The sequence below is a fragment of the Rhizobium sp. Leaf341 genome (assembly GCF_001424325.1).
Taxonomy (GTDB): Bacteria; Pseudomonadota; Alphaproteobacteria; order Rhizobiales; family Rhizobiaceae; genus Ferranicluibacter.
In genome coordinates, this window is record NZ_LMPE01000011.1 from 324,290 (window position 1) to 381,960 (window position 57,671).

The 57,671-nt window shown below is 62.7% G+C and carries 51 protein-coding genes (1 of these 51 cut by a window edge); 34 read left to right on the top strand and 17 right to left on the bottom strand.

Translation table 11 applies throughout. From position 1 onward, the window contains the following. Both ASG03_RS22245 and ASG03_RS22250 read left to right on the top strand, forming a co-directional pair. Positions 1-389: hypothetical protein (locus ASG03_RS22245; protein ID WP_443216609.1), on the top strand; the 389-nt coding region annotated here is incomplete at its 3' end. Positions 390-436: 47 nt separating this feature from the next. Beyond that, positions 437-1,735, top strand: a complete 1,299-nt coding sequence (locus ASG03_RS22250; protein WP_062693801.1) for a hypothetical protein — start codon at positions 437-439, stop codon at positions 1,733-1,735. A 167-nt stretch (positions 1,736-1,902) separates the two neighbouring features. Here ASG03_RS22250 and ASG03_RS12635 read toward each other — a convergent pair whose 3' ends face one another. Then, the gene (locus ASG03_RS12635; protein ID WP_062693802.1) at positions 1,903-2,916 is read right to left on the bottom strand and encodes a zinc-binding alcohol dehydrogenase family protein; all 1,014 of its coding nucleotides are present in this window, start codon (positions 2,914-2,916) and stop codon (positions 1,903-1,905) included. A gap of 121 nt (positions 2,917-3,037) precedes the next feature. On the opposite strand from ASG03_RS12635, the gene ASG03_RS12640 reads away from it, so the two are divergent. From ASG03_RS12640 to ASG03_RS12680, 9 genes are all read left to right on the top strand, one after another. Then, a complete protein-coding gene (locus ASG03_RS12640; RefSeq protein ID WP_062693803.1) occupies positions 3,038-3,442 on the top strand; it encodes a winged helix-turn-helix transcriptional regulator in 405 nt (134 codons plus the stop codon). Positions 3,443-3,539: 97 nt separating this feature from the next. Next, positions 3,540-4,481 (top strand): MYG1 family protein, encoded by a 942-nt coding sequence (locus ASG03_RS12645; RefSeq protein WP_062693804.1) that lies wholly within the window; start codon positions 3,540-3,542, stop codon positions 4,479-4,481. Positions 4,482-4,507: 26 nt separating this feature from the next. Beyond that, positions 4,508-4,990 carry a transcription elongation factor GreA gene (gene greA, locus ASG03_RS12650; protein WP_062693805.1) on the top strand — a complete coding sequence of 161 codons (483 nt, stop codon included), beginning with the start codon at positions 4,508-4,510 and terminating at the stop codon, positions 4,988-4,990. Between the two features lie 131 nt (positions 4,991-5,121). Further along, positions 5,122-6,216, top strand: coding sequence for a LacI family DNA-binding transcriptional regulator (locus ASG03_RS12655; RefSeq protein ID WP_062693806.1), 1,095 nt, complete (start codon positions 5,122-5,124; stop codon positions 6,214-6,216). A 137-nt stretch (positions 6,217-6,353) separates the two neighbouring features. Continuing rightward, complete coding sequence (locus ASG03_RS12660) at positions 6,354-7,622, top strand: ABC transporter substrate-binding protein (protein WP_062693807.1); 1,269 nt, start codon at positions 6,354-6,356, stop codon at positions 7,620-7,622. Positions 7,623-7,778: 156 nt separating this feature from the next. Beyond that, complete coding sequence (locus ASG03_RS12665; protein ID WP_062478962.1) at positions 7,779-8,690, top strand: carbohydrate ABC transporter permease; 912 nt, start codon at positions 7,779-7,781, stop codon at positions 8,688-8,690. A 32-nt stretch (positions 8,691-8,722) separates the two neighbouring features. Further along, positions 8,723-9,541: a carbohydrate ABC transporter permease gene (locus ASG03_RS12670; protein ID WP_062479258.1), complete on the top strand. Its 819-nt coding sequence runs from the start codon at positions 8,723-8,725 to the stop codon at positions 9,539-9,541. A gap of 10 nt (positions 9,542-9,551) precedes the next feature. Then, a complete protein-coding gene (locus tag ASG03_RS12675) occupies positions 9,552-11,798 on the top strand; it encodes a glycoside hydrolase family 2 protein (RefSeq protein ID WP_062693875.1) in 2,247 nt (748 codons plus the stop codon). Positions 11,799-11,806: 8 nt separating this feature from the next. After that, positions 11,807-12,889, top strand: coding sequence for an ABC transporter ATP-binding protein (locus ASG03_RS12680; RefSeq protein WP_062693808.1), 1,083 nt, complete (start codon positions 11,807-11,809; stop codon positions 12,887-12,889). 295 nt (positions 12,890-13,184) lie between these two features. On the opposite strand, the gene ASG03_RS12685 is transcribed toward ASG03_RS12680, so the two are convergent. From ASG03_RS12685 to ASG03_RS12710, 6 genes are all read right to left on the bottom strand, one after another. Continuing rightward, positions 13,185-14,555 (bottom strand): alpha-glucosidase/alpha-galactosidase, encoded by a 1,371-nt coding sequence (locus tag ASG03_RS12685; RefSeq protein ID WP_062693809.1) that lies wholly within the window; start codon positions 14,553-14,555, stop codon positions 13,185-13,187. Between the two features lie 16 nt (positions 14,556-14,571). Further along, entirely contained in the window at positions 14,572-16,242 is a 1,671-nt protein-coding gene (locus tag ASG03_RS12690; RefSeq protein ID WP_062693810.1) for an ABC transporter ATP-binding protein, read from the bottom strand. 13 nt (positions 16,243-16,255) lie between these two features. After that, positions 16,256-17,413: an ABC transporter permease gene (locus ASG03_RS12695; RefSeq protein ID WP_062693811.1), complete on the bottom strand. Its 1,158-nt coding sequence runs from the start codon at positions 17,411-17,413 to the stop codon at positions 16,256-16,258. Continuing rightward, positions 17,410-18,423 (bottom strand): ABC transporter permease, encoded by a 1,014-nt coding sequence (locus ASG03_RS12700; protein ID WP_062478978.1) that lies wholly within the window; start codon positions 18,421-18,423, stop codon positions 17,410-17,412. The genes ASG03_RS12695 and ASG03_RS12700 overlap by 4 nt, the downstream gene beginning before the upstream one ends. Positions 18,424-18,571: 148 nt before the next feature. Next, positions 18,572-20,659, bottom strand: a complete 2,088-nt coding sequence (locus tag ASG03_RS12705; RefSeq protein ID WP_062478981.1) for an ABC transporter substrate-binding protein — start codon at positions 20,657-20,659, stop codon at positions 18,572-18,574. Positions 20,660-20,779: 120 nt separating this feature from the next. Continuing rightward, positions 20,780-22,246 carry an alpha-glucosidase/alpha-galactosidase gene (locus ASG03_RS12710; protein ID WP_062693812.1) on the bottom strand — a complete coding sequence of 489 codons (1,467 nt, stop codon included), beginning with the start codon at positions 22,244-22,246 and terminating at the stop codon, positions 20,780-20,782. Between the two features lie 188 nt (positions 22,247-22,434). Between ASG03_RS12710 and ASG03_RS12715 the strand changes: the two genes are divergently transcribed. Both ASG03_RS12715 and ASG03_RS21040 read left to right on the top strand, forming a co-directional pair. Then, complete coding sequence (locus ASG03_RS12715) at positions 22,435-23,349, top strand: helix-turn-helix transcriptional regulator (protein ID WP_062478986.1); 915 nt, start codon at positions 22,435-22,437, stop codon at positions 23,347-23,349. Between the two features lie 219 nt (positions 23,350-23,568). Further along, on the top strand, positions 23,569-23,712 hold the full coding sequence (locus tag ASG03_RS21040; protein WP_082475727.1) for a DUF1127 domain-containing protein: 144 nt from the start codon (positions 23,569-23,571) through the stop codon (positions 23,710-23,712). Between the two features lie 108 nt (positions 23,713-23,820). Here ASG03_RS21040 and ASG03_RS12720 read toward each other — a convergent pair whose 3' ends face one another. Continuing rightward, entirely contained in the window at positions 23,821-24,675 is an 855-nt protein-coding gene (locus ASG03_RS12720) for a LysR substrate-binding domain-containing protein (RefSeq protein ID WP_062693813.1), read from the bottom strand. 114 nt (positions 24,676-24,789) lie between these two features. Between ASG03_RS12720 and ASG03_RS12725 the strand changes: the two genes are divergently transcribed. Continuing rightward, complete coding sequence (locus ASG03_RS12725) at positions 24,790-25,785, top strand: bile acid:sodium symporter family protein (RefSeq protein ID WP_062472864.1); 996 nt, start codon at positions 24,790-24,792, stop codon at positions 25,783-25,785. Between the two features lie 217 nt (positions 25,786-26,002). After that, positions 26,003-27,970 (top strand): methyl-accepting chemotaxis protein, encoded by a 1,968-nt coding sequence (locus ASG03_RS12730; protein WP_244475240.1) that lies wholly within the window; start codon positions 26,003-26,005, stop codon positions 27,968-27,970. Between the two features lie 80 nt (positions 27,971-28,050). Here the strand turns inward: ASG03_RS12730 and ASG03_RS12735 are convergent, their stop codons facing one another. The 4 genes from ASG03_RS12735 to ASG03_RS12750 all read right to left on the bottom strand — a co-directional run bounded on the left by ASG03_RS12735 (position 28,051) and on the right by ASG03_RS12750 (position 33,817). Then, complete coding sequence (locus ASG03_RS12735; protein WP_062693815.1) at positions 28,051-29,433, bottom strand: FAD-containing oxidoreductase; 1,383 nt, start codon at positions 29,431-29,433, stop codon at positions 28,051-28,053. 491 nt (positions 29,434-29,924) lie between these two features. Further along, the gene (gene dinB, locus ASG03_RS12740; protein WP_062693876.1) at positions 29,925-30,977 is read right to left on the bottom strand and encodes a DNA polymerase IV; all 1,053 of its coding nucleotides are present in this window, start codon (positions 30,975-30,977) and stop codon (positions 29,925-29,927) included. Between the two features lie 175 nt (positions 30,978-31,152). Further along, on the bottom strand, positions 31,153-33,231 hold the full coding sequence (locus ASG03_RS12745; protein ID WP_200934703.1) for an ATP-dependent helicase: 2,079 nt from the start codon (positions 33,229-33,231) through the stop codon (positions 31,153-31,155). Positions 33,232-33,376: 145 nt separating this feature from the next. Next, positions 33,377-33,817, bottom strand: a complete 441-nt coding sequence (locus ASG03_RS12750; protein WP_062693816.1) for an RbsD/FucU family protein — start codon at positions 33,815-33,817, stop codon at positions 33,377-33,379. Positions 33,818-34,084: 267 nt separating this feature from the next. On the opposite strand from ASG03_RS12750, the gene ASG03_RS12755 reads away from it, so the two are divergent. The 18 genes from ASG03_RS12755 (at position 34,085) to ASG03_RS21480 (ending at position 52,894) form a co-directional block, all read left to right on the top strand. Then, positions 34,085-35,155 carry an ABC transporter ATP-binding protein gene (locus ASG03_RS12755; protein ID WP_062693817.1) on the top strand — a complete coding sequence of 357 codons (1,071 nt, stop codon included), beginning with the start codon at positions 34,085-34,087 and terminating at the stop codon, positions 35,153-35,155. 72 nt (positions 35,156-35,227) lie between these two features. After that, positions 35,228-36,898, top strand: coding sequence for a hypothetical protein (locus tag ASG03_RS12760; protein ID WP_062472853.1), 1,671 nt, complete (start codon positions 35,228-35,230; stop codon positions 36,896-36,898). 89 nt (positions 36,899-36,987) lie between these two features. After that, positions 36,988-38,112, top strand: a complete 1,125-nt coding sequence (locus tag ASG03_RS12765) for a carbohydrate ABC transporter permease (RefSeq protein ID WP_062472851.1) — start codon at positions 36,988-36,990, stop codon at positions 38,110-38,112. 8 nt (positions 38,113-38,120) lie between these two features. After that, positions 38,121-39,053: a carbohydrate ABC transporter permease gene (locus ASG03_RS12770; RefSeq protein WP_062693818.1), complete on the top strand. Its 933-nt coding sequence runs from the start codon at positions 38,121-38,123 to the stop codon at positions 39,051-39,053. A gap of 51 nt (positions 39,054-39,104) precedes the next feature. Next, on the top strand, positions 39,105-39,560 hold the full coding sequence (locus tag ASG03_RS12775; protein ID WP_062472847.1) for an RbsD/FucU family protein: 456 nt from the start codon (positions 39,105-39,107) through the stop codon (positions 39,558-39,560). 201 nt (positions 39,561-39,761) lie between these two features. Beyond that, on the top strand, positions 39,762-40,745 hold the full coding sequence (locus ASG03_RS12780; protein WP_062472845.1) for a sugar phosphate isomerase/epimerase family protein: 984 nt from the start codon (positions 39,762-39,764) through the stop codon (positions 40,743-40,745). Between the two features lie 82 nt (positions 40,746-40,827). Further along, positions 40,828-41,892, top strand: a complete 1,065-nt coding sequence (locus ASG03_RS12785; protein ID WP_062693878.1) for a sugar ABC transporter substrate-binding protein — start codon at positions 40,828-40,830, stop codon at positions 41,890-41,892. Positions 41,893-41,952: 60 nt separating this feature from the next. Further along, positions 41,953-43,464 carry a sugar ABC transporter ATP-binding protein gene (locus ASG03_RS12790; protein ID WP_062693819.1) on the top strand — a complete coding sequence of 504 codons (1,512 nt, stop codon included), beginning with the start codon at positions 41,953-41,955 and terminating at the stop codon, positions 43,462-43,464. Between the two features lie 51 nt (positions 43,465-43,515). Beyond that, positions 43,516-44,496, top strand: a complete 981-nt coding sequence (locus tag ASG03_RS12795) for an ABC transporter permease (RefSeq protein WP_062693820.1) — start codon at positions 43,516-43,518, stop codon at positions 44,494-44,496. Continuing rightward, positions 44,493-45,368: a MurR/RpiR family transcriptional regulator gene (locus ASG03_RS12800; protein WP_062693821.1), complete on the top strand. Its 876-nt coding sequence runs from the start codon at positions 44,493-44,495 to the stop codon at positions 45,366-45,368. The genes ASG03_RS12795 and ASG03_RS12800 overlap by 4 nt, the downstream gene beginning before the upstream one ends. After that, positions 45,365-46,249, top strand: a complete 885-nt coding sequence (locus tag ASG03_RS12805; protein ID WP_062693822.1) for a ribokinase — start codon at positions 45,365-45,367, stop codon at positions 46,247-46,249. Before ASG03_RS12800 ends, ASG03_RS12805 begins: the two co-directional genes overlap by 4 nt. Before the next feature lie 259 nt (positions 46,250-46,508). Beyond that, positions 46,509-47,231 (top strand): FadR/GntR family transcriptional regulator, encoded by a 723-nt coding sequence (locus ASG03_RS12810; protein WP_156381822.1) that lies wholly within the window; start codon positions 46,509-46,511, stop codon positions 47,229-47,231. Then, positions 47,228-48,409: a PLP-dependent transferase gene (locus tag ASG03_RS12815; protein WP_062693823.1), complete on the top strand. Its 1,182-nt coding sequence runs from the start codon at positions 47,228-47,230 to the stop codon at positions 48,407-48,409. Before ASG03_RS12810 ends, ASG03_RS12815 begins: the two co-directional genes overlap by 4 nt. 34 nt (positions 48,410-48,443) lie before the next feature. After that, positions 48,444-49,703 (top strand): ABC transporter substrate-binding protein, encoded by a 1,260-nt coding sequence (locus ASG03_RS12820; protein ID WP_062472832.1) that lies wholly within the window; start codon positions 48,444-48,446, stop codon positions 49,701-49,703. 86 nt (positions 49,704-49,789) lie between these two features. After that, on the top strand, positions 49,790-50,716 hold the full coding sequence (locus ASG03_RS12825; protein WP_062693824.1) for a carbohydrate ABC transporter permease: 927 nt from the start codon (positions 49,790-49,792) through the stop codon (positions 50,714-50,716). 2 nt (positions 50,717-50,718) lie between these two features. Then, positions 50,719-51,543, top strand: a complete 825-nt coding sequence (locus ASG03_RS12830) for a carbohydrate ABC transporter permease (RefSeq protein ID WP_062472828.1) — start codon at positions 50,719-50,721, stop codon at positions 51,541-51,543. Between the two features lie 3 nt (positions 51,544-51,546). Continuing rightward, positions 51,547-52,650 carry an ABC transporter ATP-binding protein gene (locus ASG03_RS12835; RefSeq protein ID WP_062693825.1) on the top strand — a complete coding sequence of 368 codons (1,104 nt, stop codon included), beginning with the start codon at positions 51,547-51,549 and terminating at the stop codon, positions 52,648-52,650. Positions 52,651-52,738: 88 nt separating this feature from the next. Beyond that, positions 52,739-52,894, top strand: coding sequence for a hypothetical protein (locus ASG03_RS21480; RefSeq protein ID WP_156381823.1), 156 nt, complete (start codon positions 52,739-52,741; stop codon positions 52,892-52,894). A 273-nt stretch (positions 52,895-53,167) separates the two neighbouring features. Here the strand turns inward: ASG03_RS21480 and ASG03_RS21805 are convergent, their stop codons facing one another. Together ASG03_RS21805 and ASG03_RS12840 are read right to left on the bottom strand one after the other, a co-directional pair. After that, positions 53,168-53,335 (bottom strand): Thivi_2564 family membrane protein, encoded by a 168-nt coding sequence (locus ASG03_RS21805; protein WP_156379891.1) that lies wholly within the window; start codon positions 53,333-53,335, stop codon positions 53,168-53,170. A gap of 141 nt (positions 53,336-53,476) precedes the next feature. Continuing rightward, positions 53,477-53,683: a hypothetical protein gene (locus ASG03_RS12840; protein ID WP_062472824.1), complete on the bottom strand. Its 207-nt coding sequence runs from the start codon at positions 53,681-53,683 to the stop codon at positions 53,477-53,479. Between the two features lie 196 nt (positions 53,684-53,879). Here ASG03_RS12840 and ASG03_RS12845 point away from each other — a divergent pair, with 196 nt between their 5' ends. Beyond that, positions 53,880-54,770 carry a 3'-5' exonuclease gene (locus ASG03_RS12845; RefSeq protein WP_443216611.1) on the top strand — a complete coding sequence of 297 codons (891 nt, stop codon included), beginning with the start codon at positions 53,880-53,882 and terminating at the stop codon, positions 54,768-54,770. Between the two features lie 363 nt (positions 54,771-55,133). On the opposite strand, the gene ASG03_RS12850 is transcribed toward ASG03_RS12845, so the two are convergent. From ASG03_RS12850 to ASG03_RS12860, 3 genes are all read right to left on the bottom strand, one after another. Next, positions 55,134-56,414 carry a TRAP transporter large permease gene (locus tag ASG03_RS12850; protein ID WP_062472822.1) on the bottom strand — a complete coding sequence of 427 codons (1,281 nt, stop codon included), beginning with the start codon at positions 56,412-56,414 and terminating at the stop codon, positions 55,134-55,136. Next, complete coding sequence (locus ASG03_RS12855; protein ID WP_062693826.1) at positions 56,414-56,935, bottom strand: TRAP transporter small permease; 522 nt, start codon at positions 56,933-56,935, stop codon at positions 56,414-56,416. The genes ASG03_RS12850 and ASG03_RS12855 overlap by 1 nt, the downstream gene beginning before the upstream one ends. 86 nt (positions 56,936-57,021) lie before the next feature. Continuing rightward, positions 57,022-57,671, bottom strand: partial view of a TRAP transporter substrate-binding protein gene (locus tag ASG03_RS12860; protein WP_062472817.1) — the 3' portion only. Its footprint extends 325 nt past the window's final position; 650 of the gene's 975 nt are visible here — the last part of the coding sequence; the start codon falls outside the window, past its right edge; it ends in the stop codon at positions 57,022-57,024.

A 57,671-nucleotide genomic window follows, 5' to 3' on the forward strand; every position in this document is an offset into this window, starting at 1 on the left:
GTGCTGACCTCCACCCAGCTCGGTGCCCTGACCACCGCGCAGACCGGCGCCCTGACCTCCAGCCAGATCAAGGTCCTGTCCACCGCCCAGATCGACGGCCTGTCCACCGCGCAGGTCGCCGTGCTCACCTCCGCACAGATCGGCGCCCTGACCACCGACGGCATCGCCTCCTTCTCCACCGATCAGGTGGCCGCTCTCAGCGCGGCCGGCGTCGCGGCCCTGTCGTCTGCCCAGGTCAGTGCCCTCAGCACCACCCAGCTCAACGCCTTCACCACAACCCAGCTGGCTGCCCTGTCCTCGGCCGCCGTCGCCGGCCTCGACACCGACGACGTCGCCACCATCTCGTCCGCCGAGATCTCCGCCATCAACGCCAAGACGCTGGCCGGCCTNCTCCACCGCAACCTTTGCCGCCCTCACGTCCACCCAGCTCGGTGGCTTGACGACCGCACAGACCGGATCGCTCGGCACGGCCCAGGTCAAGGCGCTGACCACCGCGCAGATCGACGGCCTGACCACCGCCCAGGTCGGGGCTCTCAGCTCCGCCCAGATCGGTGCGCTGACCACGGATGGCCTGGCTTCCTTCAGCACCGATCAGGTCGCAGCCCTCAGCGCCGCTGCTGTCGCGGCCCTGTCGTCTGCCCAGCTCGGCGCCCTGTCGTCGACACAGCTCGATGCCTTCAGCACCAAGCAGCTGGCGGCCCTGTCCACTGGCGCCGTCGCCGGCCTTTCCACCGAAGACATGGCGACGATCTCCTCGACCGAGATCTCGGCCCTCAGCGCCAAGACCCTCGCCAGCATCGCCACGGCCAACTTCGCGGCACTGACGTCCACCCAGCTTGGCGGACTGACGGCCACGCAGACCGGATCGCTCGGCACGGCCCAGATCAAGGCGCTCTCGACCGCGCAGATCGACGGCCTGACGACGGCACAGGTCGGGGCACTCACCTCGGCCCAGATCGGAGCCCTGACGACGGACGGCATCGCTTCGTTCTCCACCGACCAGGTGGCGGCGCTGAGCACGGCGGCGATCGCTGCGCTCTCCTCCGCACAGGTCGGCGCCCTGTCCTCGACGCAGATCGACGCCTTCAGCACGGCTCAGCTGGCGGCACTCTCCAGCAGCGGCATTGCCGGGCTCGAGACGGGAGACATGGTGACGATCAGCTCGACGGAGATCACGGCTCTGCGCGGCAGCTCCCTTGCGGGTCTGTCGACGGCGAACTTCGCAGCCCTGACGTCCACCCAGCTCGGCAGCCTGACGACCGGCCAGGCCGCGTCGCTCTCGACGGCCCAGATCAAGGTGCTTTCGACCGCACAGATCGACGGCCTGTCGACGGCCCAGATCGGTGCGCTCACCTCGGCGCAGGTCGGGGCGCTGTCTTCCGATAACCTCATCTCGCTCTCGACCGACCAGGTCGCGGCCCTGAGCACAGCAGCCGTTGCCGCCCTCTCGACCACACAGCTGGATGCGATGTCGTCGGACCAGATCGGCGCTCTCACGGCGACCCAGGTCGCAGCTCTCGGTTCGGCAGCCATTGCCGCACTGTCCTCGCAGGACCTCCTGACCTTCTCGACCGCCGACATCGCTGCCATCAGCGCCAAGGCAATCGCAGGGCTCTCGACGTCGGATATCACCAACCTGACCACCGCCCAGCAGGTCGCTTTCACGACCGCGCAGATCCAGGCGATGAACACCGACCAGACAAACGCGATCGTTCGCGCTTACCAGTCGATCTAGAACTGACAGCGCCATCCGGGACAGCCCGGATGGCGGTGCAGACCAACAAACGTTTCGCCGGTTGACGCTCCCGCGTCCGCCGGCGAAACGCGTTCTGGGCCTTGGAGAGAGACCCCATGTGCTCCGCACAGCCGGCCGACCTCCGCGACCAGCTGCGGCGGTCGGGGTCAGAAACCTTCGAGCACGATCTTCCCGCGCGCCCTGCCGCTTTCAATGACGGCATGGGCTTTTCTGAGATTGCCGGCATTGATGGGACGGAGCACGTCGGTGACCGTCGTCCGCAGTTTGCCGGCATCGATCAGCGCGGCGACCTCGTTCAAAAGCTTGCCCTGTTGATCCATGTCGGCCGTCTCGAAGATCGAGCGCGTGAACATCAGCTCCCAGTGGATCGAAACCGCCTTGCGTTTGAAGCTGACGACATCGAGACGATCTGGGTCATCAATCAGGCCGAAACGGCCCTGCGGCGCGATCAGCTCGACGATCTCGCCGAGGTGGCGGTGCGTTTCAGTCGTCGAAAAGACGAAAGCTGGCGCGCCGAGCCCCAATGCGGATATCTGATCCGCCAGCGGTCGGGAATGATCCACAACATGGTGCGCGCCGAGTTCGCTGACCCAGGCTCGTGTCTCCGCGCGGGAGGCCGTGGCGATGACCGTGAGATCGGTGAGGGCACGGACAAGCTGAATGGCAATCGATCCGACGCCGCCGGCCCCGCCGATGATGAGAATTGCCGGCGCAGCGCCGGGCACAGGCTTGCGGACATCAAGGCGATCGAACAGCATCTCCCAGGCCGTGATGGCTGTCAGGGGCAGGGCCGCCGCCTCTGCGTTGGACATCGAGATCGGTTTCCGGCCGACCAGACGTTCGTCCACGAGATGATACTCGCTGTTTGCGCCCGGCCGCAGCAGGGAGCCTGCATAGTAGACCGCATCGCCCGGCCTGAACGCGGTGACGGCAGAGCCGACCTCGGCCACGCGGCCTACGGCATCCCAGCCGAGGACCTTGGGGGAACCGGCCTCGGGCGCCACGGACCTGCGGATTTTCGTATCCACCGGATTGACCGAGATCGCGTCGACGGCGACCAGGAGATCGCGCGGGCCGGGCGCGGGCCTCTGAAGATCGAGATCGACGAGCGCGTCGTCGCGCTCGATCGCGCCGGCCTCGGTATAGGCAACTGCTTTCATGTTGGAAATCCTCTTTGTCTCGCGACCAGCTCGCCTGGTTGCGTCCGACTGCATATGGGCATACATTCCCGAAATTGGCATACGCACAATCGTAGCCCATAGTGTCGAAAAGGATACCGTAATGGCAAAAGCTCGGCACTCTCGGTTCGACTGCAGTCCTGGTTGTTCGGTCGAGGCAGCGATCGGGCTGATCGATGGCAAGTGGAAGTCGGTGATCCTTTTTCACCTTCTGTCCGGCACGCTGCGTTTCAACGAGATCCGCCGCGCGATCCCCGCCGTGACGCAGCGGATGTTGACCCATCAGCTGCGGGAACTGGAGGAGGACGGTCTGATCTCGCGCAAGGTCTACGCTCAGGTTCCGCCAAAGGTGGAGTACAGTCTGTCGCCGCTCGGCCGCTCGATGGAGCCGGTGATGCTCGCGCTGAAACAATGGGGGGATGCGCATCTCGGCCTTTACGGGAAGCCGAAACCGGCGGCCGTCACAGATGCGACGCCTCCAGGCATCGGCGAGAGTACCGTCGCGTGAGGACACATCATCCGAAACGTGTTGAGGTCAGGCGGCGGAGGGGCTATCTCATGACCGGCGCACAGGCGCACTTCTCCCGAAAAGCAAGGCATCCGGAATGAACCCCACTTTTCTCGTGACGCACTCCGGTGGCTTCCATGCCGACGAGCTTCTGTCGAGCGTTATCCTGACGCGACTGTATCCCGACGCGAAGATCGTGCGCAGCCGTGCGCCGGACTGGATCGCAGCGGGTGCCGATCGCATCGTCTACGACGTGGGCGGCGCGTATGACGCGGAAACACGCATCTTCGACCATCACCAGCGTGGGGCGCCGCTGCGCGACGATGGCCAGCCCTACAGTTCCTTCGGTCTGATCTGGCGCCATTTTGGGCGGGATTATCTTCGTGCCACCGGTCTTCCCGACCAGCACATCGAGGTCGTTCATACGTCGTTCGACAGCAGTTTCGTTCTGCCGGTCGATCTGGTCGACAACGGTGCGCTCAGCCCTTCGACGGCGGGTATTCTCGCCGGACTGACACTTCCGGCACTGCTCGAAACGCTGAAACCGGTCTTCGACGACGCGGATCCGGAGGCGGAAACGCAGAGCTTCCATCGCGCCCTCGCCATCGCCCGTCATTTCGTCGAGGCGGGTATCGGGAAGGCCGCAGCCAAGCTTCGGGCCGAAGCTCTGGTGCTGGATGCGATCGCATCGGCGGGTCAGGGGCGCATTCTGGAGCTTCCGTTCGGGATGCCATTCCGATCGGCGGTGGTGAAGGCCGGGGCCGATCATCTGCTTTTCGTCGTCCATCCCCGCGACAAGGACTGGTGCGTGACCGGGATCCGTCGGGCGGACGAGGGGTTCGACCTTCGCGCCGACCTTCCGGCGGCATGGGGAGGCCTGGTCAATGCCGAGCTCGAAGCGGCCAGCGGGGTCGCAGGTGCGAGCTTCTGCCACAAGGGCCGCTTCATCGCTGCGGCGCGCACGCGCGAAGCCGCCCTTGCTCTCGCCGATATCGCCGTTCTCGAAGCGCAGGCCGAACAGGCGCGCGCCGTCGCCTGAAGGCGGTCGCGTCGGAAAGAGAAGCCATGAGTGTCGCCTTTACCAAGGAAGAAAGCTTCGAGACGGCGTCGGAAACGCTGATCCCCGACCGGCCGATCTCCCCGCATCCCAATCTCGTCACACAGGCAGGGTTTGCGGCGCTGGAGGCGGACCTGGAAGCGGCGCGAACAGACTACGCGGCGGCAAACCTGATCGAGGACGTCAATGAAAAGCGTCGCCAGGCGGCCGCGCCGCTGCGCGACCTCCGATACCTGTCGGCGCGAATTCGATCGGCACAGATCATGCCCGAACCTGCTTCTGCAGACATCGTTGCGTTCGGCAGCACGGTTACGTTTGTCCGCGATGACGGCCGCGTTCAAACCTACCGGATCGTCGGGGAAGACGAGGCGGACCCAAAGGCCGGAACGATCTCCCACGTCTCGCCTGTCGCGGTCGCTCTAATGGGCAAGCCACTGGGGGATGTCGTCTCGGTTGCGGGCCAGGAGCTGGAAATCGTCGGGCTTGGCTGATCGTGCTGGAACCAACGAAAAAATGTCATCGCCGCCGGGTTGTATAGTAAATATTTACTGACAGCCCGTCGGCAATCGGGCAGGTTGCGTTTTTTCTGCACCCTCCTCTCCGTATCGAGCGTCAGCATCTCATGGTCACGATCAAGGAAATTGCGAAAGCCGTCGGCGTGTCCTCGGCGACCGTTTCGCGGGTCCTGAACTACGATCCCGCCCTTTCCATCTCCGCTGCCAAGCGCCAGGCCGTCATCGAGACGGCGGAAGCGCTGAATTACGCAACGCCCCGCAATCGCGCCCGCCAGAACGAGGCGTTGCAGCAGGATGCGGTTCCCAACGGTTCCGGCCCGCAGGGAAGCACGGAGCCGACGCTTCTTCCGCGGCTCGCCATCGTGCATTTCCTGGAGCCGTCGGACGAGGTGGCCGATCCCTATTATGTCGGCGTGCGCCTCGGCATCGAGAACCGTTGTCGCGAGCTGAAAACGGATATCGTCAAGGTTTTCCATTCCGACAGCATGCCGGATCCGGCCCTGCTGGCGGATGTCGCCGGCGTCATCGTCATCGGCAAGCACTCGGACAACGAGATCGCGTGGCTGGATGAACACTGCCGCCACATTGTGTTTGCCGACTTCGTGCCGCCGTCCGACCGCTTCGATTGCGTCCATAGCGATCTCGTCGCGGCCACCCACAAGATTCTCGATACGCTCGACAATCTCCATTACGAGCGCATTGCGTTCATCGGAAGCTACGAGCATCTGAACGGAGAAACGCAGCGGTTCGGAGAACGGCGCTGCAAGGCCTATATCGACTGGCAGAAGGGGAGGGGCACGTTCGATGCGGATCTGCTGGTGCTGGGGGAAAGCTGCGATTCCGGGCAGAACCTGCGGCTGGAAACCGGTTACGAGCTTGCCCGCCAGCTCCTGTCGCGCCGGCCGCTCCCCGACATCATCGTGACCGCCAACGACAACATGGCGATCGGCACCTATCGCGCAGCGCGCGAGGCCGATCTGTCGATTCCCGATGATGTGGCGATCGTGTCCTTCAACGACATCCCCGTCGCCCAGTTCCTGACACCGCCGCTGTCGACGGTGAAGATCCACGGCGAGCACATTGGCGAGACCGCGGTGAACCTGCTGGTCGAGCGGCTGGGTGGCCGAGCCTATGCGAAAATGGTGACGATCCCGACCGAGACCGTCTGGCGTGGAAGCTGCCGCACGCCAGAGGCTTCGTGATCGCAGGTGCAGCAGGACGTTTTGCACCGCGATAAATATTTACTAAATTTCGGTTGCCCTGGGACAAAGTTTAGGAAATACTCCCTCCCAAGACAGGTGGAGCTGTCTCAATAACGGGGACTTCAGGGAGGAAGACCATGCATTTCCAGCGTATTTCCAAGACCTTCGCCGCCGTCGCTCTGGCGGGCTCGAGCCTTTTTGCCACCACAGCAGCCTTCGCCGGCGAAATCACCGTGTGGTGCTGGGATCCCAATTTCAATGTAGCGATCATGAAGGAGGCCGGCGCGCGCTACACCGCGAAGCATCCGGAGACCACCTTCAATATCGTGGATTTCGCGAAGGCCGACGTCGAGCAGAAGCTGCAGACGGCGCTGACGTCCGGCACGACGGACGCGCTTCCCGATATCGTCCTGATCGAAGACTATGGCGCGCAGAAATATCTGCAGTCCTTCCCCGGTGCCTTCGCGCCGATGTCCGATACGGTCGATTACGCCGGCTTTGCGCCCTACAAGGTCAAGCTGATGACGGTCGAGGACAAGGTCTACGGGATGCCGTTCGACAGCGGCGTCACCGGCCTCTATTACCGCAAGGACTATCTGGAGCAGGCCGGCTTCAAGCCGTCGGATATGCAGGATATCACCTGGGATCGTCTCATCGAGATCGGCAAGGTCGTCGAGGAGAAGACGGGCAAGAAAATGCTCGGTCTCGACATCACCGATGCCGGGTTCACCCGCATTCTCATGCAGTCCGCCGGCCAGTGGTACTTCGACGCGGAAGGCAATCTGAGCATTGAGAACAACACCGCGTTGAAGGCGGCGCTCGAGACGCAGCAGAAGATCCTGAAGGCCAATATCTACAAGCCCGCCGCGGGCTGGACCGACTGGGTCGGCACCTTCACGTCCGGCGATGTCGCCACCGTGACGACCGGCGTCTGGATTACCGGCACGGTCAAGGCGCAGGCCGATCAGTCCGGCAAGTGGGGCGTGGCACCGCTGCCGAGCCTCGGCATCGAAGGCGCGACGCACGCCTCCAACCTCGGCGGTTCCAGCTGGTACGTGATCGAGAGCTCGGCCGAAAAGAAGGAAGCGATCGACTTTCTCAACGAGGTCTATGCCAAGGACGTGTCGTTCTACCAGGATATCCTGACGACGCGCGGCGCCGTTGGATCACTGATGGCGGCGCGCACAGGCGATGCCTACATGCTCGCGGATCCCTTCTTTGGCGGCGAGAAGGTCTGGCAGAACTTTTCGGATTGGCTGTCCAAGGTCCCTGCGGTCAACTACGGCATCTTCACCAACGAGGTCGACACCGCCGTGACGGCGCACCTGCCGTCGCTCGCGCAGGGCGCAGACATTCCGACGGTGCTGAAGGAAATCCAGTCGCAGGCCGAAGGGCAGATCCAGTAAGCGGTTCCTCCCAACCGCGCTGCGGTGTCGCGCCTCCCTCCGGGCGCGGCACCCTTTTCCGCCGTGGCACGAAGCCCGGGCGGCGAGGGCCGACACGCGTGACAGCGTAAGCGGTCCCGTGCGTCATCATCATCTCAACAGGTTCCGGTCGAAACCATGGCTCACGCGAAAACAAGTGGCGCGCGATCAGGCGGGCTGAAGCGCTATTACGACGTCAACGGCTGGCTCTTCATCGCACCGGCCATCGGCCTCATCGGCCTGTTCCTCATCTATCCGATCTTCCGCTCGCTCTACCTGTCGTTCTTTTCCGGCAAGGGCATGATGATGAAGTTCGCGGGCTTCGGCAACGTCGCGCGGCTCAGCAACGATCCGGTCTTCCTCAAGGCGCTGACAAACACGACGATCTTCTTCGTGGTGCAGGTGCCGATCATGATCGTGCTCGCGCTCATGCTGGCATCCCTTCTGAACACGGACCGCCTGAAATTCGCAGGCGTGTTTCGGACCGCCATCTTTCTGCCCTGCGTTGCCTCGCTCGTTGCCTACTCGATCCTGTTCAAGAGCATGTTCTCGATCGACGGCGTCATCAATCAGGCCCTGTTGGCCGTCGGCCTCATCGGCTCGCCGATCGGCTGGCTGACCGAGCCGTTCTGGGCGAAGGTCCTCGTCATTCTCGCCATCACCTGGCGGTGGACCGGCTACAACATGATCTTCTATCTCGCAGCACTGCAGAACATCGATCGGTCGATCTACGAGGCCGCCCGCATTGATGGCGTTCCGGCCTGGGCGCGTTTCGTGCACCTCACCATACCCATGCTGAAGCCGGTCATCCTGTTCACCACGATCATCTCGACGATCGGCACGATCCAGCTGTTCGATGAAGTCTACAACCTGACCGAAGGCAAGGGCGGACCGGCCGACGCGACGATCACGCTGTCGCTCTACATCTACAATCTCACCTTCCGCTACATGCCGAGCTTCGGCTACGCCGCCACGATCTCCTATGTGATCGTCGTCATGGTGGCGGTGCTGTCCTTCCTGCAGTTCTACGTCGCACGGGAGCGTTCATGACCGCCGTATCAGCCGACCACGCTGCCCCCGCCATGTCCCGGTCGAGCCGTTTCCTGCCGCGGGCCGCCACCTATGTCACCCTGTCCGTGGCGGCTTTCGTCTCCGTCTTTCCCTTCATCTGGATGGTGATTTCCTCGACAAACACGTCGATCGACATCATCAAGGGCAAGGCCACCTTCGGAAGCGCCTTCTCGAACAATGTCACGAATTTCTTCGCCCAGGTCGACGTGCCGCTGGTGTTCTGGAACTCGGCCAAGGTGGCGATCCTCGCAACGCTGCTGACGATCGCCGTATCCTCTCTGGCGGGTTACGGTTTCGAGATGTTCCGGTCGAAGATGCGCGACAGGATCTATTCGCTCGTGCTCCTGACCCTGATGGTCCCGTTCGCAGCCCTGATGATCCCGCTGTTCATGATGATGGGGAAGGCCGGGCTGATCAACACGCACCTGGCCATTCTCCTGCCGACGATCTCGTCCGCTTTCATCATCTTCTACTTTCGCCAGGCCACGAAGGCGTTTCCGACCGAGCTTCGGGACGCGGCAAAGGTGGACGGGCTCAAGGAGTGGCAGATCTTCCTCTACATCTACGTTCCCGTGATGCGATCCACCTATGCCGCCGCGTTCGTCATCGTCTTCATGATGAACTGGAACAACTACCTCTGGCCGCTCATCGTTCTGCAATCGAACGATACGAAGACGATCACCCTCGTGGTCTCGTCTCTGGCGTCGGCCTACTACCCCGATTTCGGCGTGGTCATGATCGGCACGATCCTTGCCACCCTGCCGACCCTTCTCGTCTTCTTCGTCATGCAGCGCCAGTTCGTGGCGGGCATGCTCGGTTCTGTGAAATAGGATGTCGATAATGCGCAGATATGAAAGCTTCAACGGCGACTGGATGTTCACCGAAGGTTTCGACCCGGCCAAGGCAGGCCAGATCCTTGTCGGCGAACGCATCCGCCTGCCGCACACCGCCGTAGAGCTGCCCTACAACTACTTCGACGAGACGTCCTATCAGAAGGCGTTCACCTATCAGAAGGTCATCGCGTGGGAGCCGGGCTTCGAGGGCCGGGAAGTCTCGCTCGTTTTCGACGGCGCCATGGCCGACAGCGAGGTCTTTCTCAACGGCGAGAAGATCGCCTTCCACCGCGATGGCTACACGCCGTTCGAGGCCCGACTGACCGCAGGGCTCAAGCCGGGCGACAACCTCGTGACGGTCAAGATCGACGGATCGGAAAACCCTGACATACCGCCCTTCGGCGGCATGATCGACTATCTCTGCTACGCCGGTATCTACCGCGATGTCTGGCTGAAGGTCGCAAGCGCCGTCTCCATCCGCAACATGAAGATCGAGACGCCTGAGGCGCTGTCGGCCAGCAGGGTCACGGTTCGGGTCGATCTTGCAAACCCGCAGGAGAAGCCGACCGCCGGCACGATCCGCGTTTCCATCGCCGACAAGGCCGGTGCGGTCGTCGGCAGGGGAACGGCCGACGTCGACGGCGACAGCACGACGATTGCGATCGACGGCCTGTCGGGTCTGTCCCTCTGGGACATCGACAATCCCGTGCTCTACACGCTGACGGCAGAACTCGAGACGGCCTCCGGCACCGACGCGCTGTCCGGCCGTTTCGGTTTTCGCACGGCGGAATTCACGCCGGCAGGCTTCCTTTTGAACGGCAAGCCGCTCAAGCTGCGGGGGCTCAACCGCCACCAGGCCTGGCCCTATTCCGGATACGCCATGGGGCGGCGCGCGCAGGAGAAGGATGCGGATATCCTCAAGTTCGACCTGCGCTGCAATATCGTGCGGACCTCGCATTACCCGCAGGCCAAAAGCTTCATCGACCGTTGCGACGACATCGGCCTTCTCGTGTTCGAGGAAATTCCGGGCTGGCAGCACATCGGCGGGGAGGCCTGGAAGAAGGAGTCCGTGGAGAACGTCCGCCGCATGATCGAACGCGACTGGAACCATCCGTCGATCATCATCTGGGGCGTGCGCATCAACGAGAGCCAGGACGATCACGATTTCTATGCCGAGACCAACCGCCTCGCGCGTGAACTCGACACGACGCGCCAGACGGGCGGCGTCCGCTTCATCACCAATTCCGAGTTGCTCGAAGACGTCTACACGATGAACGACTTCATTCTCGGCCAGGAAGAGATGCCCGGCAACAACCGCGGCCGCGTTGTCCTGCGCGATCGGATCGAGACGACGGGCATCACAAGGCCGATCCCCTACATGATCACCGAGTATAACGGCCACATGTACCCGACCAAGCGCTTCGACCAGGAGCAGCGCCAGGCCGAGCACGTCACGCGTCACCTGCTGATCCTCGATGCGGTCGCCGGTCGCGACGATATTTCGGGCTCCACCGGCTGGTGCATGTTCGACTACAACACCCACAAGGACTTCGGATCCGGCGACCGCGTCTGCTACCACGGCGTGCTCGACACGTTCCGCGAACCGAAACTTGCAGCCTATGCCTATGCATCGCAGGGCGACCCGACCGGCGGCGTGGTCTTGCAGCCGGTGACGTACTGGGCGCGCGGAGAGCGCAACATCGGCGGTGTTCTCCCGCTGATCATTCTCACCAACTGCGACTATCTGGAGATCACGTTCGGCGACTTCGCACCGAAACGCGTCGAGCCGGATCGCGAAACCTATCCGCACCTTGCGCACCCGCCCGTCATTCTCGACATGCGCAATGTCACGCCCTCCGAATTCGGCACCTGGGGCCGCATCTGGCGCGACGGTGTCATCACCGGCTATGTCAACGGCAAGGCCGTCAAGACGGTCGTGCTGCCGGCCGATCCGCTTCCCACGACGCTGGAGATCGCACCGGACGACACGCAACTGCGCGCCGGAGAAAAGGATGCCGTTCGCGTCATCGTCCGCGTGCTCGATCAAGGCGGCAACATCCTGCCCTTCTTCGAAGAGCCGATCCGCTTTGCCGTGGATGGCCCCGGCCGCATCATCGGACCGTCTCTGCAGAGCTTCAAGGGTGGGGTGACGGGCTTCTGGCTCGAGGCTGGCGATGTCGCCGGCACCATCACGCTGACGGCGGAATGCGGCCTGTTCGCAGCCCAGTCCGTCACCTTTACCGTCAGCGCATAGGAGCTGGTATGGCCGACGTCATTCTCAAGGATATCCGCAAGACCTTCGGCGTGCTCGACGTCATCAAGGGCGTCGATCTCGACATCAAGTCCGGGGAGTTCGTCGTCTTTGTCGGCCCGTCCGGATGCGGCAAATCCACCCTGCTGCGCATGATTGCCGGGCTGGAGGACATTTCGTCGGGCATGCTGGAAATCGGCGAGCAGGTGATGAACGATGTCGATCCCTCCAAGCGCGGGATCGCCATGGTGTTCCAGTCCTATGCGCTCTATCCGCATATGACGGTGCGCGAGAACATGGGATTTGCGCTGCGCTTCGCCGGTCAGGACAAGGCCGAGATCGCGCGCCGCGTGGATGCGGCGGCGAAGATCCTCGAGCTCGGGCCGCTGATGGACCGCAAGCCCAAGGCACTCTCCGGCGGGCAACGCCAGCGCGTCGCCATCGGCCGCGCCATCGTGCGCGAACCGGATGTCTTCCTCTTCGACGAACCCCTGTCGAACCTCGATGCGGAGCTTCGGGTGCACATGCGGGTGGAAATCGCCCGCCTGCACAAGGAACTGAACGCGACCATCATCTATGTGACGCACGATCAGGTGGAAGCCATGACGCTGGCCGACAAGATCGTCGTCCTCCGGGCGGGCATCGTGGAGCAGGTCGGCGCGCCGCTCGATCTCTACGATGACCCCGCCAATCTCTTCGTCGCCGGCTTCATCGGCTCGCCGCGCATGAACGTCTTTGCCGGCCGGGTCCTCGGGGCCAGCGGAGCCGCCGCTCTCGTTTCGCTCGATGGCTTCGCCGACAAGGAAATAGCCGTGCCGCTGCAGGGGCAGGTGCCGCCTGCTGGCACGCCGATCCGTCTGGGTATCCGGCCGGAACACTTCACCGATGCGGGGGAGGACAGCCTGTCGATCACCATCGACATGTTCGAGCATCTGGGCGGCGAGACCTTCGCCTATGGTCGTTCGACGTCGGGCGAAACCATCGTCGTGACCACGCGCAACGGTCGCAGCCTCTCCACCGGCCACGTGCTGAAGGCGGGCTTCGACCCGACGCGGGCCCTGCTTTTTGCAGAAAACGGCAAGCGTATCCGCTAAGGCATGTCGCCCGAAAGTGCACAGCGGTTTCGGGAAACGACATGCGTCAAAACAAGACCTTGAAGGGCGTTGCGTGAATCGTTTTTCCAGTAACGCGCTTTAGGCTCCACAAGGTTCGAACGAAGACGCGCCGGGCCCTTGCGGGTTCCGGCGCGTCTTGCTTTGGAGGACCGGTCGCGTTGTCGAAGGGGTCACTCGAGCGACGGACCGGATGGCGTGGCGCCATCCGGTCCGTCGGCGCGGCGACGGCGATCGCCGTCTCGACCCGGGAGGGGAGGTCGCGCGCTCCGCGACGTCAGGCGGCGCGGACCTTCTTTTCGATGCGGGCCCACTGCGGAATCCAATCGTCATGGGCAATCAGCAGATCGTCCACCAGAGACCAGATCTGGTCAAGGTCGAGTTCCGCGGCCGTATGCGGATCCATCATGGCTGCGTGATAGAGGTGCTCGCGGTTCTCCGTCATCAGCGCCTGAACGGTCAATTCCTGGACATTGATGTTGGTGCGCATCAGCGCGGTCAACTGCGGCGGCAGGGCGCCGACGAACGTCGGCTGGATGCCGTTTTCGTCCACGAGGCAGGGCACCTCGGCCGCACAATTGTCCGGCAGCGAGGTGATGCAGCCATTGTTGCGCTGGTTGCCGTAGATCACCGACGGTTCACCGGTCCAGACGGAGTTGACGATCGAGGACGCGTATTCCTTGGACTTTTTCACCTCGATCTTGTCCGCCGACATATAGGCGGCTGCCTGCCCCTTCCAGCGCTCGATCTGTTCGACGCACCGCTTGGGATATTCGTCGAGCGGGATGCCGAACTTCTCGATCAGGTCCTCGCGGCCCTCCTTGATGAAGTACGGTGTATATTCGGCGAAGTGCTCCGAGCTTTCCGTGACGAAATAGCCCAGTCGCGTCAGCATCTCGTAGCGAACCTTGTTCGGGCAGCGCGGATTCCAGGTCGGCTTCGGGGCGCGGCCTTCGCGATAGCCGCGCAAGAGGTCTGGGTAGAGATCCTTGTACGAACCATCGGGCTGGCGGTGCTCGAACTTGAGGTAGAAGGCCATGTGATTGATGCCGGCAGACTTGTAGCGGATCTCCTCGTAAGGGATGTCCAGATCCTCGGCGAGTTCCATGGCAGTGCCCTGCACCGAATGGCAGAGGCCGACCTGCCGGATCTTCGGGTACTTCTCAGCGATCGCCCAGGTGTTGATGGCCATCGGATTGACGTATTGCAGCAGGATCGCCTCGGGGCAGACCTGCATCATGTCCTCGCAGATCGACCAGAGGTGGGGAACGGTGCGCAGGCCGCGCATGATTCCTCCGACGCCGAGCGTGTCGGCGATGGTCTGGCGAAGGCCGTATTTCTTCGGCACTTCGAAATCGGTCACCGTGCAGGGCTCGAAGCCGCCAATCTGGAAGGCGACCACGACGAAGTTGGCGCCGTCGAGCGCACGCTTCTGGCTGGAATGCATCTCGATGGTGGCCTTCGCGCCAAGCGACGAGACCAGCTTGCGAACGATGACCTCGCTTTCCTGAAGGCGTTCGGCATTGATATCCATCAGCGCGATCTTCGCCCCTGACAGGGCCGGACGCTGCAGGATGTCGCCGATGATGTTCTTCATGAACGTGGTCGATCCCGCGCCGATGAAGGTGATCTTGGGTTGTCTGGTCATGGGGGCCTCTTTCTGCTCAGGCTGCAACATTGAAGGCGGCTCGCACGAGCCGCTCGGTGTATTCGGTCTTGGGGTTGGACAGGACGTCGGCGACCGGGCCTTCCTCGACGATCTTTCCGCGCTGCATCACCGCCACACGGTGGCAGAGCGCGCGGACGACCTTCAGGTCATGCGAGATGAACAGATAGGAAAGACCGCGCTCTTCCTGCAGCTTGCGCAGCAAGTCGATGATCTGGGCCTGCACGGAGAGATCGAGGGCCGAGGTCGGCTCGTCGAGAAGAATGAATTCCGGCTCCAGCGCGATGGCACGGGCAATGGCAATGCGCTGGCGCTGGCCGCCGGAGAACTCGTGCGGGAAGCGCCCGAGAATGTTGCCCGGCATGCCCGCGCTTGCCAGAGCCGCATAGATCCGTCCCAGACGCTCGTCGCGCGTTGCGCCGAGCCGGTTGACGATGAGGCCCTCCTCGATGATCTGCCCGACGGACATGCGCGGGTTGAGCGAGGAGAAGGGGTCCTGGAAGACGATCTGCATGCGGGCGCGCAGCGGCCGCATCTCGCTGCGGCCGTAGGACTGGATCGCCTCGCCATCGAACGTGATCTCGCCGCTCTCGGCATTCAGGAGCCGGATGAGCGCCTGGCCGAAGGTCGTCTTGCCCGAGCCGCTTTCCCCGACGATGCCAAGGGTCTCGCCACGTTTCAGCGAGAGGCTGAGATTGTTGACCGCAAGGAGTTCGCTGAACTGCGGCTTGAAGAACCCGCCGGATTTCAGGGTGAAGGCAACGCGGACGTTACGGCCTTCCAGGATGACGGGCGCCGTCTGCGCGATGGGCGCGACCGTGCCTTTCGGCTCGGATCCGAGAAGCTTGGCCGTATAGGGGTGGCGCGGACCGGCAAAGAGCGCTTCGGTCGTGTTGTGCTCGCGGACCTCGCCCGAACTCATGACGTAGACATAGTCGGAGAACTGCCGGACGACGGTGAGGTCATGGGTGATGAGGATCACCGCCATGTTCATCTCGCGCTGAAGCGAGCGGATGAGATTAAGAATCTGCGCCTGCACCGTCACGTCGAGTGCCGTCGTCGGTTCGTCGGCAATCAGCACATCAGGCTTGTTGGAGAGCGCCATGGCAATCATGACGCGCTGGCGCTGGCCGCCCGACAGCTGGTGCGGATACTGGTTGAGCCGCGCCTCGGGCTCGGGAATCTGGACCTGGCGCAAAAGCGCGAGTGCTTCCGCCATGGCGGCCTTCCGGCTCATCCGGCGGTGCACGAGGATGGCTTCGGCAATCTGCGCACCGATCGTATAGACAGGATTGAGCGAACTCATCGGCTCCTGAAAGATCATCGAGATCCGGTCGCCGCGCAACTTTCGCCGGCGGTTGTCGGAGAATTTCAGAACGTCCTCGCCCTTGTAGGCGATGGTCGAGCGCGGGCTCGTCACCGCGCGTTTGGAGAGCAAGCCCATGATGGTGCGGGCTGTGACGGACTTGCCGGACCCGCTCTCCCCGACGATGGCGATCGTCTCGCCGCGGTAGAGCTGGAAGGACACGTCCTTCACGGCGCTGACCATGCCGTGCTCCACCTTGAAATCGACCGCGACATTGCGGGCGTCGATGATCGGCGCGTCCGCGTGCGCCGCGCGATCCAGACGCTCGGCAGGCGCCGTGACGGTGATATCCGATGTCGTCATGGTCACGCTCCTCTCAATAGGGATCTATGGCGTCGCGCAGGCCGTCGCCGAGTGCATTGAAGGCGAAGACGGTGATCAGGACGATGCCGACGGGCGACAGGATCCAGGGGTAGGATCCGATGACGGAGTAGTTCGAGGTGTCCTGCAGCATCAGCCCCCAGGAGATCAGCGGCGGTTTCACCGCGAAACCGAGAAAGCCCAGGAACGATTCGAGCAGAACCACGCTCGGGATGGCGAGCGTCACCGCGACGATGACGTGGCTCATGACGTTCGGGAATATGTGCTGGAGGATGATGCGTCGATCGCTCGCCCCGACGGCGATGGCGGCCCGGACATAATCGATCCGGGCGAGCGCCAGCGTCTTACCGCGCACCTCGCGCGACATCTGCGCCCAGCCGAGCGCCGACATGACAGCGACCACAAAGACGATGAACACATGCGTCGGCGCGGTGACCGGGATGAGGGATGTGAGCGCGAGGTAAAGCGGAAGCTGCGGGAAGGCCAGAACGAGCTCCACGAAGCGCTGCGTCCAGGCATCGAACCGACCCCCGAAATAGCCCGAGACCATGCCGACCGTCGTGCCCACCACGGTGACGATGAAGACGACCGTCAGGGCGATGGAAAGCGAGATCCGCGCGCCGTAGAGCATGCGGGACAGAACATCCCGGCCGAACTTGTCCGTGCCGAGAAAATGAATCGGCGAACCGTCCTGCGTCCCCACGAGATGACGATCGAGCGGAATGATGCCGAGAAGCTTGTAGGGAGCGCCCTTTACGAAGAGACCGATGATCTGCGGATTGTCGTAGTCGGGACCGATGATCGGCTGGAACGTGACGGGGTCGAGCGCATCCGTCTCGCGCACAGGATAGGCACGCGGCGGGAAGACGAAATTTCCGTCCCTGTCGGTGAAGCTCGGCAACTGCGGCGGAGAGAACCCGATATTGGTCGCCTTGGGATCCACCGGAGCCAGGAAGTCCGCGAAAACAGCGGAAAACAGCAGAAGGCAGACGAGGTAGAGGCCGAGCATGCCCGTCCAGGATTTCTTTAGTCGCCGCCACACGAGCGACATGTAGCTTTCGTTGCGATGCACGTCGGCAGGCCGCGCCTCGACGGCGTGGTGCTCGGCCTCGGCGGTCGCAACCGGCAGGGCCGCCTGGGTTTCGAAGCTCATGCTGTGGCTCCTCCCATCTGGCGAACGCGCGGATCAAGGGCAGCCAGCAGCAGGTCGGCGATGATGTTGCCGACGATCAACGTGGCCGAGAGGACGAGCATGAAGGTCGCGGTGACGTAGACGTCGCCCACCGCCATCGACCCCACGATCGCAGGACCGACGGTCGGCAGCGCGAAGATGATGGCCGTCTCGATCTCGCCGGTTAGCATATAGGGGAGAACGACACCCTGATACATGACCAGCGGATGCAGCGCGTTCGGCACGGCGTGCCGCAGGATGACCTTGCGCTCCGAAAGACCCTTGGCGCGCGCGGTCTCGACATATTGCGCGTTTAGCGTATCGAGCAGATTGCCGCGCATGACGCGCATGTTGTAGGCGAGGCCGCCGAACGTCGCGATGGCGATGACCGGCCAGACGTGTTTCAGAAGATCGACGAATTTGTCGAACGACCACGGCGCGCCGCCGTATCGAGCCGACTGGAACGAGCCGATCTCGCTGACATTGAAGTGAAACACCATGATGTAAACGATGATCAGCGCCATGAGAAAGCGCGGTACGGTCATGCCGAGAAAGGAAATGCCGGAAAGCAGCGTATCCACCCAGGTATATTGCCGCGTGGCCGCGAGGATGCCAAAGGTGATTCCGATCACGGAAGCGAGGATGTGGCAGACGAGTGCCAACGCCAGCGTGCGGGGCAGGCGTTCGCCGACCACATCGGACACCGGCTTGTTGTAGAACAGGCTGTGGCCGAAATCGCCGCGGGTGACGATGCCTGTGATCCAGTTCACATATTGAAGGGGCAAGGGTTTATCGAGCCCGTTCGCGATCTTGTACGCCTGTGCCTGGGCGTCGGCTTCCTCGAACGAGGCGCCTCCCTGGTTGATCGCCTGCGAGCGAATGTAATCGCTGTAATCGCCGGGCGGAGCCTGGATGATGGCAAAGGTGACGACGCTCAGCACGAAGAGCACCGGCAGCGCGGAGGCGATCCGCACAAGCAAAAACCTGAGCATGTCGTATCCTTAAGGAGAACCGACGCCGGACGCGACGCTGCCATGCGCCCTGGCGATCATGTTTTGTCTGCCGCCGGGGGTCCGGCGGCGGCGATCTCGAAAGGCAGGCCTGCAATCCTGCGACAGACCGGCCTGGCGCTGGACCGGCTCAGTTGATCGGGCCGGCTTCCCCGGGCTTGCCGGGCAATTGCTGCTTGAACAGCTCGTAATCGCCCTGCTTGTCGGCCGCGACGAAGACGCGTTCGCGCAGGATCGTATCCTCGGCCCAGTTGAACATGAAGATCGGCGCACCTGGGGGGATGTTGGAGAACCGCTTGTTGATGATCAGCGCGCCGGGATATTCGGTCAGACCCACCGTATCGACGTTCTCGGTTGCAATCTTCTGATATTGCTTCATCAGATCCGTCCGCTCGGCGTTGTCCTGCGACGCGATGAACCTGTTGACGATCGACACCATGTCTTTCTCGTAAGGCAGGAGATCAACCGTGCCGTCGGTGCCGGCGCGGTGGTTCCAGCTCGTGCGCGGGCCGGTCGGGGCGAGCTGTGTGGTGTTCTGGACGACGGTCGTCAATTCCGGATCGTTGCGGCGGATCGTCCAGTCGAACTGGCCGGCGTAATGGGCATTGTCCTTCTTGACGCCGTCGAGCGAGTTGAGCGTGACCTTGAGGCCGAGCTGCTCCATCTGGCCGATGATTCCCTCGGCAAGGTTCTTGTCCGTTCCATAGTCGGCGTTGGACAGAAGCACGATCTGCACGTCCTGCCCTCCGTCCGTACCGGCCGGGAAGTTGACGAACCCGTTGCCGTCGGTGTCTTTTAAGCCGACCTTCTCGAGGAGGGCCTTGGCGCCTTCCAGATCGAACGGATAATAGACGGTCGACTGGCGGTCGTAGAAGCTGGTGCCGGACGAGAGCCCGCCCGGGTAGATCGCGGTGAACGGACCCTTGACCAGCGAGTCGCCGATCTTCTTGCGATCGACCGCCATGGTGATCGCCTTGCGGAAATCGGCATTCCGGTTCAAGGCGCGAACGGCCTTGCCGCGCTCGTCCGGGTCACCCCATCCATTGCCGGAGAGGTTCATGCGGAGATTGTAGCCGATCAGGCGCGCGCCGAAGGCGAGGCGGGCAGGGGCGGTTTCCTGCGCGGCGCGCTTCAGGCTCTCGACGAAATTTTCCGGCTGCTCGAGGTTCGAGAAATCGCCGGAGCCGGCAATGGCCTGGACGTCGCGGTCGGCCCAGGTCGAGAGCTTGTAGTGCAGTTCGTTGACATAGGGCAGCTGGTGCCCCGCTTCGTCGACCTTCCAGTAGTAGGGATTGCGGCGCAGCACGATCATGTCGTCCGGCCGATAGGACACGGGCACCCATGCACCCATCACCGGAATGTTCATGTAGTCGGCGGGAAAGCCGTTCTTATACTGCTCGTAGGTAAAATCCTTGTTGTACTTCGGATGCTTGGTTTTCAGGATATGTGCCGGGCCGGGGCAGAAGGTGCCATAGGCCATGGCGAAAAGATGCTGACGCGGGAACGCGTCCTTGAAGGTCCATTCGACCGTATAGGCATCGACCGCCCTCAACGTCGTGCCTTCGCCGAAGGTTTCGGGCGAAGCGCCATTCAGGGGCGTGACATTGGGATCGACAACATTGTCGTTCCAGTAGAACATGACGTCATCGGACGTGAACTCGACACCGTCGGACCATTTGGCGCCTTCCACCAGATGCATGGTGAGCTTGTGACCATCCTGCGACCACTCCCAGCTCCGTGCGAGGTTCGGAAGCGGCTCGACATCGGTCGCCTCGACCTGAAACAGCGGTGCCGTGCGCGTCAGGCACTCCGACATGGCGATGTCGATGCCGCCCCAACCCTGGGTCTGACCGGCCGAGTAGTTCCAGCCTTCCGGCCGGCCGCCGATCACGTGGCGAAGCGTGTCGCCATAAACACCGACCCCGTCCGGCATGTTGCCGGTCTTGTAGACGAGAGGCTCTTTCGGCAAACGCTGTTCCACGGGCGGCAGCTTGCCGGTCGCCACGAATTTTTCCGTCACCCAGTCCGGTTCGCTGTATTTCGGAAGCGCCTTGAACTCGAGAATGGAGTCGCGCGGCACATAGGTGATCTTGCCTTGCCCCGGAAAAGGCTGCGCTTCGGGCACGACCGTCGGCTCGGAGGCCGAGGCGGTCATTGCAAAGGCGGATACGCCGAGCATCAACCCGGCGACGGCTCTCAAATGGCGGTTCGTTGTCATGGTCGTGTCTCTCCCTCAAACTTTGCCGGCCCGGATTCTCCGGCTGCGGCACTTCCTCCGGAACGAGCCGGTCCGCTTCTCCTCCAGACGCGGGCCGGCCGGCGATATGGGGTTCTCTGCCTAGCCTGCGGCCTTGAGCTCCGCCTTTTCGGCCCTGAGCTCCTCGATGGAGCGAACCTCGCGGCGCGCGACGCCCTTCCAGTCACGGGTCTTGACCGTGGCGTGCTTCAGCCGCTCGCGGGCTGCCGGAATGGCATCAGCATATTGCGGCAGCCACTCCGCCTGGGCGACGACCATCTCGTCGACCATCTGCCAGACCTCGTCCGGGGTGCAGATCGCACCGACCAGCGGATCATGCAGCACGGCAAGCTTCAAAAGATCGATGTCGCCGGAGATCGCCGCGTGCACGGACATGCGCTGGACGTTGATGGAGGCGATACAGGTCGCCGCGCAGGCTTCCGGCAGCGTGATGCCCGCCACCATGTTGACGCCGAAGCGATCGACGAAACCGGGCGACTCGATGATGGCGTCGGCCGGGAGATTGGTGATGACCCCATTGTTCTTCACGTTGAAGTGGCCACGATAGACGCGCCCTGTTTCCAGCGCCTCCAGGATATGGCTGGCATGCTCATTGGAGCGCTTCGCGGGATCCAGTGGCTTGCCCGCACTTTCCAGGAACTGCGGGAACTCGGTTTCGAACCAGTTGCGCGTTTCCGTCGAGTAGCGGAGATAACCTCCGGTCTCCCCGTGGATCCAGTCCGACATGTCGATCCAGCGGGTAATTTCCTCCGGCCGCTTGCGGTACCAGGGCAGATACTCCGAGAGGTGTCCATTGCTCTCGGTCGAGTAGACGCCGAAACGCTTGAGCACATCGATGCGCAGCTTTTCCTGCTGCGAGAAGACGGGGTGCGCCTCGAAAGCGGCAACCAGTTCGTCCTTGCCGATCTTTCGGCCCTTGAGGCGAACATCCGTGAACCAGGTCTGATGGTTGATGCCCGAGCACACGAAGTCGAGTTCGCCGTCCTTGGCTCCGAGGATCTCGGCGATCTGCTCGCCGCCATGCTGAACGCCGTGGCAGAGGCCGATCGTATCGACCTTGCCATATTCGATCGCCGCCCAGGTGTTCATGGCCATCGGATTGGCATAGTTCAGAAATTTCGCGCCGGGCTCGGCAAGCTCGCGGATGTCCTTGCAGAAATCCAGGATGACCGGAATGTTGCGTTGGCCGTAAAGAATGCCGCCGGCGCAGATCGTGTCGCCGACGCACTGGTCGACGCCGTACTTCAAGGGGATGCGGATATCATCGGCATAGGCACCCAGCCCACCGACGCGGACGCAGCTGATGACGTAGCGCGCGCCCTCGATGGCCTTCCGCCGATCGGTCGTCGCCGTCACCTTGGTTCCGAGGCCGTTGGCCTCGACGATCCGGTCAAGGATCGTCTTGATCATCGAAAGGTTCTGTTCGCTGAGATCGGTCAAGGCGACCTCGATCTCCGCGAATTCCGGTACGGACAGAATGTCCGTGAAAAGCTTCTTGGTGAAGCCGACGCTGCCTGCGCCAATGATGGCGATCTTGAAGCTGCTCATGGCCGCTGGTGTCCTCCGCATAGCGCTTATCGTCTAGCCGGGTAAAATCGCGCGGTGCAATCGACGCGCAAAGCCTCCCCGGCTCGCCGCTCGAATGCTACCCACCGCTTTCCATACGCCCGGTATTGCTCCCTGAAGCCGCATTATGCGTATAATGCAGAAGCGAGATAGAGAGGGATTGTGCTTTTATGGGTAATTCTATGCTGCAGAGACTGATGGCGAGCGGACCCTGTATGAAGACGGTTTCCCTGCCGCGCGGCCGGCATCGGCTGCACACGATGCCGACGAGCACCGGTTACGAAATTCGGGAAAAACCGAACTACGACTGGAACGGGCGCAAGCGGGGGCAGACGCCGTTCACGGTTCTCCAGCACACGATCGCCGGGGTCGGCAACCTGCGTTACGACGGGCGCACCTACCGTGTGCTGCCGGGCGAAACTCTTCTGGTGACGGTGCCGCACAATCACCGCTACTGGCTGGAGCCCGGCGAGCGATGGGAGTTTTTCTGGATTTCCATGAACGGCGAGGAGGCGATGCGTCTTCACCAGGCCATCCTTTCGGCGAACGGCCCGGTCCTGACGCTTCAGCCGGATACGATCGAGCACCTTGCCGATTGCAGCTACAGGCTCATCCATGGCGGGGGCGACATGCCGGGGCGCGCCTCCGCCATTGCCTATGAGGCCGCGATGGCGCTGTACGATGACGTCTTCGGCGCCCACCCTGTCTTCGGGCAGGAATACCGAACCATGCAGCACGTGCTGACCCATATCGCCGACAATCTGGAAAAGCCGCTGCCCGTCGAGGATCTCGCGCGCGTTTCGGGTCTGAGCCGTGCGCATTTTTCCCGTGTGTTCAGTGCGACCGAAGGCATGCCGCCAGCGGAATTCGTGCTGCGCAAGCGGCTGCAGCGCGCCGCCAAACTCCTGACCCAGGCGGCCAATCTCTCGGTCAAGGAAATTTCGCTGATGTCGGGTTTCGACGAGCCCAACTATTTCGCCAAGGTCTTCCGCCGGCACTTTGGTGCAAGCCCGACGGAGTTTCGAACGACCGGGATGTATGCGAGCGTGGGCGAGCCACGCCGTTTGGCGAAAGAAGCGATCTGAGCCGTCGGATCGGCTTGGCAAGGCATAAACTTGTTAAAGAAGTCCTACGTTCGCACCCCGTCGGTTGCCAAAACCGGCTGAGGCATGCGGGGTCTGCATATGTCACCTGAGGCAATTGCGCTGGTCGCTGCTGCCGTGCACGCGTATAAAAGTCCCAACGCAGCGAAGAGACGAAACAGGGGTTTCGCCGACGCTGCAGACCTCGGAAAGGGGATTATCATGAACGTAGCACGCTCTTTCAACAACTGGCGCAAGTATCGTCAGACCGTAACCGAACTCGGCCGCATGTCCACGCGCGAACTCAACGACCTCGGCATCTCCCGCTCCGAGATCACCAGCGTCGCCCGCGCCGCTATCCGCTAAGATCGACGTCCGGCTCTTCGACGACGTCAACAGACGACCCGCTGCACGCCCGCGAACCTCGCGGGCGTTTTGCGTTTCAGGCAACACCCGCGACACGGCCCGGCCGTTTCATTGGTGATGCGGCGCGATCCGGGCGATAATCAGGTTCGACAGGGCCTCCATTAACGCCGCGTCTGCACCGCGTCGGCGCACGAGCACGAATTCCACATCGGCCAGCGGCGGCAACCGGTCGGCGGAGACTTCGCGCAGACCCGTCGGCGCCATGCTGCGCGGCTGGACCAGAAAACCCATGCCGGCCCGCGCCGCCGCCGTCAGCCCGCTCAGACTGCCGCAGGTGCAGACGATCCGCCACGGTCGGTGCACCGCATCGAGCGACTCCTGCGCGATGCGGCGGGTGATCGAGGGGGGAGGGAAGGCGATCAGGGGCAGCGCCTCGCCGCGCGCCATGAGAAGATCGGGATCAAGAGCGAGCCAGACCAGCGGCTCCCTATAGAGCAATTGCCCGTGCGTTTCGCCGATATGCCGTTTGGCAAGCACGAGGTCGAGATCGCCCGCATCCTGCATCTGGTTGAGAACGGCGCTGAGGGCCACCGTCATTTCGAGGTCGACCAAGGGGTAGAGCCGAATGAAGTCGGCAAGGATCGTTGTCAGGCGACTGGCCACGACGTCCTCCGACACGCCGAGACGCAGCCGACCACGCAGTCGGTTTTCGCCGAAGAGCGCGACCACCTTGCCATTTAGATCGAGCATGCCGCGGGCATGGCCAAGCCAGGCCTCGCCCTCTGCCGTCAGCCGCACCTGATGCGTATCGCGAAACACCAGTTGCCGACCGAGCGCTTTTTCCAGCCGCTGGATGTGTTGTGTCACGGTCGACTGGCCAAGGCCGAGACGCGTTGCGGCCTCCGTGAAACTGCCGGTGTGTTCCAGCATGACGAAACTGGCGAGATGGGTGAGGTTGAGCATGGCTATCACGCTTTGCGATGACTGTTAGTGTTTGCATTCAGTTTTATGATAAGCGATGACGCGGTTCTTGTCCAAGGCAGGGCCTCGCGTCGCTGTCCGTAAGGAACTGCATTCATGCGCCGCTATCTCCCCGATACGTTCACTGTGCTCCTGGTCTGCACCGTTATTCTCGCCTCGCTTCTGCCGATCCACGGGCGCTATGCCGAGGCGTTCAATGTCGCGACGGACATCGCGATCGGGCTCCTGTTCTTCCTGCATGGCGCACGCCTGTCCCGGGACACGGTGGTTGCCGGCGCGCTGCATTGGCGCCTGCATCTGACGATCCTCCTGATGACCTTCGGCATCTTCCCGCTTCTGGGTCTCGCCATCGGCTTCATACCCACATCGATCCTCGCGGCCCCGCTGTATACCGGCATTCTTTTTCTCTGCGTTCTGCCGTCGACCGTCCAGTCCTCGATCGCCTTCACGTCCATGGCGGGCGGCAACGTGCCCGCCGCCATCGTTGCGGCATCGGGCTCCAACATCTTCGGCATGTTCCTGACACCGCTTCTGACGGGCCTTGTTCTCTCCACGACCGGCAATGGCGGATTTTCCTGGAGCGCGCTGCAGAGCATTCTCCTCCAACTCATGCTGCCCTTCGTCATCGGGCAGATCCTCCAGCCCTGGATCGGCAACTGGATCCGCTCGCGCAAGAAGCTGCTGATGCCGGTCGACCGCGGCTCGATCCTGATGGTGGTCTACCTCGCCTTCTCCGAGGCCGTCATGGAAGGGCTTTGGCACACGTTCTCGCTCGGCGACATCGCCACGGTCATCGTGGTTGACATGCTGCTTCTCGCCACCGTGATTTGCATCACCATGTTCGGCAGTCGCCTTCTCGGTTTTTCCAAGGACGACGAGATCACCATCACCTTCTGTGGATCGAAGAAGTCGCTGGCAAGCGGCGTCCCGATGGCGAATGCGATCTTCGGCAACGCCTCGTCATCCGTCGGCGCCATCGTGCTGCCGCTGATGCTGTTCCACCAGATCCAGCTGATGGCCTGCGCCGTCATCGCGCAGCGCTATGCGGCACGGCGTGAGCAAAGCGATGCGGCGAAGTCGGTGGCGGCGTAAGCAAGAGGCCTGAGCAGGGAGGCGCGCCCAAGGCCCGGGCGCCGCCCCGACCATCGGCCCGGAATGAACCGTAAAATGCGTCGGCATTCGCTTGCGCTGCCTATGATGTAAACCATCACTTAAATCTCAATGCCTATGTTGCATCGCAATCTTTGACATGTACGGCTTGAGGCAATCTGTGAAACACATTCCGATCATTGGGAAATTCCTGAGCCTGATGGGCGTATTCGCGCTCTTCTCCCTCGGTGTCGCGTTCTACTCCGGCGACCGGATCATGAAGACCGACGCTGCCTATACTGCACTTTTGAGCAAGGAAGCGAAAGCGGCGACGGAACTGGCGCTGGCCAACCGCGCCTTTCAGAATGCACGTGCTGCGGCTGGCACCCTGATGATCGTCAACTCCGAAGCCGCCAAGGCCTCGGCATCCACCGAGCTTGAGGCCGCCAAGACGGAATTTGCTACGGAAATGGATGCGGCGCTGGCTGCAACGCCCGACAATGCGGCAATCTCGGATCTGAAGGCCAAGGGGCTAGCCATCCTGACCGAAGCCTGCGGCAACGCCTTCGGCCGCGCTGCGGCAGCCAAGGGATCGCAGGACCGACTGAGCGCGCAGGGCGCGTTCCTGCGCGAATGCGAGATGAATTTCCCGGTGATGAGCCAGGCACTGGCGCAGGAAACCGCCGAGCTGCTGGCCGTCGCGAGCACGGTCAATGACCACCTGACGGACGAGTCGATCCGCACCTACTGGATCACCTTTGCCCTCGTCGTCCTCGGGGCCCTCATCGTCATCCTTGCCGCCTTCTTCGCCATTCGGTCATGGCTCGTCCGGCCGATCGACGCTCTGGACAGCGCCATGCAGCGTCTGGCAACCGGCGATCTCGAGACGGATGTCACCGGAACGGAACGTCGCGACGAAGTCGGCGGCATGGCACGCGCCGTCGAGGTTTTCAAGGAAAACGGCCTGAAGGCGCGACAGCTGGAAACCGCGGCAAACGAGCAGCGTTCGCTCAGCGAAGCCGAGCGGCGACGTCAGTCCGAACGCGAACATGCGCAGGCCGAAGCGATGGCGCAGGCCACGAGCGGCCTCGCACAGGGCCTGGCGCATCTTGCTTCCGGCGATCTGAGCTTCCAGCTGACCGAGCGCTTTGCCGATGACTTCGAAACCTTGCGCACCGACTTCAACCGGGCTGTGGAGCAGCTTCGCAGCACGCTAAGTGCCGTTGCCGATGCGACCGGCTCGATCGACAGCGGCTCGCGCGAAATCAGCCAGAGCGCCGACGATCTGTCCCGCCGGACCGAGCAGCAGGCCGCATCGCTTGAGGAAACCGCGGCCGCCCTGGACGAGATCACTGCTAATGTGGCGAACTCGTCGAAGCGCGCAGAGGAAGCCCGGACGGTCGCCGTTCAGGCGAACGACAATGCACGCCGGTCTGGCGCGGTCGTGACGAGCGCCGTCGATGCGATGAGCAAGATCGAACAGTCCTCCAACCAGATTTCCTCGATCATCGGCGTCATCGACGAAATTGCCTTCCAGACGAACCTTCTCGCCCTCAATGCGGGCGTCGAAGCTGCCCGCGCGGGGGAGGCCGGCAAGGGCTTTGCGGTCGTGGCGCAGGAAGTGCGCGAGCTCGCACAGCGGTCTGCGAAGGCCGCCAAAGAAATCAAGGACCTGATCCGGAACTCCTCCGGCGAGGTTCAGAGCGGCGTCAAGCTTGTCAGCGAAACGGGTGAGGCGCTGAAGACCATCGAGGCGTACATCGTCACGATCAACCAGCACATGGACGCGATCGCGACATCCGCCCGCGAACAGTCGGTTGGCCTTGCCGAGGTCAACACGGCCGTCAACCAGATGGACCAGGTGACGCAGCAGAACGCCGCCATGGTGGAAGAAGCCAACGCGGCCGGCGCGACGCTCGCTACGGAGGCAACGCGCCTGAAGGATCTGGTCGCCCGCTTCCAGTTTGGCGGCGCCTCCTCGGCAGCCTATGCCCCGGAGCCGGTCGTTGCGTCTCAGCCGGCCTTGCGCGCCAAGGGCGCAACCCGGCCGGCGCTCGCCTCGGCAACCCGTGCCATTCCCGTTGCATCCCCGGCGCGCAAGATGGCGAACACGCTTGCGCGCGCCTTCTCCGGCGGTTCCGCGCGTGCCGCACCCTCGGCGACGACGGACAATTGGGAAGAATTCTGATCCCGCGACAATTCTGATGCCTCGACGGTGTTGGAACCAGAGAAGCAAGGCTCTCGACAACCGTCGAGGGCCTTCTTTCGTCAGGGGCCCTGCACCGGTTTCATCCCGAGAATGAGCGTCGGCCAGAATTCCGAAACGGTCGGGTGAACCGGCACGGCCCAGCGGAGATCGTCGTAGCGAGCGCCGACGTTCATCATGTCGAGCACGCCGTGGATGGCCTCGTCGCCACCCGTGCCCAAGATGGCGGCACCCAGGATCTGCCGCGTCTCGGCATCGGCGACGATTTTCATCAGTCCTTGCGTCTCGCTTTTCTCCACAGCCCGACCGACGCGTGTCATCGGCAATTGGCCGACGAGGATCGGCCGACCCGAGGCCCGCGCCTCCCGCTCGCTCATCCCGACACGACCAAGCGGCGGATCGATGTAGAGCGCATAGCCGGGGAGGCGGTCGGACACTTTGCGGGTCTCTCCGTCCAGCAGGTTCGCGGCAATGATCTCGTAGTCGTTGTAGGCGGTGTGGGTAAACGCGCCGCGCCCGTTGCAGTCGCCCATCGCCCAGATACCCGGAACGCTGGTCGCAAGCGCGTCGTCGACCTGAATGTAGCCGCGACCGTCGACTGCGACCCCGGCACGTTCAAGGCCAAGATCATCGGTATTGGGTGTCCGCCCTGTGGCGAGCAGAATGTCGGAGCCGCGAAGAGCGGGCTCGCCCTCCAAGCCGTTGACGCCGACAACAAGATCCTCTCCCTCACGGGCAAAGCGGATGCACTCGGACGACGTCCGCACGTCGATGCCTTCGGCCTCGAGGATCGCCCGGATCGCTTCGGAGACGTCCTCATCCTCCCGCGCCACCAGGCGCGGTCCCTTCTCGACGACGGTCACCTTCGCCCCGAAGCGGCGGTACATCTGCGCAAACTCCAGCCCGATATAGCTGCCGCCGACGACGATGAGGTGTTGTGGCAGGCGATCCAGCATGACGATGTCGCTGTTGGTCATAAAGGGGACATCGTGGATACCCGGAAAATCAGGAACGGTGGCCCTGCCGCCGACATTGATGAAGATTTGCGGCGCCGTCAGACGTTCGTCGCCAACCCGTACGGTGTTCCCGTCTTCGAAGCGCGCATGGCCGCGAATGAGCGTGCAGGTTTCGAGCCCCGCAAGCCAGACCTCGTTGCTGCGACGGCTGTCGAGGGTGATCTGGTGCGACCGGCGAAAGACGGCGGACATGTCGATCCGGACATCGCCCTCGACGATCACGCCGAAATCCGAGGCGCGCCGCACGATGTGCGCCGCATGGGCACTTGCGACGAGGGCCTTGGTCGGCTTGCAGCCCGTGTTGACGCAGGTTCCTCCGACATGCTTACGCTCGATGATCGCGACGGAGCGCCCGGCAGCCGACAGGCGGGCGGCAAGCGAGGGGCCGGCCTGGCCCGCCCCGATGATGATGGCATCGAACGCTCTCATGCCGACACCAGCTTGATGAAAAAAGCGGGCAAAGCGCTGGCAACCAGCGGCGCGAGAGGCAGCACCATGACATCTCCTCAACGTTAGAAGCCTCGAATCCAACCATAGGCTGACATTCAGGACAAGGGCGCCGCGTGAGGGAACCAGTCCTGACCGCGTGCGGCCATCACCCGCCAATGGGATCGACAGAGGTTGACCCTCGTTTTCTGCATAGCTGCACTGCAACATTGCTTCTCGTAAGAGCAGGCATGGAAGCGTATACCTTGGGTCAACGAAGCAATGCACCTCCTCCCGCCTTGCTTCGTGTCACGAACGGTCCACTCCTCCTCCCAGGATCGTTCGTCGGAATGGCGGCATCCTCATCCCAGCCGCCGTTCGGTTCTTATCGGAAAGCCTGCCGCACCTCCTCCCGCGGCAGGCTTTTTCGTTTGGGGGTTTTCAAGTTTGCATGCTGGCGTTTGCCTGTCGGCCGACAGGCTATATCGGTCGGGTCAGAGCCCGAGATCGAGTTGCGGCGCGCCCTGTGCATCGGAGCCCGACCCTGCGGTGTTGAGCGACGACAAGGTAACGCCGAGAAGGCGCACCGGACGGCGGAACGGATGCACCGTCGCCAGGAGCTGATCGGCCACCTCAAGAACATCCTCGATCCGGCTGAAGGCAACGGGAAGCGTTCGCGCACGTGTCGCCTGCGTAAAGTCCGCATATTTGATCTTCACCGTCACGGTCTTGCCGGTGATGGCGTGCGCCTCGCAATACCGCCAGACTTTCTCGGCGAGAGGCCGTAGTTCGGCCTCGGCGAGCCTTAGGTCCGAGATATCCTCGCCAAATGTGTCTTCCGCACCGACCGATTTGCGGATCCGGTCCGGACGAACGCGCCGCTCGTCGATTCCCCGGGCAATGCCGTGGAAATATCCGCCTGATTTACCGAAATGCTGCTGGAGATAGGCGAGCGGCTTCATCTTGAGGTCCAGCCCTGTCTCGATGCCGTGCTTCTTCATGCGCTCGGCCGTCGCGGGGCCGACGCCATGGAACTTCTTGACGGGCAGGGCCTCTACGAAGGCCGGACCATTTTTGGGCGTAATGACGAACTGCCCGTTCGGCTTTCGCTGGTCGGAGGCCATCTTGGCGAGAAACTTGTTGTAGCTGATGCCGGCCGAAGCGGTGAGGCCCGTCACGGCAAAGATCCGGGCCCGAATTTCCGCGGCGATCTCCGTGGCAATCTCCATGCCCTTCAGATTTTCCGTCACGTCGAGATAGGCCTCGTCCAGCGACAGCGGCTCGATCAGCGGCGTGTAATCCGCAAAGATCTCCCGGATCTGGTGGGACACCGATCGGTAGACCTCGAAGCGTGGCTTGACGAAGATCAGATCAGGACATTTGCGTTTGGCGGTCACGGAGGCCATGGCCGAATGCACGCCGAAAACGCGCGCCTCGTAGCTCGCGGCCGCAACCACGCCGCGCGCGGCCGACCCGCCGACGGCCACAGGCTTGCCGCGCAGCTCGGGATTGTCCCGCTGCTCGACCGAGGCATAGAAAGCATCCATGTCGACGTGAATGATCTTGCGGACCGGCGCATCGTCGGAGGTCGCACGCGGCGGTGGCAACGGGTCGGGTTCAGACGCCGCGCCCGGCGCGAAAGCTGCCAACGCCTCGGCGAGTTCGGCCGCTGCGCGCGCCGCCTCTCTGTCTTCCGTCTCCCGAGCGCCCGGCTGCACGGGCTCAGGTCCACATGCCGCGCATTCGGGCCGCAACGTCGATGCGGATTTCCCGCGCACTGCGCTCGGACGCCAATGGCGAGACCAAAGGCCAGGTCGTGCTTTCGAAGAACTGTAGAAGGGTCGCGGGAATGAAGCGGGTGCGACCCGCATAGACATGGCGATCGCCCTGCGGATTCTGCCCGTGCGTAAAGAAGCGCTGTGGCGTGATCAGCGAAAGGCTGTCCTTCGCGCGCGTCATTCCGACGTAAAGAAGACGGCGCTCTTCCTCGATTTCCTGCGTGGTTCCGGTTCCCAGATCGGACGGGATGCAGCCGTCGACCACGTTCAGCATGAAGACCGAGCGCCACTCCTGTCCCTTCGCCGAGTGGATCGTCGATAGGATGAGATAATCCTCGTCCAGCAGCGGCACTCCGGCCTGGTCGCTGGTGGCATCCGGCGGATCGAGCGTCAGCTCGGTCAGGAACCGCTCCCGCGAAGCATAGCCTCCGGCGATCTGTTCGAGTTGCAGAAGGTCGGCCTTGCGGGTCTCGGCATCCTCGTGAAGGCGATCGAGATGCGGCTCGTACCACAGCCGCGCGAGCCCGAGATCGGCCGGCCAACCCTGTCCTGCCTTCCGCAGGCTCTCCAGCATGGCGAGAAAGGGGCTCCAATCGGCTCCCGTGCGCGGCGGCGCAGGAATTTCGGCCATCGCCGCAAGCGGTTCGGGATCCGTCGCGATGACGTCGAGGATCCTGCCCGCCGTCTGCGGCCCCACGCCCGGCAGCAGTTGCAGCAGGCGAAAGCCGGCAACCCGGTCGCGCGGGTTCTGTGCAAACCGGAGGACGGCCAGCATGTCCTTCACATGCGCGCTGTCGAGAAACTTGAGCCCCCCGAATTTCACGAAGGGGATGTTGCGCCGCGTCAGTTCCACCTCCAGAGGTCCGCTGTGATGCGACGAGCGAAAAAGCACCGCCTGCTGCTTCAGCGTCATCCCCGTCTCACGATTGGCAAGGATCTGCTCCACGATGAAACCGGCCTGGTCGGTCTCGTCCTTGACGGTCACCAACCTGGGCCGCTCGGCCGAGTGACGTTCCGTCCACAGGTTCTTGGTGAAGCGCTCGCGTGCAAGGTCGATGACGCCGTTGGCCGCGGCGAGAATGGTCTGCGTCGAACGATAATTGCGGTCGAGCGTGATCACGTCGGCCGCCGGGCTGAAAGAACCGGGAAAATCGAGAATGTTGCGCACGGTCGCTGCCCGGAACGCATAGATGGACTGGGCGTCGTCGCCAACCACGGTCAGACCGCGCCCGCCAGGCTTGAGCGCCATCAGCACAGAGGCCTGCAGGCGGTTCGTATCCTGGTACTCGTCGACCATGACATGGTCGAACCGCTCTCCGATATCCTGCGCCAGATCGGGGTCCGACACCATCTGCGCCCAGTACAGCAGCAGATCGTCGTAATCGAGCACGTTCTGGGCCTGTTTCGCGGCGACGTAAGCGGCAAACAGGCTTTTTAGCTGCGCCTCCCATCCCGCGACCCACGGAAAATGCAGGCGCAGCACCTCCGCGAGCGGCGTCTGCGAATTCACGACCCGAGAATAGATCGAGAGACAGGTGCCCTTTGTCGGGAACCGGCTTTCCATCTTGGAGAAGCCGAGTTCGTGGCGCACGAGGTTCATCAGGTCGGCGCTGTCTTCGCGATCGTGAATGGTGAAGTCGATGTCGAGGCCGATCTGCTCCGCATAGATCCGCAGCAGACGCGCACCGATGCCATGGAAGGTGCCGGACCAGGCAAGCGCGTCCGTGAGCACGCCGGCATTGGCTCCGAGCACCTTTCGGCAGATGCGTTCGACCCGCCTTGCCATCTCAGACGCAGCGCGGCGCGAAAACGTCAGGAGAAGAATACGTCTCGGATCGGCGCCGTGGACGATGAGATGGGCGACGCGATGTGCAAGCGTGTTCGTCTTTCCGGACCCCGCGCCGGCGATGATCAGGAGCGGGCCCGCGACCGTCTCGGACGAGGTTACGCCGGAAACGATCCCGTGCTCGACGGCCTGGCGCTGCCGCTCGTTCAACGCATCCAGATAGGCTGCCGCCACCATGCCGTCTTCCCTGTTCCGTCCGCTCCGAGACCCGGCGCAGAATCGGCACGCCAGGGCATTCGGAACAAATAACGAACATATCAGCCGGGGAAAAGCTTGAACAGTCCTCCGCGGACGCGCGCCTGCCGTCGGCGCAATCGTCGTGTCAGATCACGCCCTTTTTGAAGATGAAGCAGCCATAGGGCCCGGGATCGGACGTCCGCACGATGACGAAGGATCGCTTGGCGGCCTCGTAGAAGGCGAAGCGCTCCAGCGCCTCCATCAGGACGGGTCGGCCCTGAGATTCATCCATCACCTTCTGCATGGCATCGAAGATCGGGACGCGCGCCTCGGGACGCCCGACGACCTGCATGCGGCTCACGGGACGCTCGATGAAGGTATCGAGCGGGAACAGGGTGAGGATCGCGCGCGCCGCCGCCGTCAGTCCGCAACCCGACACGTCTAGAAGGCGGCCATAGGTCGTCTGGGCCGCAATGGTTGCGGCGGGATGATTGATGTCGCACAGGACGAGGTCGTCTCCATGGCCCATCTGCATCATCGCGTGCATGAGATCCGCGTGGATCACCGGATCGATTCCCTTGAGCATGCGCTCTCCTCCCTCGCCTCACTTCACAAAGATACTGCATTTTGTGATGTCGCCAAGCCTCTTTGTTTGAAATGGCGTCGGAATAGACGTTATCTTGGCGTCTGCATGGCTAGCCGGGACGATGAAATGCACATTGCAACAAATCGGAGCACAGCCCACGAATACCAATTTACAAGAATATTATTGTGTGTGAAGTTACCGATGAACGGCGCTGCTGGCGTCGGGCTGTGAGGGAGTGCACAGCGAAAGTGGGTAGGAGGCCCCCCTTTGGCGTCGATGAACATTGAAAATGTCGGCAAGGCCTATGGCAGCCTCGCCGTGATCCATGGCGTGTCGGTGGAGATACCGGACGGCGAGTTTGTGGTCCTGGTCGGGCCTTCCGGCTGCGGAAAGTCCACATTGCTGCGCATGGTGGCTGGCCTCGAGCCGATTTCCTCGGGCGACATCCGCATCGATGGCAAGGTCGTCAACGACCTTCCGCCGAAGGATCGCGATATCGCTATGGTGTTCCAGAGCTACGCGCTCTACCCGCACAAGACCGTGGCCGATAACATGGGCTTTGCCCTGAAGATGCGGGGAGACGACAAGGCGACGATCGAGGCGCGCGTCCGCAAGGCCGCCGAGATCCTCGATCTCGTTCCCTACCTTGCCCGCTACCCACGCCAGCTTTCCGGCGGTCAGCGACAGCGGGTCGCAATGGGACGGGCGATCGTGCGCGATCCCAAGGTCTTCCTGTTCGACGAACCGCTGTCCAACCTCGACGCCAAGCTGCGCGTGCAGATGCGGGCCGAGATCAAGGAACTGCAGCGACGCCTCGCCACGACGATGATCTACGTGACGCACGACCAGGTGGAAGCCATGACGATGGCGGATCGCATCGTGGTGCTGCGGGACGGGCGCGTCGAGCAGATCGGCTCGCCGCTGGAACTCTACGACCGGCCGGCGAACATCTTTGTGGCCGGCTTCATCGGCTCGCCCTCGATGAACCTCATCAAGGGCCGCATCCGTGCCGGCGCGACACCAAACTTCGAGACGGACGAAGGGATCGTCCTGCCGCTGAGCGCGATTCCGGCAGGTTCCGACGGGCAGCCGGCTTACTACGGAATTCGGCCCGAGCACTTTACGCTCGGCGGACCGGTGGAGGCGAGGATTTCGGTGATCGAGTCCACGGGCTCGGAAACGCAGGTTTTTGCCCGTCTCGGGCAGCAGAAGATCATCGGCGTGTTCCGTGACCGGGTGGAAGGAAACACCGATCAGGTCATCGCCATGACCCCGAACCCTGCACTGGTGCACCTTTTCGACGGTGCATCCGGCCTGCGGCTCGGCGGATTGCGATAGACCGGCGCTCCTGGGCGGGTGCGCCGGCGTGCCACGAAACGTGGCGGATTGTTCACATGGGAGGAGACCATCATGAAAGTCAGTGACTTCGAACGCATGATGGCGATCGGCCTGAGCCGACGCGCCATTCTCAAGACGGGGGCAAGCCTCGGCGCCGTCGCCGCCGCCAGCACGATGCTCGATGGGCTCGGCGGCTTCGGCGAAGCGTTTGCGCAGGACACCGCGTTCCGCAGCCAGTTGCTGCAGATCCCGGGCGTTGGCAAGGGCTCGCCGACGGATGCCGACTGGCAGAAGGTCGGCGAGATGTGTCTTGAGGCGACCAAGAAGAGCGTGAAGCAGGGCGAGTTCGCGGGCGTCGAGCTGTCCTTCATGGGGCTCAACAACCAGAACCTTCACAACGTGCTCTTCCGCGGCTTTCTGAAGCCTTGGGAAGATTACACCGGCGCAAAGATCACCTGGATCGACCTCGCACAGGCCGACTACAACCCGCGCCTGCAGCAGGCGATCGCGACGGGCACCGTGGATTTCGATCTTCTGGAAATGGGCGCACCGTTCGAGGGCGACGTCTGCGGCAAGGGCCTTGCGTCCGAAATGCCGGATTGGGTCAAGGCCCAGATCGACATGGACGACTATGTCGACTACCTCAAGGCACCTGTGGGCACCTGGGACGGCAAGACCTACCGCATCTCGGTGGATGGCGACTGCCACAACTTCAACTACCGCACCGACTATTTCAGCGATGCGGACCTTGCCAAGGCGTGGAAGGACGAGGGACACGAGGGCGAGTGGGGCGTACCGAAAACTTGGCAGAAGGTTCAGGAGGTCACCAAGTTCCTTAAGGGCAAGACCGTGGGCGGCATGGAAGCCGTCGGCTATCTCGATGCGCCCAAGGCCTGGGGCGGCTTCGGCTTCTACTTCCTCGGCAGCCGCGCAACGGCCTATGCCAAGCACCCGGACGACAAGGCCTGGCTGTTCGACGTCGATACGATGAAGCCGCGCATCAACAACCCGGCCTGGGTTCGCGCGATCCAGGACGTCATCGACGCGCTTCCGTCGGAGGCGGGCGACCAGCTCAATGCCGATCCGGGCACGACGGCATTCCAGCAGTTCCTGGCCGGCACGGGTTCCATGATCTCCTGGTGGGGCGATGTCGGCGCCAGCGCGCGCACGAGCGACAGCTCGGTTGTCGGCGACACGATCGGCTTCGACATTCTTCCGGGCTCGGATGATGTGTACAACGCGAAGACCGGCCAGTGGGACAAGCTGCCCAGCGGTCCGAACCACGCGCCGAACATGGCCTATCTTGGCTGGGGCGTCTATGTCATGGCCCGCGTCGACAGCGACGAGAAGAAGAAAAAAGCCGCCTGGAGCGCAGCCGCGCATCTTGGCGGAAAGGACCTGGCTCTCTGGACGGCAGCCTATCCCTCCGGCTTCCAGTGCTACCGGAAGAGCCAGTTCAACATCAAGGAATGGGTATCGGCGGGGTACGACGAGGCGTTCATCACGAGCTACCTCGCGTCGCAGTCGAATTCCTACAACCACCCGAACGCCGCGATCGAACCGCGCATTCCCGGCATCTTCCAGTATTACAGCGTGGCCGAGGACGAACTCGCCAAGGTCTTCGCCGGGCAGGCGACGGCACAGGCAGGCGCAGACGCGATCGCCAGCGCCTGGGAAAAGATCACTGACCAGCTCGGCCGCGAAAAGCAGATTGCCCTTTACAAAGCATCGCTCGGAGCCTGACGGACCAAGCCGGGCGGCGCGCCTGCGTCGCCCGGCATTCTCATTCGTGCATGACGCACTGCGCCCGCGTGCGCCCCAAGGGTTTGCCGATGTCCCATACAGCCATGCCTGCCGGTCGCCAGCCATTGTCCGCCCGTCCCGAACGGGCCGAACTCCAGCTGATCTCCGCACGGCGCGGTCGTCGGCTGTTCGCGGCGGCGACGATCTTCCTGTTTGCCGTGCTTCTCCTGCAGGTTCTCGACGCGACCGGAGTGACCGCGATCGGGCTGGTCAGCTGGCGGCCGCTGCTGTTCGCCTATATCATCTGGGCAGCGGCGCTCTGCACCGCACAGATCCTGATCCGGGGCGAAGACGGCCAGCGGGCTGCCTTCGTGCTTCCGGCCGTCCTTTTCACTGTCGCGATGGTCGTCTTCCCGACCGTTTTCGGCCTCTATATCGCCTTTACCGACTGGAACCTCAGCGCTGCCGCGGGACGCAGGTTCAATGGGCTCGACAATCTTCGGACCCTGTTCGCCGACGTCTATTTCTGGAACGCGCTCCTCAACATGGTCTACTATGTCGCGGCCGTGCTGGTGCAGTATGCGATCGCGTTCGGGCTTGCGCTGCTCCTCAACGCGGAGATCCGCGCCCGCAAGTTCTTCCGGGTCGCCTTCCTTCTGCCGCTGATGCTCAGCCCCGTGGCGGTCAGCTGGATGATCGGCAAGTCGCTGATGGAATACCGTTTCGGCCCTGCAGCGACGCTTGCCCGGCATCTCGGCTGGGATAACCCGGCCTTCTTCTCGACACCCTGGCTGGCGCGGACCTCCATCATGGCGATGGACGCCTGGGTGTCGATTCCCTTCATGATGATCCTGCTGCTCGCCGGCCTTCAGGCACTGCCGGCCGAGGTGAAGGAAGCGGCCAAGGTGGATGGCGCTTCGGGCTGGCAGAGTTTCAAGGAAATTACATTCCCGCTGATGCTGCCGGTCAGCATGACCGTGGTCATCCTGCGGATCATCTTCCAGCTCAAGCTCGCCGACATCGTCATCAACGTCACGGCCGGCGGACCCGGCGGCGCGACCGATACCGTTTCCAGCTTCATCTTCCGCGAATATCGGGATCGCTCGAATGTCGGCTACGGCACGATGCTCGCGGAATTCTATCTCGTCGTCATCATCATCTTCGTCGCGCTCATCCTCAAAGGGGCGAGCCGATGGATGCAGCGTTCAAACTGAGGCCCGTCATGGCAAGTATCCCTTACACTTCCGCAGGTGACGAAGGCCGCACAGGTCTCTGGTCGCGTCGCCCCCGGTTCATGACGTCGAGCCTTCTCATCTATGCCGCGCTGATCCTGTGGGCGTTCATCTCGCTCTTCCCGATCTACTGGACGATCACGACTTCGTTCAAGACGGCCGTCAACGTGACGCAAGGGCATCTCATTCCCTTCGTCGACTTCACGCCGGACTGGAAGGGGTGGCGCTCGCTCGGTCTCTCGCCGGACACGATCTCGGCACCCTCGACCGTGCGCGACGAGTTCGTTCGTCGCTTCCTCAACAGCATCGTTGCTTCGGCCGGCGCCTCGTTTCTGGCCGTCGTCATCGGTTCGCTTGCCGCTTACGGCCTCAGCCGCTTCTCGTACAAGTTTCTCTGGATGCGCAACAAGGACATCTCGTTCTTCTTTCTGTCGCAGCTCATCCTGCCGCCCGTCGTCCTCGCCATGCCGTTTCTGGTTCTCTACAAGCATCTGATGCTGCTCGATACGCTGATCGGTCTCATCCTCGTCTACACGCTGATGGTGCTGCCCATCGTCATCTGGATCATGCGCGACCAGTTCGACACGATCCCGCTTGAACTTGAGCAGGCCGCTCTCGTCGACGGATGCTCGATCTGGGGCGCGTTCCTGCGCATCGTTCTCCCGATCGCGCTTCCCGGCATGGTGGCCGCGTTCATTCTCTCCGTCATCCTGTGCTGGAACGAATATTTTTTCGCGGCGCTCCTGACGAGCTCCAACGCAAAGACGCTTCCGGTGATGGTGGCAAGCCAGACGGGATCGCAGGGAATCAACTGGTGGTCGATGGCGGCGATTGCGACCGCGGCGATCATGCCTTTGGTGCTGGTCGGAATCTTCCTGGAGCGTTACATCGTGAAGGGCCTCACGGCAGGCGCCGTGAAATAGGCCGACAAGGTTTGCGGCGATGGCCGCAACGAGACGCAATGGGAGGCATTCATGCTGAAAAACATTCATCCGGCGCTCAGCGCCGACGTCCTGCACGCTCTGCGATCGATGGGACACGGCGATACGCTCGTCGTTTCCGACACAAACTTCCCGACCGACAGCGTCGGCCGCCAGACCGTCATCGGGCGGCCGCTGACGATGGCCAACCTCAGCGCGCCACAGGCGATCGCCGCGATCCTTTCGGTGCTGCCGCTCGACACCCCGCTGCAGAACTCCGCCGGACGCATGGAGGTGATGGGCGCACCGGACGAACAGCCGGACGTGCAGCGTGAAGTGCAGGCGGAAATCGATCGCGCGGAGGGTAAGCCGTGCCCGATGTACGGCATCGAGCGTTTCGCCTTCTACGACCTGGCGAAGAAGGCCTATTGCGTCATCTCGACCGGCGAGACGCGCTTCTACGGCTGCTTCCTGTTCACGAAGGGCGTCATTCCGCCGGCCGGCGCATAAGGCACTGGTTTCTCGGATGACAAGACTGAAAGCCAGGCAGGAAGCTGCCCGGCCGCCGATCGTGGGCGCAATGCCGGGCACCTGCGTGCAACCATCTGCCGGCAGACGATCGAATTGGTGCGTTGCACAACACATTTAAACTTTACAGATTTCATAATTAATGTGAAGTTAGCTCACGAACAAACGATGTGAGCACCCGCCGTGACCGATCTCAAATTTGCAACCCGTCTCAATTCCTTCGCATCGCGCCCGCACGTCGAATGGCCGGACCTGGTGGGCAAGCCGAGCGTCATGCAGATGGTCGCACGTGCGGCGAAGGTCGACGGGCTCACGGATCTCGACCTCAACTATCCGGACCACGGCGCCGACAAGCCGGCAGATCTGGCCCGCCGCATTGGCGATCTCGGCCTTTCCGTCAACGGCTTTGCCATGCGGTACTACACCAACCCCGCCTTCAAGATTGGCGCGTTCACCAATCCGGACGCTGCCGTTCGCCGTGAAGCCATCGAGCTGACGAAGAAGGGCATTGATGCGACGCGCGAAGCCGGCGCAAAGCTGATGACGCTCTGGCTTGGCCAGGACGGTTTCGATTACGCGTTCCAGGCCGACTACGCGACCCTATGGCAACACGAAATTGATGGCATCCGTGAAGTCTGCGAACATGACCCGGACTGCCTGATCAGCATCGAGTACAAGCCGAACGAACCGCGCTCCTACAGCCTGATGCCCGATTGCGCGACGACACTTCTGGCGATCAAGGATGTCGGTCTCCCCAATCTCGGCGTCACGCTCGACTTTGCCCACGTTCTCTATGCCGACGAACAGCCGGCCTTTGCTGCGGCCCTGATTGCGCGCTACAGCCGGGTTCTTGGCGTTCACCTCAATGATGGCTACGCCAAGCGCGACGACGGCCTGATGGTTGGCTCGGTCCATCCCCAGCAGACGATCGAACTTCTCCGCCAGATCCGCCGCGACGGTTACGATGGCGCCATCTACTTCGATACGTTCCCCGACATGACCGGTCTCGATCCGGTCCACGAATGCGAGGTGAACATCCAGACCGTCAAGCGCATGCTGAAGGTCGTGGACCGCCTCGAACAGGACAATCGCCTTTCCGGCGCGATTGACCGCCAGGACGCCGTCTCCGCACAGGCCGTCGTCCAGGAGCTGATGCTCGGCAACTGAACCCGCCTACGCCTGCACTATCGTGAAAGCCAGAACCGGCATGCCGCTGCGCATGCCGGAGGATGAAACTTGGGAGGAAACCATGAAGACATTTTTGAAGACAACCATCGCTGCCGGCTTCGCCGCCAGCCTCCTGTTCGGCGCAGCCTTTGCGCAGGACCTCGCGCCGCTCAACTCCGATACCGAAAAGGACCGGATCGACTGGTCTCAGGTTGAAGCCAAATTCGGGGCGTTCCCGAAAGTGCCGGAAGGCACGAAGGCCGGCGCTGTCTCCAAGACGCTGACCAATGAATACTGGCGTTCGCTGGGCGAGGGTTACGAGGCCTTCGGCAAGGCACACAACGTGCCTGTGGTCTATCAGGCCGCGCAGAGTGAAGGCGACCAGCTGGGTCAGCTGACGATTGCCGAAGGAATGATCACGCAGGGCTACAACGTTCTGCTGGTTTCGCCCCAGACGGATGCGAACCTGCAGCCGGTCATGGAGCAGGCCAAGGCCGCCAACATTCCCGTCGTCAACGTCAACGACGCCGTCATTCCCCAGGCCGAGCACTATGTCGGCAACGTCCAGCGCGACAATGGCGTCCGCGTTGCCAAGTGGTTCATCGAGAACAAGCCGCAGGGCGGCAAGGTCGCCATCGTCGAAGGCCAGGCAGGCGTCTACGCCGCTGTCCAGCGGACCGACGGCTTCAAGTCGACCATCACCGAAAACGGAAAATTCGACGTCGTCGCCAGCGTTCCTGGCAACTGGGACCGTCAGACATCCTACGACGCCGCCACCAACATCCTCAACCAGCATCCCGACCTCGTCGGCTTCTATGCCAACAATGACGGCATGGCGCTCGGCATCGTCGAGGCTGTGAAGGCGGCCGGCCTGCAGGGCAAGGTTGCCGTGTTCGGCACTGACGGCATTTCGGACGCCTATGCTTCGATCAAGGCGGGTGAACTGACCGGCACGGTCGACAGCTTCCCGGTTCTCACCGGCGAAGTGGCACTGGAAACCGCGCTGCGTCTTGTCGCCGGGCAGAAGCTGCCCCGCGTCGTGGCCACGCCGCAGGCCCTCATCACCGCCGACAACCTGGCGAAGTACCAGGGTGAGGGCGTCGATGTCCGCAAGGTGCTGATGGAAGACGCCAAGGCTGCAAAGTAAGCACCACGAAGAGACGCCGGCATCCGTCGGCGTCTCTTTCGCAAAGGGCAGGAGAGACCGATGAGCACCGTCGCACGACTGCGTTTTCAGGGGATTACCAAGGCTTTCCCTGGCGTCAAGGCACTGTCGGATGTCTCCTTCGACGTCCAGCCGGGTGAGATCCATGGTCTCCTCGGGGAAAACGGTGCGGGCAAATCGACGCTCCTGCGGATCCTCTCCGGTGTCTTCAAGCCGACGTCCGGGTCCGTGCTGGTGGACGAGAAGCCTGTCGCGTTCAAGAAGCCGATGGATGCCCGCTCTGCCGGTATCGCGATGATCCATCAGGAATTGCAACAGGTGCCGCACCTGACCGTCGCACAGAACATGTTTCTCGGACACTCCGTCACCAAGGCCGGTGGTCTCCTGGTCGCGCGCCGCGAGCAAGAGCGTCGCGCCGCCGAAGCCCTGGCAATGCTCGATCCGGGTATCGATCCGGGTGCCCCCATTTCCACGCTCAAGGTGGCGCAGCGTCAGATCGTCGAGATCGGCCGGGCGCTGCTCGACAAGGCCCGCATCATCGCGATGGACGAGCCGACATCGAGCCTGACGCCGAGCGAGTTCGAGCGCCTGGCCGAGGTCATTGCCCGCCTTGCGGCGAGCGGCGTCTCCATCGTCTACGTGTCGCACAAGATGGACGAGGTGTTTCGCATCTGCCAGCGCGCCAGCATCATGCGGGACGGCCGCCTGATCGACGTCGTCGATCTTTCCAAAGTCTCGCACACCGACGTGATCACCATGATGGTGGGGCGTGAACTGCTGCAGGACGCCCACGTCTCGCACGCGACCTCGACCGTGAAGCTGCAGGCCAGGAACCTGACGTCGCCGAAGATCCGCGACGTCTCCTTCAGCGTTTGCAAGGGCGAAGTGGTCGGCATTGCCGGTCTTGTCGGCTCCGGCCGCACGGAACTCCTGCGTCTGATGGCTGGGGTCGACCGTCTGTCCGGTGGAAGTCTCGAGATCGACGGCAAGCCCGTCACACTCGCCAATCCGCGGGACGCGATCGCGGCCGGCATCGGCCTGGTGCCGGAAGAGCGCAAGCGCGACGGCATCGTGCCCGGGCGCTCCGTGGCGCTCAATATGGCGCTGGCCTCCCTCCCGGCGTTTTCGCGCAGCGGCTTCATCTCGAAAGGCCGGCTCAAGACGAGCGCGAACGATCTCCTCACGCGCGTCAACCTTCGCCCCTTTCTGCTCGACCGGCCGATCCGGCTGTTCAGCGGCGGAAACCAGCAGAAGGCGATCATTGCCCGCTGGCTGGCCGCCCGGTCCGACATCCTGCTGTTCGACGAACCGACCCGCGGGATCGATGTCGGCGCGAAGTCCGAGATCTACCATCTGATCGAAGCCCTGGCCGCGGAAGGCCGGTCGATCGTCGTGGTCTCTTCCGAACTGCCGGAAGTGATCCGACTGTCCGACCGGGTGCTCGTGATGCGGGACGGGCAGATCGCGGCGGAACTGCCCCGCGAGGGTCTCAGCGAAAGCGCGATCGTTGCGCACGCGATCCCCGGCGTCACCGAAACCGCGCCGGCTGCCTAGACCATCCTTTCAAACGACGTGAACGCTGAAGAAGACGAATAGGACACTGCCATGACCACCTCCGTTGCCGCTCCGGCCGACAAGACTGCATCGGGCTTTGGCCGCTTCTCCTTTTCGCTGCGCGATGCCGGCACGCTGATCGGCCTCGTCGTCATCGTCGCCGTGTTCGCCACGCTTGTTCCCGGCTTCCTGTCGGAACGCAACCTCATCAACATTCTCCAGCAGTCGAGCATCAACGCGTGCCTTGCGCTCGGCATGACGCTCGTCATCATCTCCGGCGGCATCGACCTTTCCGTCGGACCGACAGCTGCGGTTTCCGCCGTGATCACGGCAACGCTGCTGCTCGCAGGCACGCCGATCCCGCTTGCCATCCTTGCCGGTCTCTGCGTCGGCGTGCTCTGCGGCTTCATCAACGGCGTGCTCGTCGCCTATGTCGGCCTGCAGCCCTTCATCGTCACGCTTGGAACGCTCAGCACCTACCGGGCGCTGGCGCTCATCTATACCGGTGGAAACCCGGTTCTCGGCATTCCCCCGGGCTTCCGCCAGATCTTCAACGGCGCCCTGTTCGGCATTCCCACCCCCATTCTCATCGTCGCCATCGTTGCAGTCGCAGCCTGGGTGCTGCTCACGAAGACGCCGATCGGGGAATACCTGATGGCCGTTGGCGGCAATGAGGAAGCGGCCTACGTCGCCGGCGTTCCCATCGCCCGCACCAAGATTACGGCCTATGTCATTTCCGGCGGACTCGCGGCCCTTGCATCGCTCATCCTCATCGGTCGTCTTGGCGCCGCCGAGCCGATCCTCGGCAATCTCTGGGAACTCGACGCCATCGCAGCCGCAGCCATTGGCGGGGCTTCGCTGATGGGCGGCAAGGGCAGCATCGTTGGAACCATTCTCGGCGCCATCATCCTCGGCACGATGCGGAACGGCCTGACCTTGATGAATGTCCAGGCGTTCTACCAACTTCTTGCAACCGGCCTTATAATCCTCGTCGCCATGATGATCGATCGAGCCACGAGGGGGCGGGGATGAATACGGAAAGCTTCGACATGAAGGCGGTTGGACCGCGCATCCGGATGATGATGCCGCTGCTGACCCCGCTCGAAGCAAAGGTTGTCGATACGGTCTTCGGATTGCGCGACTTTAATGACGAGACATCGCTGAAGAAGATCGCGGCGGAGGCCGGAGTCTCCGAGGCCATGGTGGTGAAAATCACCAAAAAGTTGGGCTTTGCCGGCTACCGCGATTTTCGCGCGGCGGTCAGCCAGTACAACAGCCAGCCGACGGCGGAAATGCACCGGGAATTGTCCGTCGACGATACCTCGCAGGAGATCGTCCAGAAGGTCTTCCGCACCTCGATCCACGCGCTCGAGGAGACGCTGGCGATTCTCGACATGGGCGCTTTCGACAAGGCGGCGGACATGATCCATACGGGACGCCAGCGGGATTTCTACGGCGTCGGCGGATCGGCCCAGATCGCCCGGGACGTCTCGCACAAATTCTTGCGCATCGGGGTGCGGGCCAATGTCTTCGACGACAGCCACATGATGCTGATGTCGGCGTCCCTTCTGAAGGAGGGCGATATCGCGGTTGGCTTCTCGCATTCCGGCAATACGACGACGGTCATCGAAGGTATCCAGCTTGCCCGCCGCAATGGTGCAAGCACGATCGCCATTACCAATTATGGTGGGTCAGCGCTCGCCCAGGCAGCGGATGTGGTTCTGTGCTCGACCGCGCAAGGCTCGCCACTGATGGGCGAAAACGCCGCGGCGCGGATCGCCCAGCTCAACATTCTCGACGCCATCTTCGTCGCCGTCGCCCAGCGCGATTATCGCGCGGCGGAACGCAATCTCAAGCAGACGATGTCTGCCGTCAGCTCCAAGCGAAAAGATAGACTTCCATGACCTCCAGTCCCCGCGTCACCGTCTTTGGCAGCCTGCACTACGATATTGCGGTTTTTGGTCCCGCGCGTCCGCGCAAGGGCGAGACGGTCACCGGTTCCTCCTGGCATCCGAAGAGCGGCGGCAAGGGTGGCAACCAGGCGGTCTCCGCTGCCAAGACCGGCATCACGACGTCTATGATCGGCGCCGTTGCCGACGATGAGTTCGGCCGTTTCCTGATCGACAACCTCGCGCGCAAAGGAGTCGATCATCGCTTCGTGGCGCGCGACGCGCGGCGCGCGACCGGCATGAGCGTCGCGATCTTCGACAGCGAAGGCGACTATGGCGCCGTCATCGTCTCGGGCAGCAATCTCGACCTCGGCGAGCGCCATCTGGACGCTGCCGCGAACGTGCTGGCAGACACCACCATTCTGGTGCTGCAGAACGAAATCCCGGACGCGGCCAATGTGCTGGCCGCCCGCCGGGTGAAGACGGCAGGCGGTCTTGTTCTCCTCAACGCCGCCCCGGCGCGGCCGCTGTCCGACGACCTCAGATCGTTGGTCGATATCCTCGTCGTCAACGCCATCGAGGCCGAAATGCTGGCGGGCGTCGATGTCGTGGAAACGCTGGACGGTGCCGTGTCCGCAGCCCGCATCCTGCGCAAGAGTTACCCCCAGGTCGTCGTCACGGCGGGCGGAGCGGGTGTTGTTGCCGTCGATCGCGCCGGACGCGAGATCATGATCGACCCTGTCAGGGTGAAGGTCGAAAGCACCCACGGCGCCGGTGATGAATTCATCGGCATGCTCGCCGCGCAAACAGCCCGCGGCCTCCCGCTTGATCGCGCCCTTGCCGACGCCAACGCGGCTGCCGCACATCTCGTGGCAACGCCCGAGTCAGAGCGCTAGCCCCTTCGAAGCAAGCAAAGACCCGTTGACGCGGCCCGGCGCTCTCTCCTGAGATCGCGCTGACGGGCTGATGCCTGCTGGCTCTCCGAAAAGCATCCGCTGGTCATGAAGATGCCTGCCATTCCACTGGGCGGCGGATCTCTCGTCCGCGATTCTGCACGTCCACTCTTCAACACCGGTGGGGACGGCTTGACAAACCGTCGCTGCCGTTTTCAATTGGCAGGATGTCAGACCAATTTCATCGATCAGGATTGTCGTCATGAGTGCACCGTTCCGTGCCTCGACACGGATTGATCCGCTGCCGCCCATCAATCGGGGCCAGCAGGTGGAGACGGCGCTGGCGCTTTACGTCGAGCAGGCCGGCCTGAAAGCCGGAGACCGTCTGCCGGCCGAGCGCGAACTGATGCTGGCGCTGAGCGTCGGTCGCTCGACCATTCGGGAGACGATCGGGAAGTTTCAGGCACTCGGCGTGATCGAAAGCCGCAAAGGCAGCGGCAACTACCTCCTGAAGCCGATCTCTGCCGGTACGGTCCACATGCCTCTGTCCTTTGAATCCGGCGGTCTTCGCGATGCCCTGCTGATGACGCTCGAGGTGCGCCGCGGGATCGAAGTCGAGGCGTCGATGGCAGCTGCACGTCGTCGCACGCCGGCCGATCTGCGGACGATTGAAGCCAGGCTCGACGAGATGGAGCGGGTCCATCTTGCCGAGGGCACGTCCGGCAAGGCCGATCTCGCCTTCCACCTGTCGATCTACGATGCCACGCATAATCCTCTCTTTGGCCAATTGCTGGAACAGATGCGAGGCGGATTTGAACGCTTCTGGTCGAAGCCGTTCGACCGGCCGGATTTCGCGGCCCGCTCCTTTCCCTTCCATCGGACGCTGTTCAACGCGATCGCGGTCGGCGATGCGGAGGCGGCCCGCATGGAAACGCTGAAAATCCTCGCCATCGTCGAGGAAGATATCAAGGACATGTCGAAATGACCCCAGGCCACGATCTCTTCGATCCCGCCTCTCTCATCGTCGCCCACGACGCGACCCATGCCTTCGAGGCCGTCGTGCCGCCGATCGTGCAGACGTCGCTCTTCACCTTCTCGAGCTATGACGAGATGGTGGCGACCTATCGCGGCGAGCGGAGCCGACCGGTCTACACCCGCGGGCTCAATCCGACGGTGCGTCTGTTCGAGGAGATGCTCGCCAAGCTGGAGGGAGCGGAAGATGCGCTCGGATTTGCCAGCGGCATGGCAGCGATTTCCTCGACCGTGCTGTCCTTCGTGCAACCCGGCGATCGGATCGTGGCGGTCCGCCACCTGTACCCCGATGCGTTTCGCCTGTTCGGTACGTTCTTCAAGCGGATGAACATCGCCGTCACCTATGTCGACGGGCGTGACGAGGCAGCGGTCGAAGCGGCCATGCCGGGCGCCACGCTGTTCTACATGGAAAGTCCCACGAGCTGGGTGATGGAGGCACATGATGTCGGCGCGCTGGCGGCGATCGCCCGCCGTCACGGCGCGATATCCGTCATCGACAATTCCTGGGCAAGCCCGATCTTCCAGCAGCCCTTGTCGCTCGGCTGCGATCTCGTTCTGCATTCGGCATCGAAATATCTCGGCGGCCACAGCGATGTCGTGGCGGGCGTCGTTGCAGGTCCGAAAGCGCTTATCGACCGGATCCGCGGCGAGGCCTATCCCTATCTCGGCGGCAAGCTTTCACCGTTCGATGCCTGGCTCATCGTGCGCGGTCTGCGCACGTTGCCGATCCGCATGAAGCAGCACCAGGCTTCTGCGCTGGAGATCGCGACGCGCCTCCAGGCCATGGATGCCGTGGAGACCGTTTGCCACCCCGGGCTTGCCAATCGCCTGCCACCGGGGCTGAAGGGCACGTCCGGGCTCTTTTCCTTCATTTTCCGGGAAGGCGTCGATGTCAGAGCCTTCGCCGACCGGTTGCAGCTCTTCAAGCTCGGCGTTTCCTGGGGCGGGCACGAGAGCCTGATCGTTCCGGGCGAGGTCGTGCTGGAGCAGAAGGCGCAGCCCAATTCTGCCCACACCTTCGGCATCAGCGCCCGATCCGTCCGCCTGCATGTCGGACTGGAAGGAACCGAGGCGCTCTGGGCCGACCTCGAACCTGCCATCCACGCCGCGACAAACGCGGCGGCGGCCTGAGACTGCCACGTCAATCAACAAAAGGGAGAACAGCATGAAACGCCTGATCGCAGCTACATTTTTCACCGCTCTGATGGCGGGAACGGCTTTGGCCGATACCACCATCAAACTCGTCGAAGTCATTACCAGCCCGGAGCGCACCGAGACGCTGAAAAGCATCGTCTCCAAGTTCGAAAGTGCCAACCCGGGCACCAAGGTCGAGATCGTCTCGCTTCCCTGGAGCGACGCTTTCCAGAAGTTCGCAACCATGGTTTCGGCGGGCGACGTTCCCGATGTCATCGAGATGCCGGATACATGGCTCTCGCTCTATGCCAATAACGGCATGCTGGAGAGCCTCGAGCCGTATCTGAAGGAATGGGAACACACCAAGGATCTGAGCGCCCGCACGCTGGAGCTCGGTCGAGACGTCAAGGACACCGCCTACATGCTGCCCTACGGGTTCTACCTTCGGGCCATGTTCTACAACAAGAAGCTGCTCGAGCAGGCGGGCGTGACGGAACCGCCGAAGACGCTGGAAGCGTTTGCAGAAGCTTCCAAGAAGGTGTCCGCGATTCCCGGCAAGTACGGCTACTGCCTGCGCGGCGGCCCAGGTGGCCTGAACGGCTGGGTCATGTTCGGCGCCAGCATGGCAGGGTCCAACAGCTTCTTCAACGAAGACGGCACCTCGACCTTCGACAGCCCCGGCTGGATCAAGGGCCTGACCTATGTGGTCGATCTCTACAAGAACGGCTATGCCCCGAAAGACAGCGTCAACTGGGGCTTCAACGAGATCGTTGCCGGCTTCTACTCCGGCACCTGCGCCTTCCTCGACCAGGATCCGGACGCGCTGATTGCCATCGCGCAGCGCATGAAGGCGGAAGATTTCGGCGTCATGACCATGCCGAAGGGTCCGGACGGCAAGACCTTCCCGACCATCGGTTTCGCCGGCTGGTCGATGATGGCCTCTTCCGCCAACAAGGATCTGTCCTGGAAGCTGATCTCCACGCTTGAAGGACCGGAAGGCAACATCGAGTGGAACAAGAAGACAGGTGCCCTGCCGGCCCTCACGACCGCCGAAAAGGACCCGTTCTATCAGAGCGAGCAGTTCAAGGGCTGGTTTGCAGAGCTTGCGGACACCAATGCCGTTCCGACGACGATGCCGACCTATCTTGAGGAGTTCGCCTTCTTCAAGGACTCGCTCGTCATCAAGACCTCGCAGGAAGCCCTGCTCGGCGACATCACGCCGGAAGACCTTGCCAAGCAGTGGGCGGACTACATGACGAAGGCGCAGAAGAAGTTCCTCGCCGCGAAGTAAGCTTCTCGCGTGCCCGGTGCGCCGTCTCTTTGCGCGCGCCGGGCACGCATCCTCATGCCAGTGCCGGACCTTCAGGTGACGACCCCATGACCCCTACCGCCACGGGCAGCCGCCCGCGCAAGCCTTTCGCACGCCGGATCGCCCATACCGTCGAGCCATGGCTCTACACGGCGCCCGTGCTCGTGCTCATCATCGCCGTGATGCTGGTGCCGCTCGTGCTCGGCCTGTCCTATGCGTTTCGCGATATCCAGTTGCTCAACCCGTTTTCGGGCGGCTTCGTCGGTCTCGATCATTTTCGTGAACTGTCGCAGGATACGGCCTTCTACCGCGCGCTGCGCAATACGCTCTGGTGGACCGGCGCTTCTGTCTTTCTCCAGTTCTTCTTCGGACTCATTCTGGCCTTGCTGCTCGACAAGCCCTTTGCCGGGCGCGGCCTGGCACAGGCGCTGGTGTTTCTCCCATGGGCCGTTCCGACGTTTCTTGCCGGGCTGAACTGGGCCTGGATGTTCAATCCTGTCATCGGTCCGCTTCCGCACTGGATGGTGTCGCTGGGCATCCTCTCTGCGCCGAACAACATTCTCGCCGATCCGCAGCTTGCGATGTGGGGGCCAATCATCGCCAATGTCTGGTGGGGCATTCCCTTTTTCGCGATCACGCTTCTGGCAGCCCTGCAGGCAATCCCGCGCGACCTCTACGAGGCGGCCGCGATCGACGGCGCCAATCCGCTGCAGCGCTTCACGTCGATCACGCTGCCCTTCCTTGCCCCCACCATTGCCATCACCGTTCTCCTGCGCACGGTGTGGATCGCCAATTTCGCCGATCTCATCATCGTCATGACCAATGGCGGGCCGGCCGACCGCACCCAGATCGTTGCAAGCTACATCTTCACCCAGGCCTTCAAGCGGCTCGATTTCGGCTATGCTTCCGCGATCGCGCTCGTGCTCCTCGTGCTGCTCTTGGCCTATTCCATGGTGATCGTGGTCATTCGCCAGCGCCTGATCGAGAAGGATTGACCATGGGCATTCTCCTCACCATCGCGCACCGTCTGGCCATTCTCGTCTACGTCGCTTTCGCTCTCTTCCCGCTCTACTGGCTGTTGAAGGTTTCGGTCACGCCGAACGACCTGCTCTACAGCGAAGGCGTGCGGATGTGGCCGTCGCACGCGACACTCGAACATTACCGGTATGTCATCGAGAACAGCGCGTTCCCGATCTTCTTTCGCAACAGTCTGATCGTTGCCGGCTCGACCGCGCTGGCTGTCACGTTGATTTCATCGCTGTCCGGTTACGCGCTGTCCCGCTTCGTGTTTCGCGGAAAATACGCCGTCGTCGCCCTGATGCTGATCACGCAGATGTTTCCGCTGGTGATGCTCGTCGCGCCGATCTTCAAGATGCTGTCGCCGCTCGGCCTGACCAACAGCCTGACCGGGCTCATCATCGTCTACACCGCTTTCAACGTTCCCTTCGCCACGTTCCTCATGCAGTCCTTCTTCGATGGAATTCCGAGGGATCTCGAAGATGCGGCGATGATCGACGGAGCGAGCCGGTTCACCGCCTTTCGCCAGATCATCCTGCCTCTGACGCTGCCCGGTATCGCAGCCACCCTCGGCTTCGTGTTCACCGCCGCCTGGAGCGAGCTGCTTTTCGCGCTCATGCTGATCTCGGGCAACGACAGCGCAACCTTCCCGGTCGGGCTTCTCACCTTCGTGTCGAAATTCTCTGTCGATTTCGGGCAGATGATGGCGGCAGGCGTCATGGCGCTCGTGCCGGCCTGCCTCTTCTTCCTCCTGATCCAGCGGTATCTCGTGCAGGGCCTGACGGCCGGCGCGGTGAAAGGATAATCCATGGCTTCCATCGAAATGCGCGACATCGTCAAGTCCTACGGAGACCATCCGGTGCTTCATGGCGTCGATCTGTCGATTGCAGACGGCGAATTCATCGTCCTCGTCGGCCCGTCCGGCTGCGGGAAATCGACCCTCCTGCGGATGATCGCCGGGCTGGAATCGATCTCGTCGGGAACGATGTCGATCGGCGGCCGCGAGGTGAACGACCTGAAGCCGAAGGACCGGGACATCGCCATGGTGTTCCAGTCCTACGCCCTCTATCCGCACATGACCGTCGCGGACAACATGAGCTACAGCCTGCGCCTGCGCCGCAGCCCCAAGGAAAAGATCGCCGCCGCCGTTGCGGCCGCGTCGTCCAAGCTCGGGCTCGACCCCTACCTCGGCCGTCGTCCAAAGGCGCTTTCGGGAGGGCAGCGACAGCGGGTCGCCATGGGCCGCGCCATCGTCCGCCAGCCGAAGGCCTTCCTGTTCGACGAGCCGCTCTCAAACCTGGATGCGCGTCTGCGCGAACAGATGCGGGCGGAGATCAAGCGCATGCATGCAGAGTTCGGCGCGACCTCAGTCTACGTCACGCATGACCAGATCGAGGCGATGACGCTCGCGTCGCGCATCGTCGCGATGAATGCCGGCGAAGTGCAACAGATCGGCGCGCCGCTGGAACTGTATGATCGGCCGGCCAATCTCTTCGTTGCAGGCTTCATCGGGTCGCCGGGGATGAACATGCTGGAAGGCACTGTCATTTCCGAGACAGGGTCGAGTGCGGTCCGCCTGACGAACGGCACCACAATCTCGCTCGGCCAGCGTGTGGATCTGGCGGAGGGAACATCCGTCACGCTCGGCATCCGCCCCGAGCATGTGGCCATCCGACCCAACGGCGACGGCGCGGCGGCGACCGTCGAACTCGTGGAGCCGACCGGCCTCGGGATCATCCTGCATCTCAAAGTGCACGGGCTGCCGTTCAAGATCTTCAGCAGCGATCGGGCGCTGCTCGCGCCGGGCGCGGGCCTGACGGTCGGCTTTCCTCCGGAACGGCTCCATCTCTTCGGCCCGGATGACCGGCGTGTCCCTCTCGAGGAGCGGCCAGGTGACGCTCCGTTGTCCTGATGCATGAGGTCCTGCTGCCGCAAACTTCCGAGCATTCGTGGAACTCGGCAGTGCCGTGCTGGTTCGATGGGCTTCGATAGGAGACAGCATGGACCGAAAACACGACCGGCAGCAGATGGCCATTTACCTCATTGCGATCTTCGTCATCGCATGCACGATCATTGGCGGCGGGGCGACATGGTGGAATGCCAATCACAGTTCACCCGAGGCGCAGACGCAAGCGGCAAGCTCGACGAATTCCTAGGTCTCGACCATGCCACCGCCCGGTCGCGCTGTAGCCAGGTGAAGCCGATCCCGGACGGGATGGCATCGCGGCCCAGATAGCCAGCCCGTATTCTCGACAATCCGGAGAGCACAAACGAAAACAGGCCCGGCGGGACGCCGAGCCTGTTTGATCACGTCGATTATTGGTCGCCTAAATCGCTTTGCGTGATAAAAGATTCACGCAACGCGCTTTAAGGTCTTGTTTTGATGCATGTCGTTCCCGAAACCGCTGCACACGTTCAGGCGACATGCATTAGAAAACGGCGAGATACTTCAGCAGCGAGATGATGCCGATGATGATGATGATGATCTGGACGATCTGCTTGGCACGGCCGTCGATCGGCAGGCGTGCGACAAGATAGAGAACCAGAACAACGACGAGAAACGTGATCAGGATGCTGATCAATGCAGAACTTCCCATAACCCCAACTCCTTACATGACAGGCCTCCGGGAAATGCCTCCAGGACGCTGCAGAGTGAGATATGGCGGTTCCCTGTGAAGGGAAGGGCGTATCCGACTGAAATCGATGGAAAGTTGGCCCTTACCCCTCGTGCCTGTCGATCACGCACCGATCAGGCCGTCGAAAACCTCGAGCATGGCTTCCGAGATGGCCGTGCCAAGGGCCGAAGCTGTTGCCGCGAGAGCGTCTTCGTTCATGTCGCGCGCAGCGATCGCAAAGGCGGCGCCCTCGCTGGTCACGATTTCCTGCGCGCGCTGGATCGCCCAAAGCGCAAAATCGCTGCGGCTGCCGATTTCAGTGGTTTCCAAGGCTTCCTCCTGACGTGAGTCTGTCATCAGGTTATAATCATCTTCGCGAGTCCGGATAGACTCAATGAACGGAGCCGCCATCGCTGGCTCTGTCGGTCCGCAGATGAGGCATGACATGGCAGTGCAGTTCGACATGTTTGCGCAGGAAGCGCACGAGACGAGACGACCGACGCCGCGCCGCGCAAGATCAACCGGCATGCCCGTAGAAACGGTCAGCGAGGCCAACCTCGTCGACCTCCTGACGGAAACCGGACGCTACCGGATCCTTCGAAAGCTTGAGCCGCGCCCCGTCGCGAACGTCCTTCGGCCCGGCTTCCCCTTGCGCGGCGTCCTTCTCGACACGGAGACGACGGGCCTCGATCATCGACGCAACGAAATCATCGAGATCGGCGCGATCGCGTTCACCTATAACGAAAGTGGCGAGATCGGTGACGTCTCCGGCGTCTTCGGCGGTCTGCGGCAGCCAAGCATCGCGATACCTGCCGAGATCACGCGTCTCACCGGCATCACGGACGCGATGGTCGCCGGGCAGGAGATCGACATCGAGGCTCTGGAAGCCATGGTGGTGCCCGCCGACCTGATCATTGCCCACAATGCCGCTTTCGATCGTCCCTTCTGCGAGAGTTTTCACCCCGCCTTCGGCCGCAAGGCCTGGGCCTGTTCGAATGCGGAAATCGATTGGTCGGCCCGCGGCTACGAGGGCACCAAGCTCGGCTATCTCATTGGCCAGGCGGGGTACTTCCACGAAGGCCACCGGGCCGTCGACGACTGCTTTGCGCTTCTGGAAGTTCTCGATCGGCGGGTCGACGGCGTGTCCACGGCCTTTTCGGAACTTCATGCGGCGAGCCGGGCCAGCCGTGTGCGGATTTACGCCGAGCACAGTCCCTTCGATATGAAGGACCATTTGAAGGCGCGGGGCTACCGCTGGGCCGATGGCAGCGACGGCCGGCCGAAATCTTGGTGGATCGAAATCGCGGAGGAGGGCGTCGAGGACGAACTGCAGTTTCTCCGGAGCGAGATCTATCGTTATCCGGAGGCAGATCCACCGATGCGCCGGCTGACAGCCTTCGACCGATTTCGGGCATGATACCGGGGTGACGCAGGCCTGCTTCCATCGCATGGCTGCACTGCAAAGACGGATCTGGAAGCCGCTGCGGAGATCCCTATATTCCCCTTTAACGAAGCGATGCACCTCCTCCCGCAGAGCTTCGTTCTCAAGACGGTCCCTTCCTCCTCCCGGGGACGTCTGCTCGAACATCGGCACTCCTCCTCCCAGCCCATGTTCGATCTGTTTGGAAAAGCCTGCTGCACCTCCTCCCGCAGCAGGCTTTTTCCGTTTTGGGCTTCCTGCATTTGCTGGAGCGGCGCGCTGACCTGCGCTTGGTCACAATGAAAAACGCCCCGCATCGATGCGATGCAGGGCGTGTATCGGGCCATCTTCCGGGATTGTTTATCGGAACACGGCGGGCAGCCAGAGCGAGAGCGCGGGAATGTAGGTGACCAGGAGCAGGACCGCGACACTTGCGCCGAAGAACGGCCAGATGGTTTTCATCGCCTCGCGGATCGAGATGCCACCCACGGCACAACCGACGAAGAGGACGGTTCCCACCGGCGGCGTATTGAGCCCGATCCCGGCATTGAGGATCATCACCACGCCGAAATGCACGGGGTCGACGCCGAAGGCCTTGACGACGGGCAGGAGAACCGGGGTCGCGATGATCACCATCGGCGCCATGTCCATGAAAGTGCCGAGCAGAAGCAGAATGACGTTGATGACCAGGAGCACGATGATCGGATTGTCGGATATCGCGCTGATCGCCCCGATCATCAGGGTCTGCACCTGAAGAAACGCCATCAGCCAGCCGAAGGACGCGGCGGTCCCGATGACGAGCAGCACCATGGACGTGGTGCGTGCCGCGCCGAGCACGGCCTCGATGAAGCCGCTCCAGTTCAGCTCGCGGTAGACCAGCGTGGCAACGAGGAACGCATAGAGCACCGCGATGCAGGAGCTTTCCGTCGCCGTGAAGACGCCCGAGCGCACGCCGCCGAAGATGATGCCGATCAGGAGCAGTCCAGGGAAAGACGCGAGCAAATAGTAGCCGAGACGCCGGAAACCCGGAAACGGCTCGGACGGATAGCCGCGGCGACGGGCGACGATGTAGGCGGTGATCATCAGAGCACCCGCGAGCAGCATGCCCGGGATGATGCCGGCGGTGAAGAGATCGGCGACCGAGACGTTGCCGCCCGCAGCGATCGAATAGAGGATCATATTGTGGGACGGCGGGATCATCAGGGCGATGATGGCCGCGTTGACGGTGACGTTCACGGCGTAGCCGCGGTCGTAGCCGCGCGCCGCCATCTGCGGGATCATCAGGCCGCCGACCGCCGAGGCATCGGCAACGGCCGAACCGGAGATGCCGCCGAACAGGGTCGAGGCCACGATGTTGACCTGCCCGAGCCCGCCCTTGAGGTGACCGACAAGGCCTGCGGCAAAGCGGATCAGCCGGTTGGCAATGCCGCCGCGTACCATGAGATCGCCCGCGAAGATGAAGAACGGAATCGCCATCATGGCAAAGACGTTCATGCCGGAATTCATCTGCTGGAAGACGACGATGGGCGGAAGCCCCATGTAGAGAACCGTGGCGACCGATGCGATGCCGAGGCAGAAGGCGATCGGCATGCCGATGAACATCAGAACGACGAAGGTTCCGAAAAGAATGCTGTAGGCCATTACGCGACCTCCGTCAGCACGACGACATCCGTGACTTCCTGACCGAGCGAGACGTCGATGAAGCGCTCCGCCGCGAACAGGGCAATCAACGCACCGCCTGCGATCATGGGAAAGAAATCGACGCCGCCCGGCCAGCCGAGCACGGGGATACGAGCACTCCAGGTGCCCATGGCCAGCAGTGTCGCATAATACACCATGGCGATCCCGAAGAGCGTGATGAGGCCGAGGCTGACCTGATCCATGATCTTCTGGATGGTGGGAGACACCATGTGGTGCACGAGATCGAGCCCGAGATGCACGCTCTCGCGCACGCCAACCGCAGCACCCAGGAGGATGAACCACGACATGAGATGCAGCGACAGCGGCTCCGACCAGCTCGGCGTGTCGTTGAGGACATAGCGTCCGAATACCTGCCAGCCGATGATCAGCGTCATCACGATGATGCCAAAGCCGGCGAGATAGAGCGCAAGTCGATTGAGCATGGCCAGACCGGGCCGCACGGACGACATGAAATGCCGCATGACAGAATCCTCCCAAAGAGCCGGTGGCATGCCCGCGCCGGCAAAGAAAAGACAGGCCCCGGAGAGGGGCCTGTCGAGAGCAGATGTTATTGAACGGCCTGGACGCGCTCGAGCAGGTCCTTCATCGCGGGGTCGGTGACGAAGCGGTCGTAGACGGGCTTCATCGCATCCGCGAAGGGCTTCTTGTCGACCTTGATGATGTTGTTACCGGCCGCACGGACCTTTTCCTCGGATGCCTTCTCGCGGGCGGTCCAGAGTTCCCGCATCTTGCCGACCGAGTCCTTGGCGGCCTGGCGCAGCAGAGTCTGGTCCTCGGGCGTCAGCTTGTCCCAGGAGATCTTGGACATGACCAGAATCTCGGGATTGAGCGAGTGTTCGGTCAGCGTGTAGTTCTTGGCGACTTCGTAGTGGCGCGCGGACTCGTAGGACGGCCAGTTGTTCTCGGCGCCATCCACGACACCGGTTTCCAGCGACGAGTAGACCTCGCCCATCGGCATCGGCGTCGGGTTTGCGCCGAAGGCCTGCATCATCGCGATCCAGAGGTCGGACTGCTGGACGCGGATCTTCATGCCCTTGAGATCGTCCAGTTTCTCGATCGGCTTCTTGGTCGTGTAGAAGGAGCGCGCGCCGGAATCGTAGAAGGCCAGCCCGACGAGACCATGCGGCTCGAAGGCCTTGAGCACTTCATCGCCGATCGGCCCATCGACCGTGTGGTGCATGTGCTCGGTCGAGCGGA

Bases quoted from the DNA above. Each gene is read 5' to 3' on its own strand.
- ASG03_RS12635 (WP_062693802.1), bottom strand. From the start codon at position 2,916: ATGAAAGCAGTTGCCTATACCGAGGCCGGCGCGATCGAGCGCGACGAC.
- ASG03_RS12640 (WP_062693803.1), top strand. From the start codon at position 3,038: ATGGCAAAAGCTCGGCACTCTCGGTTCGACTGCAGTCCTGGTTGTTCG.
- ASG03_RS12645 (WP_062693804.1), top strand. From the start codon at position 3,540: ATGAACCCCACTTTTCTCGTGACGCACTCCGGTGGCTTCCATGCCGAC.
- greA (WP_062693805.1), top strand. From the start codon at position 4,508: ATGAGTGTCGCCTTTACCAAGGAAGAAAGCTTCGAGACGGCGTCGGAA.
- ASG03_RS12655 (WP_062693806.1), top strand. From the start codon at position 5,122: ATGGTCACGATCAAGGAAATTGCGAAAGCCGTCGGCGTGTCCTCGGCG.
- ASG03_RS12660 (WP_062693807.1), top strand. From the start codon at position 6,354: ATGCATTTCCAGCGTATTTCCAAGACCTTCGCCGCCGTCGCTCTGGCG.
- ASG03_RS12665 (WP_062478962.1), top strand. From the start codon at position 7,779: ATGGCTCACGCGAAAACAAGTGGCGCGCGATCAGGCGGGCTGAAGCGC.
- ASG03_RS12670 (WP_062479258.1), top strand. From the start codon at position 8,723: ATGTCCCGGTCGAGCCGTTTCCTGCCGCGGGCCGCCACCTATGTCACC.
- ASG03_RS12675 (WP_062693875.1), top strand. From the start codon at position 9,552: ATGCGCAGATATGAAAGCTTCAACGGCGACTGGATGTTCACCGAAGGT.
- ASG03_RS12680 (WP_062693808.1), top strand. From the start codon at position 11,807: ATGGCCGACGTCATTCTCAAGGATATCCGCAAGACCTTCGGCGTGCTC.
- ASG03_RS12685 (WP_062693809.1), bottom strand. From the start codon at position 14,555: ATGACCAGACAACCCAAGATCACCTTCATCGGCGCGGGATCGACCACG.
- ASG03_RS12690 (WP_062693810.1), bottom strand. From the start codon at position 16,242: ATGACGACATCGGATATCACCGTCACGGCGCCTGCCGAGCGTCTGGAT.
- ASG03_RS12695 (WP_062693811.1), bottom strand. From the start codon at position 17,413: ATGAGCTTCGAAACCCAGGCGGCCCTGCCGGTTGCGACCGCCGAGGCC.
- ASG03_RS12700 (WP_062478978.1), bottom strand. From the start codon at position 18,423: ATGCTCAGGTTTTTGCTTGTGCGGATCGCCTCCGCGCTGCCGGTGCTC.
- ASG03_RS12705 (WP_062478981.1), bottom strand. From the start codon at position 20,659: ATGACAACGAACCGCCATTTGAGAGCCGTCGCCGGGTTGATGCTCGGC.
- ASG03_RS12710 (WP_062693812.1), bottom strand. From the start codon at position 22,246: ATGAGCAGCTTCAAGATCGCCATCATTGGCGCAGGCAGCGTCGGCTTC.
- ASG03_RS12715 (WP_062478986.1), top strand. From the start codon at position 22,435: ATGGGTAATTCTATGCTGCAGAGACTGATGGCGAGCGGACCCTGTATG.
- ASG03_RS21040 (WP_082475727.1), top strand. From the start codon at position 23,569: ATGAACGTAGCACGCTCTTTCAACAACTGGCGCAAGTATCGTCAGACC.
- ASG03_RS12720 (WP_062693813.1), bottom strand. From the start codon at position 24,675: ATGCTCAACCTCACCCATCTCGCCAGTTTCGTCATGCTGGAACACACC.
- ASG03_RS12725 (WP_062472864.1), top strand. From the start codon at position 24,790: ATGCGCCGCTATCTCCCCGATACGTTCACTGTGCTCCTGGTCTGCACC.
- ASG03_RS12730 (WP_244475240.1), top strand. From the start codon at position 26,003: ATGGGCGTATTCGCGCTCTTCTCCCTCGGTGTCGCGTTCTACTCCGGC.
- ASG03_RS12735 (WP_062693815.1), bottom strand. From the start codon at position 29,433: ATGAGAGCGTTCGATGCCATCATCATCGGGGCGGGCCAGGCCGGCCCC.
- dinB (WP_062693876.1), bottom strand. From the start codon at position 30,977: ATGGATGCTTTCTATGCCTCGGTCGAGCAGCGGGACAATCCCGAGCTG.
- ASG03_RS12745 (WP_200934703.1), bottom strand. From the start codon at position 33,231: ATGGTGGCGGCAGCCTATCTGGATGCGTTGAACGAGCGGCAGCGCCAG.
- ASG03_RS12750 (WP_062693816.1), bottom strand. From the start codon at position 33,817: ATGCTCAAGGGAATCGATCCGGTGATCCACGCGGATCTCATGCACGCG.
- ASG03_RS12760 (WP_062472853.1), top strand. From the start codon at position 35,228: ATGAAAGTCAGTGACTTCGAACGCATGATGGCGATCGGCCTGAGCCGA.
- ASG03_RS12765 (WP_062472851.1), top strand. From the start codon at position 36,988: ATGTCCCATACAGCCATGCCTGCCGGTCGCCAGCCATTGTCCGCCCGT.
- ASG03_RS12770 (WP_062693818.1), top strand. From the start codon at position 38,121: ATGGCAAGTATCCCTTACACTTCCGCAGGTGACGAAGGCCGCACAGGT.
- ASG03_RS12775 (WP_062472847.1), top strand. From the start codon at position 39,105: ATGCTGAAAAACATTCATCCGGCGCTCAGCGCCGACGTCCTGCACGCT.
- ASG03_RS12785 (WP_062693878.1), top strand. From the start codon at position 40,828: ATGAAGACATTTTTGAAGACAACCATCGCTGCCGGCTTCGCCGCCAGC.
- ASG03_RS12790 (WP_062693819.1), top strand. From the start codon at position 41,953: ATGAGCACCGTCGCACGACTGCGTTTTCAGGGGATTACCAAGGCTTTC.
- ASG03_RS12795 (WP_062693820.1), top strand. From the start codon at position 43,516: ATGACCACCTCCGTTGCCGCTCCGGCCGACAAGACTGCATCGGGCTTT.
- ASG03_RS12800 (WP_062693821.1), top strand. From the start codon at position 44,493: ATGAATACGGAAAGCTTCGACATGAAGGCGGTTGGACCGCGCATCCGG.
- ASG03_RS12805 (WP_062693822.1), top strand. From the start codon at position 45,365: ATGACCTCCAGTCCCCGCGTCACCGTCTTTGGCAGCCTGCACTACGAT.
- ASG03_RS12810 (WP_156381822.1), top strand. From the start codon at position 46,509: ATGAGTGCACCGTTCCGTGCCTCGACACGGATTGATCCGCTGCCGCCC.
- ASG03_RS12815 (WP_062693823.1), top strand. From the start codon at position 47,228: ATGACCCCAGGCCACGATCTCTTCGATCCCGCCTCTCTCATCGTCGCC.
- ASG03_RS12820 (WP_062472832.1), top strand. From the start codon at position 48,444: ATGAAACGCCTGATCGCAGCTACATTTTTCACCGCTCTGATGGCGGGA.
- ASG03_RS12825 (WP_062693824.1), top strand. From the start codon at position 49,790: ATGACCCCTACCGCCACGGGCAGCCGCCCGCGCAAGCCTTTCGCACGC.
- ASG03_RS12830 (WP_062472828.1), top strand. From the start codon at position 50,719: ATGGGCATTCTCCTCACCATCGCGCACCGTCTGGCCATTCTCGTCTAC.
- ASG03_RS12835 (WP_062693825.1), top strand. From the start codon at position 51,547: ATGGCTTCCATCGAAATGCGCGACATCGTCAAGTCCTACGGAGACCAT.
- ASG03_RS21480 (WP_156381823.1), top strand. From the start codon at position 52,739: ATGGACCGAAAACACGACCGGCAGCAGATGGCCATTTACCTCATTGCG.
- ASG03_RS21805 (WP_156379891.1), bottom strand. From the start codon at position 53,335: ATGGGAAGTTCTGCATTGATCAGCATCCTGATCACGTTTCTCGTCGTT.
- ASG03_RS12845 (WP_443216611.1), top strand. From the start codon at position 53,880: ATGCCCGTAGAAACGGTCAGCGAGGCCAACCTCGTCGACCTCCTGACG.
- ASG03_RS12850 (WP_062472822.1), bottom strand. From the start codon at position 56,414: ATGGCCTACAGCATTCTTTTCGGAACCTTCGTCGTTCTGATGTTCATC.
- ASG03_RS12855 (WP_062693826.1), bottom strand. From the start codon at position 56,935: ATGCGGCATTTCATGTCGTCCGTGCGGCCCGGTCTGGCCATGCTCAAT.